We start from the raw sequence: 57,671 nt of genomic DNA, 5'->3' as shown, positions 1-57,671 counted from the left end.
GTGGTTTCCAACCCTCTCGACGCCATGTGCCATGTCGCCCTGAAGGCGACCGGACTCCCGTCGGAGCGTGTCATCGGACAGGCCGGCGTTCTGGACAGCACGCGCTACCGTAACTACATCGCGGCGGCGCTCAAGATTTCCGTGGAAGATATCCAGGCCTATGTCCTGGGCGGACACGGCGACCAGATGGTCCCCGTGCGCAGCCTGACCACCGTCGGCGGCATCCCGATCCAGCAGTGGGTGGAGGCCGGCAAGATCAGTGAGGCTGAACTTCAGAAAATTGAGGACGACACCCGCCAAGGCGGCGGCATCCTGACCAACTTGATTGGCACCAGCGCATGGTACGCTCCGGGCGTCGCCACCGCCGAAATGGTCGAGGCCGTCCTGCTGGACCGCAAGCGCATTCTTGCCGTCACGGTTCTGCTCAGCGGCGAGTACGGCGTCTCCGATCTGTACTTCGGCGCTCCGACGAAGCTGGGCGCCGCCGGCGCCGAGGAGATCTTCGACCTGAGCAAACTGGTCACTCTGACGGATGTTGAACTTGCCGGCATCAAGGAATCGGCGAGCAAGGTGCAGGGCACCGTCGATTCGCTGAAGACTTTGGGCAAGCTGTAAGAATAACCGCTCCCGAGACATCCCTGGCGTCTCGGGAGCACTGTCTGCGCACGGGGATGTGGCTTCAAGGTGGGAAGGAAACTGTAAATGGCTGTGACACTCAAGGACATTGCCGAGCGGACGGGTGTGTCGCCGAGCGTCGTCTCGACAGTCCTCAGCGGCCGTGACAACGGCACGTTTGTCAGCGACAACACGCGCCGCAAGGTCCTGCAAGTCGCGGAGATGCTGAACTACACGCCGGTCCGGTCCGGACGGCCGCGCGGCAGCCAGCGCTTGCGCCGGCAGCGCACCGAGCAGTTTATCGGCATCTGGGACCCGGAGTACAGTTCGGCGTCCGCCAACGCCATCCAGTTCCTTCAGGCCGCTCTGCGCAAGCACGCCGCAGCCTCCGGCGCCGAATCCGAGGATGATTTCGGTTTGCGCCTGCTGACCTCCGACGACCTTCCCAAGCTCGACGCCATCGGCATCATGGGCTTGATCCTTCTTTCCTCCACCCTGCTGCCGCGCGAAGCCGCCAGCGCCACCATTCCCTGCGTCATGATCGGCGAGGTGGACAATCCGCCGCGCGAGCTCTTCATGGCGCACACGAACGAGTTCGCCTCCGGACGCGAAGTGGGCGACTATCTATGGAGCCTGGGGCATCGACGCATCGCGATGATCGCGCCGGCGAGCTCCGTGCGCGTCAGCCGCCAGCGCCTCCAGGGGATGCAGGCGGTGTGGATCAAGCGCCAGGGCAATCCCGCCGATCTCCTTACCGTTCCCTTCGACATCACTCCGGAAGCAACCCTGCGCATTCAGGTTCGTAAAGCGATCTTCACTCTCGCCGGCCCGGATGTTCCCATCGGACGGAAGCCGACCGCCATTGTCTGCTACGATGAGAAGGTCGCCGCTGTCGCCGCGCAGACCCTCGCCGAGATGGGTGTTCGCATCCCGGTTGACATGTCCCTCGTGTCCTTCCAGGACACGCCGGACATCAGTGAGTTCTTCACGCCCCCGCTCACGGCGTTCCGCTCTCCGATCGCCGATCTTGCCGTCGTCGCGATGGAGCAGCTGTATCTGATGCACGATCAGGAAACCACGGTCGTCGGCGACAACGCCGAAGCCGCCCTGGCCGGCCAGTTGATTATCCGAAACTCATGCGCCGCCCCGGCGGGCGCGCAGGGATAGTCCATTTTAACGTAAGAAGAGGCCGGCGGTTGAAACCGCGCCTATAAGAGCGCAAAAGTCCACCTTCGTGGACTACATTATCCTTGACGATACCGTCTATTGTTTGCCTTGTGCAAGACGGCGCCGTTTCCGATGATGTAACCCACGCAGGTGGGTTTCCGCGCACTTGGAGGCGCGGTTTCAACCGCCGGCCGATTTTACGAACGTATTATTATCACGGTATCCCAGCTATGCCTTACCAACGCAGTCCCAATCTTCTCAACCCCCAGCGCAGCGTCCTCGTCGTCGTGGACATGCAGGATGCTCTTCTGAACGCCATCCATGGCCGCGATAGTCTTATGGCGTCTGTCATGCTGATGACGCGCGCGGCTGCGCTGCTGGAAATTCCGGTCCTTGTGACCACGCAAAACGCGGCGCGCCTTGGCGCGCTGTCCAAGGAAGTCGCCCAGATCGTTCCGGATGTCACAGCCATCGACAAGATGACTTTCTCCTGCGCCGCGAGTGAAGATTTTCGCAAGGCGCTGCTTGCGACGGGGCGCGATCAAGTGGTGCTCTGCGGCGTGGAGACGCATATCTGCGTCGCCCAAACGGCCATCGATCTGCGCCATGCGGGCTTCCAGGCCCATGTCGCCGCCGACGGCGTTTCGGCGCGCACGCTGGAAAAGCACAAGCTTGGGATGGAGCGTATCCGAGACAATGATGTCTTCCCGGCGGCCTCCGAATCCGTCGTTTACGAGTGGCTAGGCGAGGCCGGGACGCCGGCGTTCCGGACAGTGCTGGGCTGGGTCAAAGGCTGAGACGCGCCCAGTTCTGGGTGCGTCCGCAGCGCTTCGCAGTCGCGACGGCAGCGCTGAATGAGCGCTTCGTATTTGGGCAGATGACGTACGAAAATTACGGCGTTAGTGTGCTTGTCGGTGTCCAGATTGGCGTCGTCGGCGTAGACGAGCACCCAATTGGGATCGGTCATGAACATCCAGGTTTGACCGTCGCTCGCCGGCAGCATGATCATGTCCGGATTGTAGTCCCCCAGAATCTTATTCCAGTCGTGCGGCTGATTGCACATCTTTGTGTAGTCCGTCAGGACCTTCCCGAAGAAAACGTCCGTCTGAGTGCTGATGAAGACGGGATACTCGGGCGCGCTCCACAGGATGTACGATCCCCAATTGTAGGCGTTATAAAGCTTGGCGGCGGCGGGGAACCGCTCGCGGTGCAGAAAATCGCAGGCGCCACTTGGGAAGCCATCCATGGCGAACGCCACGCGTGAGATCTTCGCCAGCCCTGCGTCGTCTCCCGGCGGCGCCTTCACGACCGCTTCTTTCGCGCTCATCGCCGATTGAAGGCAGACCGCCAGTGCGACGATCGCGATAATCGCCACCGACGGCGATGCGCCGAACAGCGACGGCGATTTTCCCTGCTTCTCAGTCTCCTCGATCTTGAGCGCCCCCGCCAGCGCGGACTGAATATGGCGCGCGGCAATGAGAACGCCCGCCATCCCGAAGATCGGGACATTGCGGCTCGCGGTGAGTCCCGAATGCATGAGAATGATCAGAACGATCACTTCGGACAGATCGCGCCGCTCGCGCGACATTCCCAATCCCAGCACGAACAGCACCATCAATATCTCAAAGACGATCCCGAAGGGGCTGTGGAAGTCCAGCGACTTCCATTCGCTCACGAAGTTCGGCATGATCTTATCGCCGACGGTCTGTGTGAAGATCGCGAACAGCTTCCACCCGTAGGGGTTGATCAGCATTGCGGCGGCGCTCACGGGGATGACGGCGGCGGAGCGTTTGGCGAACGCCAGCATCTGCGCTCGGCGTTCAGCCGGCGCGCTCCTCAGCAGCAGCGCGTCGACGGCGTCTAAAATGGCGAACGTCGCCGCGATCGCCACGCCCACCACGACGGCGCCGTGGAAGTTCGCCCAAAAAGCGCACAGGGGCGGCAGGAGCCAGAGCCGCTTGAGCTTGGCTGGATCCCGGCGGGCGTCCAGTACGATCCAGAGCAATAATACAAGGCAGAGATACGAGATCAAATGTGGCCGTGGGGAGATCAACGGACTGCACATTTTGGCGGCCCACAGAGTCAGGGCGAACGCGGTCAGCGTCGCCCGGCCCGTTTCGAGCCAGACCTTGTAGAACAGTGCGATGAACGTCAGCGAGACCAGCCCCCACATCAGCAGCCACACGCCCGGATAACCTCCCGCCGCGTAAGTCTTCCAAAGCAGCACGCACATCGCCCACTCATGGACGATCCAGGGGTGGCCCTGGCGCGTCCATGAGTACAGGTCGCCGTGCGGAACAGCATGGTGTTCGAGGATCCAGGAGCCGGTGCGCGCCTGCCAGAAGAAATCGACGATCGGGCTCGGCTGCGCGCACAAGCCGAACGCAAACGCGATGAGCGCGGCGGCGAGAATCCAGAAGCCGGTGAGGGATGAGGGGCGCGAGACCTGAGGGGCGTCGGCTGTACTGGCTGGCGGGGCGTCACTGAGTTGCATGTAAGAATTATAACATACTTCTCAGGAGAGGTCAGGGGCGACGCCATGAAATACGAGATGATTGAGGTTCCCACAGCTGGAAGCAGTGGGCTAATCAGGGGGAAACCAGCTGAAGCAGGTTGCGGAGATAAGAGAGGCGTTCGCCTTAGCCCTTCAGTCTGCTTCAACTGACTTCCCTTTGACTAGCCCACTGCTTCCAGCTGTGGGAGCGAGGAATCCTGTACGATCACGATACGACATGGTAAAATCACTATATTGGACTCCCGCCGGAACTTTCCGCGCCGCCGTCGCGCTCTTTCTCATATTAGAGACCGCCGGAATAGAGGAGCCTGGATCTTGGCGCTAAATGTGGGGGCAGCAATCGGATTGACCCGTTTTCGGATCGGGGCGAAGGATCAGACGGCGGACCGTTTGAGGGCGTTCGAGGTCATGGTCGCACGCGACTGGGACCGTTTTTGGCGCTACGCCTATCGCATGTGCGGAAACGCCGACGACGCGGAAGATCTGCTCGCCGAAAGTCTGGGCGAGGCGTTTCAGGCGTTCGGCCAGTATCGGGGGCAGGGGTTCGACAAGTGGATCTTTCGGATCTTGACCACGAACCGGATCGATATGACACGCCGGGCGAAGCTGCGCCAAGCGAAAAGCCTGGATACGGGCTGGACGGATGAGAACGGCGACGGGCAGACCTGCGATGTCGTCGACCATCTCGGAAATCCCGAGATCTCGCTGATGGACTCGACGCTGTCCGAGCGGATGCAGACGGCGCTGGACGGCCTGCCGGAAGATTACCGGGCCGCCGTGCTGCTCTGCGATGTGGAGCAGATGCCCTACAGTGAGATCGCCGAGATGCTCGGCCTGCCGATCGGCACCGTGCGCTCGCGGATCCATCGCGGCCGGACCGCGATGCGCAAGACTTTGGAATCGCTTGGCTGGAGCTAGTCTTCAGGCTCGGACATTGCCGGGCGCATCGGAAAGAACGGAACGCCATGTCACACTGCCATGACACAAGAGAAAATTTAAGCCGGTTACTGGACAACGATCTGAGCGGCGCGGAAGCCACCGAGACCGCCGTTCATCTGGATGAGTGCATGGCTTGCCGGCACGAATATGACCGCCTGCGCGCCGTGCGCGCCGCGATGCAAAGTCTGGCGACCCCGGAGGACGGCGGAGCGCGGAACCGTGTCTTTGGACGGCTGGAGAGCCAGGCGCATCCATCGTCCACGCCCCATACCTCGGTTCGGGCTCCGCGCCGGCCATGGCCTTCGTTCCATCTGCGTCCAGCATACGCCGCCGGACTGGGCGCCGCCGCGTCGGCGTGCATCGCCTTTCTAGTCTTTAACCCCGGCGTTCCGCCCGCTACGGCGACTCCGCTTCCCAGCACGGTAGAGATGTCGCAGTTCTACGCCCTGCACGACGCCCATCTGGCCGGCCTGTCGTCCGCCGAACCGGTCGGCCATCGTGATCTTGCGGCGGAAGGCCGCGCCACTTTGATCGCCTCCGCCGACGAATCCGTGGGCGGCAGCCTGTGACGCGCCTCACTCGAATGGCGTTCGCTCCCGCGCTTGCCCTCCTGACGCTTGGTGGTCTGAGCCTCGTGTCGTGCGGCCATCGTCCGGCGGTGGTTGCGCCATCCGGCGATCCCGCGCCATCGGACCCGGCCGCGAACGCGCTCTGGACCGGAAGCCTCAAAGCCGCTTCCGATACGCCTGTACAAGCGCACGTCGTGATCGTTGCGCGGGACGCCGAAGCCGGCAGAGATCGGCGGTCGGTGCTGGAAATGATCGAGGGGAGCGAGGGACGCTTTCGTTTGACGTATTCGGAGCCGGCCGAGGCGCGGGGGCGCGTGGTGGTATGCGACGGCAAGACGACCTGGCAATATGAGCCGCGCAGCCGCACGGTGCTGCGGCGTCCTACTCCCGAAAGCGTGTCGGCGGAAACCGGAAGCGTCGATCCCGACCCACTCTGGCGACGCGATATCGAGCCGCAGGACGCCGACGTTTCGGGCCGCCCGGCGCATGTCCTTCGCGTTCGCTCCACCGACGGGTCCATCGTAGAGCGTCTCTGGATCGACTCTGCGACCGGCCGCAGCCTGCGCACCGAAAGCTACGACCGGAACGGATCGCTCGTTCGGCGCGTGGAGCTTTCGCAGGTTACGGTCAAGCCGGTGGTGACTGCCGCCACATTCCAGCCGATCATTCCGCCCGGCGCCCGTGTGCTGACCGCCGCTGTTCGTCCATCGCCGGACGTGGCCCGAGAAGCGCGTTTACTCGATCTGCCGCCCCAGACGGCCGGGTTTCGCGTACAATCGGTTGTCCGCTCTCCGAAGTCCCCGTCGGCGGCAATCCATGTGCTTTACAGCAATGGGCCGCGCGCGCTGTCGGTATTTGTCACGGAAAACGCCTCCGATGGGTCCAGCAAGCTGATCCCCACCGCCGGCGCCAACTGGAGCTCCACGTCGCTGACGCCATCCGTTCAGGCGTTCACGCAAGAGCGCCCTGATGGCCAAAGCGCCGTTGCCTGGGTCGGCGACGGCCGCCGTTATGTCGCCGTCGGCCGCATGCCGCTGACGGACCTGATGAGCATCGCCAGGCCCATGGCGTCGGAGTAACGCCGCTTCCAATCACAAAACAGCCGCCCCGGATAATCCGGAGCGGCTGTTTCTATGAGAGAATATTCAGGCCAAATGACCGAATTAGCGGGTGCGATGCGCGCGGCGCTCGCGATTCTGCTGGGAGTGGATCGCGTTATCCCGGCGCAGGCGCGCAAGGCTGCTGTTTCGGCGGGCGCGGTTCTGCTGGGAGTGCAGCGCGTCATCCTGGCGGCGGCGGGCTTCATACCAGCGGCGATTCGACCGCGTGTGGTTCAATCGGGCCGCGTCAAAGTTGCGGCGGCGGACGGCTTCGCTATTCCGGCTCGCGCGGTTCTGCTGGGAGTGCGCCAGATTATCCCGTCGGCGTCGCTCGACTGCGCTCCATCGCTGCTGACGATCGGCTCGCAGCCGCTGGGCGTTGGTGCGCGCATTGTCGGAGGCGCGATCGGCCTTCGCTCCCACCATCGGAAGCGTCAGCAGGCAGGCGCCCGCCATGAGACCCATCAATAATTTTCGTACATTCATTCCTTGACTCCTTCGGCTCATCCTGAGTGATTGAGATAGGAACTTATGCCCAGAAACGCCTTTTTGTCAAACACACTGTCATAGTGACGTGTCCTCCGGTCACGCTCTTGCCCTTTCGAGCGTTTTGGGACATCATGGATCATGGGAGTGTGAATTGATGGACGAAGAGGAACACGAAGAAACGCTGGCGGGCGGCAATTCCAATGTGTCGGTGACACGTATTGGCGATACAGTGCGCCGGGCGATGACTGCACACAGCCCCTCCGTCCATCGCCTGCTGCGTCATCTGGAATCCAAAGGCTGGAGCGGCTGTCCGCGGCTGATTGGCGTCGACGAGCGCGGGCGGGAAATTTTGACTTATCTTCCCGGAGAGTGCGGGTTTATGCCATATCTCTGGCATGGTGATGACGCGCTGACGGCAGCCGCACATCTGCTGCGCGGTTACCACGAAGCTGTCGCGGATTTCGTCGCCTGTCCAAGCGATTCGTGGGCATACGCTTATCCCGACCTGAGCCGACATGAAATCATCTGTCATAACGATTTTGCGCCTTATAACTGGATTTGTCAGGATGAAAAACCCTCAGCGGTAATCGATTTCGATGACGCCGGGCCAGGGCCGCGCCTGCGGGATGTGGCGTACGCCGCTTACTGGATGGCGCCGCTTTCATTTGGGGGCGGCTCGATGAAGGCGCTCTCAGATGCTGATATCGCCAATAACAGCCGCCGCTTGAAGCTGTTTTGCGCTTGTTACGGCGTCGCGGCTACGCCGGAACTGCTGGATATGGCGCATGAGGTCCTGATTTGGCTGTGCAATTGGATGCTGGCGGGGGTAAAGGCGGGCGATCCAGTGCGTCAGAAGATGGAGCGTGAGGGATATTGGGCGTACTGGGATCGCGAGGCGCGGACGCTTTTGGAACACCGATCGGCGCTGGAGCGGAATCTCTAGGAGGGCGCCATCGCTTTCGCGGGCGTCGTCTGGTTCCCACAAGTGGAAGCTTGTGGGCTATGCTGAGGCAAAACCAGCTAAAGCAGGTTGAGGATTTAGGAAAGCGTATCCGAAACCCAAGAGTCTGCTTTAGCTGACTTCGCCCCAGAATAGCCCACAAGCTTCCACTTGTGGTGCAGGAAAGTATAATCAGCCACACCCGATTGTCATTACCCCCAAATCGCCTGCGGCGCCTCGCCTCGGCGAACTTCCACAGCGTGCAGGGCGCGCGCCACGAACGGGGGGCGACTGGCGGGAAGCGTCGGTGTGTGATTGACGGGCATCGGGTCTTCGCGCCGATAGTCCGCCCCGGCGCGGCGAACGCCGATCGGGCGCACGATCAGCTTGTCGGGCGTGACTTCGATATTGAGATAGTGGTAAAGCGGACCGTCGTGACCATCCGCAGCCACGGGACCGGCTCCGGCGCTGGCGCATTCCGTGACACCCGCCCGCCGCAGGGCGTGATAAGCGTCGGAAAAGCGTTCGTAACGGTCCGGGCTGAGGATGCTGGGGCGCAGCGTAATCTGTCCGCCGCCGCCAGTGACGAAAACGCCGGTTTCCGCCAGCGCCTCCGACTGAAACCATTCAAACGCATGGGAATGTCCGGCGAGCATCAAATGGACGCGGCCGGCGAGAATGGCCGTGAGGTTGTCACGCACGTCGAGAACGTCCGACCGCTCGCAGTGGTTGCCGATGGTCGTGTAAAGCGGGTGGTGGAGAAACACGATCCGCCAGGCATTCGGACGCAGACGAACGGATTCTTCCAGCGATTGCTCCAGCCACGCCAATTGCTCGGTGTCGTGATCGCTTGGCTGGAAGTGGGAGCGGCGGCGGGCGATCGCGAGCTCACGCTGCAGGTCGAGGGCGCCCTCGCTCAGCTCTTTGAGTCGCGCGGAGGCGTCGCCGGCGCTGGGTGAGACGGCGACGGCCCAGGTGTGCAGCGCGCTCTCCATCGCCTGCCGCGCTTCCAAAATGACGGCGCGTGGGGGGCCTTCGGGCAGCACCGCGAGAAATTCCTCCAGGGTGGACAGTGAGGCGCAGACTTCATCACTGACCGTCTCCTGCCGCGCCATCGCCCGGACGACGTCGTTCCCGCGAGCATCGCTCAGCTCCGCCGTCGCCTTATCCCAATGCGTTTCGGCGGTCCCGACGGCCTGCGCCGCCCGCCGCCCTTCCAGCGCGGACATCTCGGCGCCTTCCAGCAGCTTTCGCAGACGCTCCACCGCCTCGCCCACATCCATGGACAGCGCCTGGATTCTTTGCAGCTCGGCGGGATCTCCCGCAATGGCGTGGCGCCGCGCGTCACGCTGCTTCTCCAGATCCTGCCGCGCCTCCTTGATATCGGCGTCCAGTGCGCGCGCCTTCGCTTCCAATTCCGTCACACGCTGGGCGGCGTCCTCCCGGACTTGTTCCGAGTCGGCTTGCGGCGAGGGAGCGTCCAGCGTATTCGAGTCGAGCGCGAAGAAATCGACATTGCCGAGCTGGAACTTGTAGTAACGGTTGGGCAGGCGCGTGCGCGCGCTGAGTACATAGGGCAGGGGAGCGATCGACGTATCGGCCTTGGGATCGACAAAGGCGTCCATATAGGTCTTGCCCATCTCTGATCCGCCTTCGGGCACGGCGAACGGCATCACTTCATGCCAGAGCGCGCGCAGGCCCGCGCCGACCAGGGGAACGCCGGAGAGCCACTTTGCCCAGGCGCCCAGATCGTAGTAGTCGTGGTTCCCCGGCACGGGCAGAAATGGCAGCCGAAAGGTGAAGTCGCCGACGGTGCTGCTTTCGGTCAGGAATGGGCTGTAGGGACGCCGGAAGTTGCGGTCGTAAAGGCGATGCTCGCCGGTCATATACACGACATCGCCCATGTGCAGCACCATCACCGCGCCCGAATCGCCGGCGAGACGCGTGTCGCGCACCATCTCACGCGCCACGGCGTCCTGCGGCGAGACGCCCGGCCCCGCGCTTTCCGAATCGCCGCTGTCGCCCAGGGCGAGGAAGGAGAACCGTTCGGGATCGCGCGGCTGGGGCAGCGACAGCGCATGGCTCCAGCCTTTTCCGGCGCCGGCGGTCCAGCGCGTGATGATATCGTGGTCCGCCGGGGACCGCAGCCAGTTATCGACGGCGAGTAAGCTCATCTGTGATTCCTATACTTGTGAATGCTTGGTGGAAAGAGTGTTCCCGGCCCGAGGGCGGCGTAAACGGCTTCGCCCCAAAATCCAGATGCAATGGAGGAAAGACAGCGTGATGATCTCCGCCGCGAAGATCGTGGGAACGATAAAGCGGCGCTCATTGCCGAAGAAAAAGCAGGTCACGAAGGTCAGGATGAGGATCGACCAGAGCAGCAATATCTCGCGCGACGCCCACGAACGGCGCGTCAGCCGAGCGGCGGGCGGCGCGATCAGCGCGATGAGAAACACCGGCGTCAGAGTCCATCGGGACAGCAAATCGAAGGTCTGAAAGCCCCAGGCGGTGTAGTACGTTGGAAAGATAGGGCCGATCAGCAGCTTGCGCAGCTCCCAAAAATCCTCGCGCCACGTCGCAAAATCCCGCAGTCGCTGCATCCCCAGATGATAGAAATATCCCTGTTCGTGCAGGCCCACTGATGTCGTGACGTGCTCCCGCCATGTTTCCCCGAAGAATTGGGGATGGCTGAACGAATAGTTATAGTGATATCCGTGATAGATCGAATTCGAATCCAGGCGGCCGATTTTGCACTGCGCCATAAAGAAGTTCATGCCGCCGTTCGCGCCCAATCCCCATAGCGCTCCGTTGGAGATGCGCGCATTCTCCAAGACGATCAGAAAGACCACTCCCGCGAAACCCAGACCGAACGTCAGCAGGGGCGCGAGGCGCCGCCAGGTTCCCCGATTCTCGCCGTCACCCGAGGGGCGGCGCAGCGTTGCCCACAGGAAGAGCATGAATGCGCCGGCGTACAGAAAATCCGCAGGCCGGACGCCCGCCGCCGCTCCCAGCAGCACGCCGGCGCAGAACGTCCCGAGCCTGCGCGGCGTCTTTTGTAAAATCAACCAGACCGAGGCGATCACCAGCGGGATCGCCAGGTTTTCCGAAAGCAGAAATGCGTTGAAATAGATGGGAGTGTAGGTCAGGCCGTAGATGACGGCGGCCAGCAGCGCCGGACGATGGTCGCCCAGGACACGGCGCGCGATGCAATACACCCAGTAGACGGAAAAGCTGCTGAGCGTGATTTGCAGCAAAATCACTGCGGTCAGCCAGAGATCCACGGGAAGCTTTGCTTGGGTGAAGGGAACGAAGAGGTCGGCCAGCAGAACGTGGAAGAAGGGCGGCCAAACGGCCCATTGCCTGTAGGAATTATGGTCGCCGTCGAACCGTTCGCAGGCGCGCACCCAGTAACCGCCCATGTCGCTCACCAGATAGTGGGAGTAGTCGGTGAGCAGGAAGACATAGCAAAAACGGATCAGAAACGAGCCGCCGATCAGGGCGATCGCAATCCAGCGCGCGCGGCGCGCTTCTACATTTTCGGACATTCGGAGACCTTTTTACCGCCGCCAGTGCGCCATGACAAGCAGCGTCATTATACCTGTCCGTTTTTCGATCAAGGAAACGGTCTGTGCGGGGTATTATCCCAAAAATGCAGCGGGAGCAAGAGAAATGACAAGCATTGCGGTTTTGGGATTGGGAATCATCGGCGGCGCCTGGGCGAAAAATCTGGCGGAGGACGGCCACGACGTCCGTCCCTGGAACCGGACGCCGAAGAATTTCTCTGGTGAGAGTTCGAGCATTGTGGAAGCCGTCACGGACGCCGATTTCGTCATCATCGTCGTCGCCGACCCGCCGGCGGTGCAGTCCGTTCTGGAGCAAGCGCTCCCCAGCCTCAAGTCCGGCGCCGTTGTTCTCCAATCCAGCACCATTTCCGCTGAGTGGACCAAGAAGTTCGCGGATCAGGTCCAGGCGGTGGGCGGCCTTTACATCGACGGCCCTTTCACGGGCAGCAAGATCGCGGCCGAGCAGCGCAAGACCGTGTATTACCTCGGCGGCGATCTCGCCGTGATCGACCAGATTCGCCCAATCATCGAGCGCCTCTCACAAACGATTCTGCACATTGGCCCCATCGGCGCTGCGTCTTCGCTGAAATTAGCGATGAACCTGAACCTCGCCTCCATGGCTCAGGCTTTGAGCGAAAGCCTCACCCTCGCCCGTCGCGAAGGTATTTCCGACGAAATCTTCTTCGAAGCCCTCAGCCAAAACGTCGGCCGCTCCGGCCTTTCCGACCTCAAGCAGCCCAAGCTGATCGCCCACGACTACGCCCCCCAGTTCTCCCTCAAGCACATGGCGAAAGATCTGCGCCTCGCCCTGGAAACCTCCGGCGAGCACCCGCTGCCGCAGACCCGCAGCCTCAATGCCCTTTACGAGCGCGCCCTGGGCGAGGGGTGGGGTGACGACGACTTTATTAGCCTCGTGCGCTTGCTGGAAGAATAAACCATGTGGACGTTGACAAATGATCCTCAGAGTGATATCATAATGTTATCACTCTGAAAGGTTGTTTTCATGGCCCAGGTATTGATCCGTGATATTGACGAAACTACAGTTTCGCAATTGAAAGAACGTGCTCGCTCGAATCATCGGTCATTTGAAGCAGAATTGCGTTTGATCTTAGAGCAGGCGGCTCAGCGCAGTATGCATTCGTCCGCAGCCGAACTTGAGAAGATCCGAGCGATGTTTGCTGGGCGAACATTTAGCGACAGCGTGGAGTTGCTGCGAGAGGATCGCGAGCGGTGACTTCCGTGAGCCATATATCTCCAGTAGTGGTTGACGCCAGTGTTGCGGTCAAGTGGTTTCTGCCAGAAATACATAGCAGCCATGCGGCTCATCTCCTTGATGGAAGGCCGTTACTGGTTCCTGATTTGATCTACGCCGAAATTGGAAATATTTTCTGGAAACGCGTGCGTAATGGAGATATCACGGAAGCCCAGTCGCAGATGCTGCTGACGACGTTTCTCGCGATGCCCTTGTCCGTCTTCCCGATTGCCGAACTGACGCCGGCGGCTGTGGCTATCGCAAACCAAACTGGACGATCCGTATACGACAGCATTTATCTTGCATTGGCGATACGGGAGTCGGCTCCCATGGTAACTGCGGATTTACGTTTGTGCAATGGCCTCCTTAATGGGCCATTGCATCCACATATCCAATGGATCGAAGACGTGAAAAAAGCCCCCTGAGCGAAAGCTCCGAGGGCATTGTTTGTGTTATATGCTGAGCACGCTTAGTAAACCATCATGCGTTCGCCGGTGCTGTTGTTTTTGTAGAACCGGTGCCCCTGATACCAATAGTAGGTTCGGTCGCTGCCGTAGTTGCTGGAACCCGAGCGGTGGTAGCGGGCGCGGTCTTTGGATTCCTGGGATTCTTTCTTGCGGGCGTCCTCATACTTCTTCGCAGAGTATGCGGCGGCCCCGGCGCCAAGAACTGTGGTGAGCGCATCGCCGTTATGCAGGCCGTAAAGGCCGATTGCTCCGGCGCCGATTGCGCCGTTGCGCCAGTTGTTCTTATCTTTTTGGGTGTCGCCAGCGAGGGCGGCTGTCGGGGCCAAAGCGGTTATCGCCATTGTCACCGCGAGGGCGGGCATCGTCAATTTCTTTAAGATCTGCATGGTCTTGCTCCTTCCAATAACGTCTGCTCTGTCGGTTCAGACGAACGTGCTGGAAATCTTGTTCCCCTGATCGTCCCCATTTTTGAAATGCGCGTCGCCACTGATAGCTGGTTCCTACCCCAGATCGCCCGAATTTCTAACATCGCGGGAACTTCGTCGCCGAAACGGCGTCGGAATGAGCGGCGGCGGCAATATAATAAAAGGGAACTCACGCCTCAGTACTCGCGCTATTGTTTTCGACCCCAAAGGACTTCGAAAAGACCATGCCGCTCCCTTTTTTACGCCGTTCACTCCAGGCCGCCGTGCTGACACTGCTTCTCGCCGTCTGCTGCCGAACACCTCCCGCGTCCGCCGCCGCTCCGCCGCCGAAGCCGGCGCCAGCTTCCGGCGGACAAGCGGGGTTGCCGCCGAAACTGCGTGTCGCCACGCGGATCGTCTCGCCGTTCGTGATGAAGAACAACGGGCAGCTGACCGGGTTCAGCACGGAGCTTTGGGCCAGCATCGCCGACGAGCTGCATGTCCAATCCGAGGTGACGGTCACTCCCGATATCAAATCGCTGCTGGGATCCGTGAGCAGCGGCAAGGCCGATCTTGCGATCTCCGCTATCTCCATCACATCGGACCGTGACAAGGTCTTCGACTTTTCGCAGCCGATCTATGATTCCGGCCTGCAAATCATGGTGCGCGACAGTGGCCAGGGCGGTGAGGGCAGTCACCTTCAGGCGGTGCTCAAGTCGCTCTTCTCACAATCCATATTGCAGCTGCTTGGGTTTACCGCCTTGATCATCGTCATTGCCGCGCACGTAATCTGGCTGGTGGAGCGGCACCACCCCAACGGCGTTGTCGAAACGAAGAGCTACTTTCCTGGCATTTTCAAGGCGACATGGTGGGCGGCGGGTGTTCTCGGCACCCAGATGGACGAGATGCCCAAGGGACCAATCGGTCGATTTGTCGCCATCGTATGGATCTTCGTGAGCGTGATTTTTGTCGCCTACTTCACGGCGGAAGTCACAACGGCCTTGACCGTACAACAGCTTCAGGGGAATATCCATAATCTCAGCGACCTGCCCGGCAAGCGCATTGGAACCGTGGGCGGCAGTTCTTCCGCGACATATCTGCGTGAACAGCACTATCTCGTCGCCGAGTATCCACAGATCGCCGACGTTGTCAAAGCGCTGCAAAATCACAAGGTCGACGCCGTGGTCTACGACGCTCCCGTGCTTCAATATTACGCCTCGCGCGACGGCAAGAACAGCGTACAGGTCGTGGGGAGTATCTTTCGCAAGGAAGATTACGGCATCGTCTTCCCAGCGAACAGCCCTTATCGAAAGCCCGTCAATCAAGCGCTGCTGACGCTGAAAGAGAACGGCGAATACGACAATCTATACAATAAATGGTTCAGCAGCGACAATGGCGGCGAGGATAGCGGCGGCCATGCGTCCGGTGACTAAGCCTTGGGCGCTTAGCAACTTTTTGCCGCGCTTCGTGTCATAACTCGTGGAAGTGAATGACATGAGGGATGAATGACGAAGAAAGTAATACCGCAAGAGGACGCTTTCGGACTATTTGCAACGCAGTCGTGTATCGGGACTTTTTTGATTATTGCCGGCCTATTGGTGTTTGTGATGTCCATCGGAATGCCCCAGAATCGCGGACGGTCATATTCCACGACAGAATCCGTGTGTATGATTGATGGACGGCCCGTCGATTGCCGGACATACGCTCCAATCCATACGTCGTCGACATCCTCTGAAGCCGATGCGCGCACCGGGGTGTTAATCTTCAGCGGCCTGCTCTTTGTAGGCGGCGTAATCGCATTTCTGTCCGTTCAGACAAGCAAGGACGAGCTGAAGCGAAGAATGATCGATTACGCCAATAAGAGGGCGCGGCAGGAGGGAACGGCGCCCGATCTTAGCTTTCTTTTTTACTTTGATTCTCAGCGGCAAAATGGGAGCGACGCCGCCGAGGAGAAGATTGCGCGCCAGGCATATGCCCGAATGCTGGAGTGGGAAAAAGAAGTCGGGGCGAAAGCGCCCAGCGTCAACCGTCCGGCTAAACCCGTGGTCAGCAGTGCGAAGATCGTCTGCCCTAAGTGCGAGACGGTGAACGATCCCGACAGTCGATATTGCAAGAAGTGCGCCTGCTCGCTGTCTGCATGACAATCGGCCGCCTTCCATCGGAGAATTATCTATGTGCTGTTTCAGTGGAACGGTGAGCTTGGTTTCGGACACCTGCATCTTTGCGCGTCTGTCGGGGCGCGGTACGCAGTATTTGGTGTATCAGATGAGTTTCCAGACGGACATGGAGGTGGCGATGGTGCTGCCCATCCCGGTGTCGTCGCATGCTGAGAACGCCGTGCGGTTTCTGGCGCTCGATGGTTATCCGGGCTTCTTTGACGATCTGGAAGAGCTGTTCGCGCCTCCCCTGGGTACGCTGTCCTTGAGCGGCGCTCCTGCGTCGGCGGGCCCTGCAATGCTGGAAGTCCATCAGGTCGGCAATTATGCAGCAAGCTTTGTGCCGAGGATCGGCGATTTCGACCGGCTCGATCCCAGATTTCGTCTGCCGGAGCATGTTTGGGAGAAACTGCCAGAGTACGCCGACTACGGTTTTGCCGTTTTCAAGCTAGGTTTGCGAACTCCTGATCCGGCCGCCCAGCCGGAAGAGCCGCGTGTGCTGACGCCCTGGCAGGCTCGCCGGGCTTATCTTATGGACAAGTTCCGTCCGAAACCGCCGCCACTAGTGGAAGACACTCCCCTCATCATGGATGTGCACCCGATGGCGTTCGAGTTTCCCACGGCGCTACCGAACAAGATATTTTTTCCTACGCTGCACATCCACGACGGCATGATCCACTCCCATGAGGAGTTCGACCATTCGCTTTACTGGCAGGGCGGAAGCAACGCGAGGGCGGGAGAAAGTATCTCGACTATGCCAATAGCAAGTTGTGTCGATCTGGAGAGCGCGCTTGGCGTCGTGGACGGAGAAGCGCCGATGCGAAAGCTGTCCGTGGTGGGACGCCATGCGAATGAAGATATCATCCTTTAGCAAATCCGTTGGCAACTTTTGGCGAGCGTCCGTGTCAAAAATCCTTGAGGTCGCGCAATATTGATCGCGTGACGCAAAGGAATTCAGAGTAATGGAAGATGATGGTGTGCTGCGGTCGCTGCAGCTGCGGACAAATGTCGGGCTATCCATATTTTATGCTGGATGGCTGATCATGTTATTCGCCGGCCCGCTTGGATGGAATCGACAGACCGTGACGGATTACGGTGAAGGTACGCGCTGCATTGTGAATGGCCAACCGGTCGACTGTGCATCTGCGTATTTTCCCGCAGGTGTTCTGCCGCCTCTGGAGACGCACGTCGTGTATACGGCGGCTCCTTACGGCTTTGCGTTTCTTGCGATTATTGTCGGCGTTCTCGTGCTTAGCGTCGCACGTTCGAACTGGAATATTCTGAAGCAGGAGATGGTGGATTACGCGTATCGACGCGCGGAGAGCGAAGGGAAGGCGCCGGACCTTGGATTCATGCACTTCTTCGACAACCGATATCGAGGGGCGACGGAGTGGGGTATCCTGCGGCGTTCCTACGCGGAAATGCAAAGCTGGAGCCCGGAGCCGACTCTGCATTACGGCTCGCAGGATCGGCCCTATCGGATGATGGCGGAAGAAGCTGCGGAAATCCGCTGCGGCGGCTGTGGGGCTTTGCGTAAACCCGAGGATCGCTTTTGCAGCCGTTGCGGAACTGCGTTTTCAGATTGACGGTCGGCGCCTGCGTTGACAGGGCGGCGCGTCTCGGCTATAATAGGGGACTAAACCATGTCCAGCATCACACTCTATACAAAACCTGGCTGTCACCTGTGCGATGAAGCGCTCGACGTGCTTCTCGCCGTGCAGCGCGACATTCCGTTCACGCTGACCGCCGTCAACATCAACGATGATCCCGAGCTGACCGCCGAGTATGGCGAGCAAATCCCGGTGGTGTCGCTGGATGGGCGGGTTTTGTTTGAGTATGAAGTGAACGATACGCGCTTGCGCGAATTACTAAAGGGAGGAGAATAAACACATGCGAATCCGCTCGAAAGAACTGCGCCGCACCCGGAAGCGGGCTGAGGAGCGCTATAAGGCCGTTCAGCAGGCGAAGGCCAAGACGACCACGTCCACCCGCCGCAAGTAATTTCCGTTTGACCCGAAGGGCCGGCGCGGGCTTTTGCCCCAGCCGGCCTTCGCCATGAGGAGACGTAATCTGATGGACCTGATGCCGGATTCAAACCGCCGAGGAGGCGCCGCTTCGGAAGAGCGCATTTCTTCGCGTGAAGTCGAGCTGATCAAGTTTCGCGACAGCCGCACGAACCTCCAGGTGAAGCTGCTCAGCGGCGATGAATTTATCGGCGCGATCCGCTGGTATGATGACCGCGCGATCCGTCTGGTGCAGGATGATCGCAGCGAAGTCACGATCTACCTGAACGCCGTCGCATTCTACCGTTCCCTGCCGAACGCAGTTTAACCGCGACACACAAACACAGAATTAAAAAGCGCCCTCGTATCTCGAAAGAGATACAAGGGCGCTTTTGTTTGGAGCCGCCGAGCGGAATCGAACCGCTGCATAAAGGTTTTGCAGACCTCTCCCTTACCACTTGGGCACGGCGGCATATTGTGTTGTCTGGGTTTGTCAAAAAATGGAGCGGGAGACGAGGTTCGAACTCGCGACATTTTGCTTGGGAAGCAAACGCTCTACCACTGAACTACTCCCGCGCGACAGTTCATTATAGCTACTCGGTTTGTGCTTTGTCAAGTGATTTGGACGTAGGTCAGCCCGTCTTGGTCGAAAAGGGAGAGGCGCAGCGGAATCCCATGATAGACCACATCGCCCGCCCAGCCTGGCTTTCCGCCGATTCGTACTGGGCGGAGCGTGACGCCGATATGGTCGCGATAGTAGACCGCGACCGTATCGACGGGAGCTGCGGCGGTGAAGTTTAGGATCAAGCTGGGATCGCCGTCCGAGGTTTCCTGGGCGCCAGGGTAGCTCAGCGTACTGATCTCGGCGCGCGCCTTTTCAATTTTCGCGCGCTGCGTTTCCAACGGATCTGCCGGTGCGACAGGCGGTGAGGGCGGAGACGCGGAAGGAGAGGGCTGCGCCCAAACGGCTGGCGGCGGGGTTTGTGTCCACGCATTGGGCGGCGGCGCAGCGCCTAGAGGGACATCATCAGTGGTGGAAAGGACGATCGCCGAACTGCCGCCGTCATGCATATCGTCATCGGAGATGACGATGCTCAGAGGAACACCCTGGTAAGCCGTGGTCGCCGACCAGCAGTGATGGCTTGGGCCGATGCTGCAGGGCGCCGCATTCAACGGTGTGGCGAGGACACGGCCGTAGTAATCCGCGACAACTTGCGGAGCGCTGGCGCTTGTCATCGAAAGAGCGCTGCCTGGGCGCTGCGGCTGGAGAGTGGCGCCAGGGTATTGCAGCGAGGGAAAGCTGGCTAGACGGCTATAGTTCGCCTGCTGCCGGGCCAGTGCGCGGTCGTACTTTTGCTGTTCCCGCCGTCCCAAAAGATAAGCGTTATCCTGACGCTGTTGGTAACGCCTTGGGATCTCCTCGCTAACGAGCGCGGCAGCGATGATGAAGACCAGGATGATGGGCGCTTGCGCCGGTCCGGTCAGCTTTGCGAGATACGCCACGCATATGCCGACCGCTATTCCGATACAGGCCCCCACCAATGCCCCGAATGGAGCCGCGAGACTGCTCACGGGAATCCATTCCTCGCTCGATCCTTGCGCCGCCTGTTGGCTCAGGCCGATGTAATACCCAATCACGCCGCCCGCCAGGAGGCCGGCGGCGGCGCAGAGGGTCGCGATGATCGAGCCGAGAAGACACCCTTTCAGAGACATATGAAGCCAGCTTTCCGTGACGGCCATAGGGCCGTCGTCCAAGGAAGTATCGATCCAGCGTGGGGTTCTCTTGCTTCTATCACCATACCTGATTTTTCGCGATATGGAAGCTTCGTCCATGCCGCCGCCGCAGGTGTGCCTTCAAGGAGAACAGGGTATAGGACGATTAGGCGCCGTCGTCTCGCATGAGCGCCTTAGAAAGACGAGGCTGCACTCGTGTCTCAAGTATTGTCCGAGCCGATTCCCGCGCTTTGCGAAAAAGCGCTGGTCGTTCACGAGCGCCTGTGCGCGCTGTACGGCTGTCCCGTTCCGTTCTTTCATGAACTCGATCCGATCTCCGAGCTGGTCTCCTCGCTGCTGTCCCATCGCACAAAGAACGCCGACTCAGGCGCCGCGTTTCGCGAGCTTCGCGCGCAATTGCCGACCTGGGAGGAAGTCCGGGATGCGCCTGTCGAACAAGTTGAGGCGGCGGTCGCGCACTGCACCTGGCCCGAGCAGAAGGCGCCGCGCGTGCAGGAGGTTTTGCGGCGCGTCACCGCGCTGCGCGGAGAGCTTAACCTGGACTTTCTCGCCGCGCTTCCGGCGCCCGAGGCCCGCGTTTGGCTGGAGCAGCTGCCGGGAGTTGGCCCTAAAACGAGCGCGGCGGTGCTGCTGTTCAGTCCGCTGCGCAAGCCCATGCTGCCGGTGGACAGCCACCATTACCGGGTCGCGGTCCGGGTCGGATTGGTGAGTCCGAGCGTCTCGGTGGGACCGGCGCACGCCGTACTCGCGGCGCTGCTGCCGCCGGACTGGACCGCGCAGCAGGTCTACGATCATCACGAAGTCTATATGTTCCACGGTCAGCGCTGCTGCTACCATGCGAATCCGGACTGTGGGCGCTGCCCATTGCTGGACCTCTGCCCATTCGGTCAAAAACGCATGCGGACGAAGTCCGGCGATCTTAGGCTTCAAGGTAGTGTTTGACAAGAAAGGCCCCTTTCCCTTATATTTAACTCGTGAAATCAAATTCCCTTTCAGGGCATCAGCCGATTCTTGCCCCGCGCGCCTTCGAGCCGCTGCCGCTGGGCGCCATCACCCCCGGCGGATGGCTGCGTGATCAGCTGCGCGTCCAGGCCGCCGGTCTGACCGGAACATTGGACGAGTTTTGGCCATCCGTCGCGAATAGCCGCTGGATCGGCGGTGACAATGACGGCTGGGAGCGAGGTCCATACTGGCTGGATGGGCTGATTCCCCTGGCGATTTTGCTTCAGGACGAGCGCCTTTTGGGCAAAGCGCGGCGCTGGGTGGACTACATCCTAAATCATCAGCACGAGGACGGCTGGCTTGGCCCGAAAAGCGACCCGAACGTGGAGACGGGCGAGGTCGTTCTCGATCCATGGCCGCAGTTCGTGCTGTTCAAGGCGCTGACCCAGTGGCAAGAGGCGACAGGCAATGAACGTGTGATCCCCGCCATGCTAGCGGCGTGCCATCGGATCGCGGAACTCTTGGATGGACGTCCCTTAAGATCGTGGGGTCGGATGCGCTGGGCGGATCTCGTGCTGTCGGCGCACTGGCTGTACGATAGAACGGCGGAAGTGTGGTTGCTGGAGCTGGCGGCCGTCGCTCACCAGCAGGGGTACGACTGGCAGTCCCACTTCGCGGACTTCCAGTACACAAATAAGACGGAATGGCCGAAGAGTGGGCCTATCGTACACGAAATGTGGCTGCCTCTGCATGGTGTGAACAACGCCATGGGGGTAAAGTCGGGCGCCGTCTGGTCGCGCCAGAGCGGCGACACCGCCAATGCGCGAGAGGCGATTCAGGCGATCGAGACGCTCGACCGCTACCATGGGCAGGTCCACGGCGCGTTCAGCTGCGACGAGCATCTGGCGGGGCGTGATCCGGCGCAGGGCGCGGAGACGTGCATGGTCACGGAATATCTTTTCACGCTGGAGCAGATGCTGGCGATTACCGGAGAGGCTTCGCTGGGCGATCGGATCGAGCGGATCGCTTACAACGCGCTCCCGGCGGCGATGACCAAGGACATGACGGGGCGCCAGTACGACCAGCAGGCCAATCAGGTGCTCTGCTCGGTGGCCCCCCGCGACTGGACCTCCAACGATCCTTATTCCAATCTCTTCAGCCTGGAGGGGCATTTCGGCTGCTGTACAGCCAACTTACATCAAGGGTGGCCGAAGCTTGTGGCGAGTCTGTGGATGCGTTCCCTGGACGGCGGCCTTGTCGCGGCCGTGTACGCGCCGTCGTCTGTCACGGCCGAGATCGACGGCGTGGCGGTCACGATAGAAGAAGCGACGGAGTATCCATTCCGAGGCCATATCCAATTCACCGTGCGCGCGGCGCGGCCCACGGCGTTCCCGCTGCGGCTGCGCATCCCTGCGTGGGCGGCGAGTGCGACGGTCCGGGTAAACGATGGCGCCGAGAGAGAGGCCGTTCCCGGTAAGTTCCATCTGCTGGACCGAGTCTGGAGCGACGGCGATGTTGTATCACTTCGCCTGCCGCTGGAAGCGCGCGTGGAGCGCCGGTCCGAGCATGCCGTCTCCGTGCTGCGCGGGCCGCTCGTGATGGCGCTGAAAGTGGACGGTGAATTTCGGCAAGTCAGCGGCGAGATCCCCTATGCCGATTGGGAAGTGCATCCGACCACGCCCTGGAATTACGCGCTCCAGCTGGATGCGTCCTGCCCTGCCTTTTCCATTCAAGAGAGCGCAATCAGTTCTACGCCCTTTACCGATCAAACGCCTCCCGTCACGCTGAGCGCCGGCGCGGTTCAGCTTCCGGGATGGGGGCTGACTAACGATTCTGCCGCGCCGCCTCCAGAGATTGCTTTGAAGGATCTTGGTTCCGATGCGATCATAACGCTTGTTCCGTATGGAAGCACATATCTAAGGATTAGCGAGTTTCCCTGTTTTTCGATCGGCTCAGACGCGTGAGCCGCGAATCTTCATGAACCAAAACACTGCGCTTCGGCCTCCAAGAATATAATTATAAAAAAAGTTCCCGAGTCGCGAAATGTTTGTTTTAAGCCATTGCGCCCGAAGGGGCATTGTGATATAATTACGAGGCCGGGTGCTCTTTAATGAAAAAGTCATGATAGTTTGCACAAATGCTTCCGGCGTTTCGCGGCTGAATTGCCTTCCATTGCTGAGCCTCCCATTTCAGTTTCTCTGATCGTACGTTTACACAAAGTTCTACCTGCTCTCCCGCCGCGTCTTCCATTGTCGAATGCCGACGCGCGGGAGCGCCTGATGCTACGGAGGTTACCGTTGAACGCTCGTTTCCGTCACCTGCGCATTGCGACGCTCTGCTCAATCTTTCTTGCTTTGATCTTTACGGGCATTTTGGCGGCGCTGTCGCCTCAGGCGTCGATCGCACAGCGCGGCAACACCGCGAATGCGCTCGCGCTCAACGCGGCCCTGGGCGCCAAGTCCGGCAAGGCGATTACCCCAAGCCGCTATCTTGCTCCTGCGTCGCTGCTTGCGGCGGGAAGCCAAACGGTCAATCCGGCTGTAGGCCCCACAACGGTCTCCCTTCCGGAGCCGGTTCAGACATTCGATGTTTTCGCCCCCGCCCCGAGTTTCACGGTGCAAGGCGATCCGTTGAATTACGCGAACCGATTTCCTAACTGGAGCAGCGACGAAAGCTACATCGTCTTTGCATCGACCCGCCCCAGCACCGTCGCCGGTGATCCGGCGAACCGATCTCACCTCTGGGCTGTCTCCTCGGACGGCGGCGCGCCCACCCAGTTGACTTCCGGCACCGGCAACGAGTTCTATCCGGTGCTAAGCCCGTCGACCAGTCTTCTCGCCTTCACCTCCAACGCGAAATCGCCGACGACGCAGAACCTGTTCTACATTCCGTTCAATCCTAATGCGGCTCCGGTGTCGGTCAATAACCTGACATCGCTGACGATCCGCCCCGACATCAACACGGGACTCAACGGCGTCGGCCGTCCAGCTTGGTCGCCGAGCGAAGATCGTCTCGCCTTCACCGCGATGACCACGGTCGGCGCATCGCAGGGGCATACGCACGTTTACTTGCTCTATGTTCAATCCGGCGGCTACCAGCCCTTCGGCTCCCAGGGCGACAATCCGCCCGGACGCCTGACAAGCGGCGTGGATGACGAGGCCGATGTGGCGTGGTCGCCCGACGGAAGGTTCCTCGTTTACACCAGTAACGCCTCCGGCTTCCAGAATACCGGCTTCGGCGTCAATCCGAACCCGAATATTCCCGCTCAGGAGACTACTCCCGCTGTCGCGACCGGCGTCAACGCCCTTTCGGTCACGAACCTGTTCGCGCTCACATCGGACGGTCTCGTTCCCGCCAACATCGGCAACGGCGCGCTGACCACCGACGGAACGTCGGGCGGCGCGGCATGGGCGTTCAATGGATCCACACGCGCAGGCAGCCTGGCATACCATCACAAGGTTGTCAATCTGAATGCGGCCGGCACGCACTACGATATTTTCTTCTATCAGGCGGAAAACGGCTTGGCCATCTCCAAGGAGAATGGCTCGGCGACTCAGCTTAACACGGATGATTCGGCAAACCGCAACAACACTTACCCGACATGGTCGCCTCAGCAGAAGCACCTGTCCATCGCTTACGCCTCGGATCGTTCCGTAACCTACAATAATCCGTCCAATGGAACTCCCCTGGAAACCGCACAGTCGGTGCTGCCGGGCACATTCTACGTCGGCGCCAACTACACGGGCATCCTGGAATCCGAGGTTGAGAATATCAACCCTCCGGTCCTGCTGCGCTTCAACGACACCAATACGGAAATCGTGCACGTCAATGCTGGCAACGCGTTCGTCCAAACGGCCCCCGGTAACCTTTCGGGTTCCGCCACCCGCAGCATCACTCCCGGAACGGACGTGACCTTCACGGTTCGCCTGAGCAGCCGCGAGGCGGGTGTCGATCCAAACAACGTCTACATTCAGATCAAGGATCCAGACAGCAAAGCTCAGGACAGCCAGAACCTGGAGCACAAGGTCTTCACGCACGATACGACATTCCCGCTTGCCGACAGCGGTTCCGAAGAGGATGCGCTCCACAACCTGGCGATCACGGATCCGACGTTCCTGTTGGGACGTTTCTGGCCCATTCGCGGCGCGATTGGCGGATGGCTTCACGATACGGTCTATCTGGGCGTTGGTCAGACCGGCGGCGGCACAAATCCTCAGCCTGTGATCGCGGGTTCTCCCAATCGACCGAGCGCGCCGGGTGACAATCCCAATCTGTTCAAGACTTGGGGACAGGAATTCGAGTGCGAGTTCGTCAATGCACAGTTCGCGACGCCTACGAAGACTGATACAGATCCCTTGACTGACTATGGCGCGCCATTCTTCCTCGCTGGCGTTGACGATCGGGGGACTCATAGCGCCCCTATCGCACGGCCGGAATGGCTCCGGTTGGCCCGAGTGACATCCTCTGCGCTGCAGGACACCAAAGGCGGAGCGCTTTACTCCGCCACTTGGAAGACGCCGACTTCGGCCAGTGACTACTATCTGGACGTGATCGCTTACGATAAGTCCCAGAACTGGCGTATCTTCGACAACGTTTGGGGCTTCACCACGCAGACATTCACGGGCGACAAGAGCATCCTGATCGTCAACGACAATGGTCTGGGCCAGAAATTTATCGGCTCAACCTTTGGATCCAACGGCGCTCAGAACCTGCGTCCGACGTTCTACGGCTCTGAGTCTTACTACACGGAAGTCGATCCTGCGTTGCTTCCGAACGCCGTTCATATTGAAGATAAGATGATCGGCTACCCAGGCCGGCCGGGGACGCTTCAGGATGGAACTGGCGCGGGACCCACGGGAGTTGGGGTCTTCCCGCGTTATATTGGAAATTCTCGCACGCCGAGCTTGGATATTATCTGGGCCGGAACCACGCCTCCATCCGATAGCTACCGAGTGCGCGTGGGAACGTCTGTCGGCGCCGGCAACTTAGTCGATACGATTGTCGGTGGAAATACTCGCCTGTTCACTTTCCAGAACAACAATGTGGATTTGGATCCGATCATCGGCCGCACCTACTTCATTCGCATTACAGGAACTGTCGGCACGACTGGAACGGATACGGACATCACGTACACAGTGCCGCCGCCTTCCGATCTGGGATATGTTGCGCCGATTACCGTTCCGCTTGGCGGACCGCATGGCGAGCTCCCCACCGTCGTCAACGCGCTTGGCAATAACGCCATTGGCGGCGGCGCGCTGGCCAACAAGCACCAGTACAATCTGTGGCGCATCTTGAGCCGCGGCCCTGTGCGGGATGATATCCTGCTCGCGTACGCCGCCAAGAAGGAAACCCAGCCGGACGTCTCCGACGGAAACCTCGTGAATCCGGCGGGCGATATTCCTGTCGCGAAACGGTGCGTAATTTGGACGGCGCCTTACGCCGGGCAGCTCTTCGTTGGAGCCGGATCGATTGCGAGCCCTGAAACGCAGACGCAATTGACCAACTATATTGCGGAAGGCGGACGTCTCTTCCTGAGCGGCGGCCACATCGCTTCGGCGCTTACCGCCGATGGCACGCAGGGCTCAAGCTTCCTGTCGAGTGTTCTTGGCGCGGACTATGTCGGATCGCGGTCTGACATCCAAGCCTTCGTGCAGAGCACCGCGAACACCAGCCGCATCACGTTCGATCCGCACTTCAACTTCTTCGGCAACGTCAATGTTATGCCGTATCGTGTCTTCCAGGACGGAGGAGGCATCACTCTGTGGGAGGCGCCGGCGTCGATGCCGATGAAGCTGGCTGGGGATATTCTCGGGAACAATGTCCCCAGCCCAGATTGGCGGACCGATGCCTCCTTGGGACAATTCGGTCCCTTCCCCGCGCAGATTGGGCCGTCCACAGGACTGCAGTTCCTGGGGTCGATTGACGTGGTTACTCCGCTCGGCGGATTCCAGCAGGATGTCACCTATCCTTCGGGCGGCGGCGGACTTCAGTACGGCGTCGATCCTGCTGCGGGCAGCAAGACGATCTTCGCATCGTTTGGTCTGGAGGGCGTTGGGACCGAGTATTACACACGCACTTTTAACGGCGTGACCTACTACTTCCCTTACAACCTCCGCCCGAAATTGATGCATAACATCGTCACGTACCTGCGCACCGCCTCGTTCAGCGGAACGATTCGGGACGCCGCGAATGGCGGCGGAACGGTAAGCGGCGCGACGGTCTATCTGACCTCCGCGGATGGCAACCCAATTCCGAACCTGCCGCCGGGCCGCACCGTGTACAGCGCCCTGACGAACGGTGTCGGTAAGTATACGATCAATGGCGTCGAGCCTGGCGCCTACATTGTTCATGCTTACAAGAACCAATCGCACGCCGTATCATTCACTGCCGATTATGTGACCGCGCTGGATACCTTCCCTGTCGATCTGAACCTTCAGAAAGAAGCGGACGGAAGCCTGAACGGTCATGTGACGAACCTGGATGGAACGCCCGCGAACAACGCTACTCTGACGTTCACGGCGCCGGACGGCACGATCGTCACCACACAGACCAACAATACCGGCTTCTACTCGGTGCAGAACGTTCCCAGCGCTCCGGGCGTGGGTCTTGCTTACACCGGGTTCGCATCGAAGATCGTGTCTCCGTTCACCTTCAAGTCGGATACGAAAAATCTGATCGTCGTGAGTGGTCAGGCGACGACAACGGACTTCGTCCTTCTGCCGCCCCCAGGACGGATCACGGGAACTGTCACGGATTTCGTGACACACCTCCCGCTGCCCGGCGCTACGATCACGATCACGTCGGCCGGTCTGGCGACGCCGATCACACTGACGACAAACGCGCAGGGCGTTTACACCACCGGCCTGCTCCCACCGGCGACCTACGACATGACGGCGACGAAGTCTCCGGACTATGTCACCCAGTTGCTCCCGGGCAAGGTTGTTGGATTTGCGCAGACCCTCACGGTCAATATCGCTCTGGTTCCCGTCAAGCCGGGACGCATGGTGGGCGTTGTTACGGATAGCCGCGGCGTTCCCGTCGAAGGCGCCACTGTGGCGCTGACGCCGGCCACGCCCGCGCTGACCGCGACGACTGACTACCTCGGACGGTACGTCATCAACAACGTGCCCGCCGCGACGGAGCCCGGCAAGGCCTACTACGCTACGGCGGCTAAGGGCTCGCGGAAGACCGCGCAGGTTCGCGTCCTGTTCACGAGCGTTTCGACGGTCACACAGAACTTCCAGCTTCCGGAAGCGCCCGGCGTCTTCTCCGGAACCGTGACCGACGCCGCCACCGGCGCCAAGCTGGCCGGTGCGACGTTGACCTTCACTCCGAAGGCTGGCGGAACTCCTCGGATCGTCGCGACGAACGCGAATGGACAGTATACGACCGGCGGCATTCACGCTGAGACTTATAATCTCAAGGTGACGTTCCCGCCGAGCTATCAGCAGCAGACATTCTTGGATCTGGTTCTTCCGCAGGATGTGACCGTGACCAAGGACATTGCGCTGAACATGACGCGAGGCGGACGTATTGCCGGAACCGTCACTGACAGCCGCGGAGTGGTCGTACCGTTCGCGACCGTGACCTTCAAGCCCGTCTCCGGCGGACTGACGGTCACAACGACGACGAACTCGTCCGGACAGTACTCGGTCTCCAGCGTGCAAAGTGCGGTTGCTCCCGGCAAGGCTTACAACGGATCCGCTCAAAGCGGTACCCGAGTGAGCCCCACCGCAACCGTGATCGTCATGGACGGCGGCGCAACTGCGCAGGACTTCCAGCTGCCCGAGGCGGCCGGATCGTTCATTGGGAACGTCACTGACGCCGCCACCGGCGCCAAACTGCAAGGCGTGAACATTACGTTCACGCCCCGGACTGCGGGCAAGCCGGTGAAGTCTCTACGCACCGACGCCAACGGTCATTACTACACCGGGCCGATGTTCGCGGATACCTACACCATCACGCTGGCCTTCGCGCCGAACTATCAGCCGCAGAAGGTCGTCATCGCGCTTCCGCAGGACGCCGTTGTGACCAAGGACTTCCAGATGAGCACCACGGAGCTTGGTGTTCTGAGCGGAGCCGTAACAAGCCCCGACGGAGTCCCGGTGCCAGGCGCGACCGTACGGTTCGCCTCTGGGGCAGGCGCAGTGCTGCTCGCGACTACAGACGCCAGCGGTAAGTACACGATCGCGAATGTCCGCTCGGCGACCGATCCCGGTCTGAGCTACACGGGAGCGGCGTCGAAGAGCGGCGTGTTCTCCGCTTCAGCGACGGTATTGGTGACAAACGGAGCGAAGATCACCCAGAACTTCACGCTGCAGCCGCCGCCGGGAACGTTCGTGGGAACGGTTACGGACGCGGCGACCGGCAAGCCGCTGCCCAACGTCACTCTCACGTTCACGCCCCTGCAAGGAAGCGATCGAACTCCGGTGACGGCTACGAGCGATGCTCTTGGCAAGTACACCTCTGGAGCGATGAAGTTCGGTAAGTATAAGATCACGGCGGTGCATGCTCCCAAGTACGCCACGATCACTCTGAACTCCGTCTACCTGGCGGACAGTGGAAATACGACCCAGGACTTCCAAATGACTCCGACGCCGAATGGAAACATCGGCGGTCTCGTGACCTTCGGAGGCATTCCCGCGACGACATTGGTGGTGGGCGGCGCTACGATCACTCTGACGCCTGATGACGGCCTGCCGGCGATCACCATTACCACGGGCGCCACGGCGGTTGCGGGAGCAAACGGCAGCGTCAACTTCCAGCGCAGCGTACCGCCGGGTACCTACACGGTCAGTGTGGAGAAGACGGGATACCTGAACCCCAGCGCTCCCAAGACGGTGACCGTCACATCTGCGGGCTTCACGCGCGCCGATATGTCGTTCGATCCGATCAAGACGTTTGCGGCTGGTACGCAAATGATCTCGGCGCCGTACGATTACAGCGGCACGTCTCTGAACAACATCCTGGGTGTGGGCAAGTCGGAAGGAGCCGCTCCGCTCGCCATCTGGCAGCCGGGCAGCCTGAACTATGCGGTCAGCCCGACCGCGCCGGCGGATACTCTCCACCTCGGATTAGGCTACTGGACAAAACTGACCGGTACGACGAGCGTCTACTTCGCCGGACCGGCTCCGACTACTCCGGTGATCCACGTTGCGCTCCAGCCGTTCTGGAACCAGATCGGCGTACCGAGCGTGACCGCGATCAACGTCTCGGACCTGACATTCAGCACTGCGGATGAACAGGATCTGACCTTCGCACAGGCGAGCGCTCCAGACCGTCATATCGTAGACAGCACCATCTACGGATATGATGGCGCCGCCTATACGCCGATCACGGCGGGCGGAACACTGGAGCCGTGGCAGGGATATTGGATCAAGGTCTACAAGGCTACGACAATATCGCTTCCTACCAACTCCGGTTCAGTATCCAACATCCTGAAACGCAAATAACGCGCAGCCCTGACGTACAAAAGTCCCGCCGGATATTCCGGCGGGGCTCTTTTTTTGTGTCAGGAGAGCTGTTGGTTTTGGCCCCTCCGCCCCAATTCTGGGGAACCCGATGAGTTGCGCACACACTCTGCTCGCAGATGGGGAAGGGGCCTAAGCCCAACAATGTCTCGGCGGCAAAAGCCATAAACCTCTCTGAATTGCGAATGTTGCTTTAGATGTCTTGTGTTAGCAAGGGCAGCCTGCTAACGCTAAGCACGCCGCGATTGGAATGACCACTCGAAAAACCATCAGGGCGAACGCCTTCAGTTTCATTTTGTTTCCTTTTCTTCCAGCAATGCTTCGCGCTTCGCCCATTTACCGGCGAGCGCTCCGCAGATAACGAGCTGCAATGGGTGGTAGATCATGATCGGCAGCAGGATCATGCTCAGGCCTGGGTGGGCGCCGAAGATCAGGCGCGCCATTGGGACTCCGGATGCGAGCGTCTTCTTGGAGCCGCAGAAGACTGCGGCCGTGCGATCCTTGGATGAAAAGCCCAGGGCGTCGCAGACGGCGCTCACGATGCCTAAGACGACGAAGAACAGGGCTGTAGCGCCCACGAGTGTTCCAGCGACGATGCCAAGACCGTGGCCGGACCAGACGCCAGTTTTCATTGAGTCGCAGAACGAGGTGTAAACCAGCAAAAGGATCGTGCAGCGGTCCACCGTGCTGATGAACTTCTTGTGCCCCTTCGCCCAGTTCGCCAGCAGCGGGCGGGAGATCTGGCCGATGATGAGCGGCAGCACGAGCCACTCCAAAAGATCCACGATCACTTTGCCGAACGGCATCGGCTGACCGCCGCTTTTCATGACCAGGGCGATCCACATGGGGGTCAGAAACACGCCGAGCAGGCTGGAAAGGGTCGCGTTGAATACCGCCGCGGACACGTTGCCGCGCGCTGCGGCCGTCATCGCCACCGAAGACGACACCGTGGACGGCAGCGCGCACAGATAGAAGAATCCCAGCCGCAGATCCGGCGCAATATGCGGACCGATCAGCCAGAGCGCGAGCAGTCCAAGAATAGGGAACAGAAGAAACGTCGCCGTCTGCACCACGAGATGCAGTTTCCATTGCAGCATTCCCGATTTCATCGATGCGAATGAGAGCGAGACTCCGTTCAAAAAGAAAATCAGAGCGATCCCCAGTTTCGTCAGCAACTCCGGGTGCAGGCTTCCGCCCGCCGCGCCGGGGTTCGGGAAGAAGTAAGCCAGGCCTACAGCGGCGGCCATGCCGGTGAGAAACCAATCGATGCGGGGAAGGCGAAGGGACATAGTGGACTTTCCGTACAGAGATTTGTCTCAATATTATACCTACGCCTTCTTCAGTACAACAGCCGTACTAATCCGTAGCTCAGCGTCGCGATAAATAGCCATGCGCCCGCGCCGAGAATCATGGGGCGTATCCCGGCCTGCTTGAGTTTCGACAAGCTCGTTTCCAGGCCCATCGCCGCCAGCGAAAGGGCGAGCAAAAATTGGTTGGCGCCGAGAAGCGCCGTCTTGATTTCCAAGGGGATGATATTGAGCGTATTGGCGCCGATCATCGCGATAAAACCCAGCACGAACCAGGGAATGGGGAGGCTGCGCCAATCGAGCCGTGCGCCCTTGTCGCTGTCGCGCCGGGCGCTGAGCATGCCCAGAGTCAATACCGTGGGCGCAAGCAGCATCACACGGGCCAGCTTCGAGATCGTCCCGAACTGGCCGCTCACGGCGCCGTCCTGAAAGGCGGCCGCGAGTACCTGCGCCACCTCGTGGATTGATGCCCCCGTCCAGAGGCCGAACGCCGCCGGCGCCAGATGCAGAGCGCGAGGCAGCAGGGGATAAACGAGCATGGAAATGGACCCGAAGACGGTCACGACTGCGACTCCGTAGGCAACGTCTTCGTCGCGCCCCTCCGTGACGACGTTCGCCGCGATCACCGCCGAAGCGCCGCAGATCGAGCTTCCCGCCGCGATCAATTGCGCCAACTTCCGGTCCACGCCCAGGCGCGCTCCAAGCCATACAGTAAAGAGAAACGTCCCCACCAGGCTTCCCGCCACCACCGCCATCCCCCGCACGCCGATCTGGCCGACCTGCGTGAAGCTCAGCTGCAAGCCCAGCAGCACGATCGACACGCGCAGCACTCGCTTCAAGCAGAACTGCGTTCCCGCTCGCCAAGACGCCGGAATCGTCGTCGTATTCCCCACAGTCATTCCCAGAACGATGGCCAGGATCAGTGCGCTGAAGATGCCCAGGTTCGGGAAATGGTGCAGACCGACGGCGACTGCCGCCACGGCGGCGGCGAGCGCCACGCCCCAGACAGCTCCTCCGCGTTCTTGTTTTCGTCGATAGATCAATGTTGTCGCCATGAACTTATCTTACTGGTTCTTACGGTATAATGCAAAGACATGTTATTTATGGATCGCATAGATTAAAGTTATGAACATCAATCACCTGGCGATTTTTCACGCGGTGGCGCAGGAGGGCGGGATCGGGCGGGGGGCGGAGCGTCTGCATATCAGCCAGCCTGCCGTTTCCAAGCAGCTGCAAGAACTGGAGCGCAGCTTGGGGACGCCTTTGTTCGATCGCCTGCCGCGCGGCGTGCGTTTGACGGGGGCGGGAGTGATCCTGGCGGACTATGCGCGGCGCTTGTTCGCGCTGGAGGCCGAGGCGGAGGAGGCGCTGGCGGATCTGCGGGGACTGGAGCGCGGAACGCTTGCGGTGGGCGCGAGCATGACGATCGGCAGTTACCTGCTGCCGGAGGTGCTGGCGCGCTTTCACCGGCGCTATCCCGGCGTTGCGCTGAGCCTGGAAATCGCCAACACGGAGGATATCCAGCAGCGTCTTTTGGACGGCGCGCTGGACCTGGGTCTCACGGAAGGCTTTGCGGAAGAAGCGGATTTGGAGGCGGCGGTGTTTGCCCAGGACGCCATGGTCGTGATCGCGCCTCCGAATCATCCCATCCGCGCCGAAGGCCCGGTGCTTGCGGAGCGACTCTGTCGCGAGCCGTTTGTGGTCCGTGAAGAAGGATCGGGAACGCGCGCCGTGATCGCGCGCGCCTTCGCGGAGCGCGGCCTGACGATCCGCCCGGCGATGTCGCTGGGCAACATCGAAGCGATCAAGCGCGCCGTCGCGGCGGGGGTAGGGCTGGCGGTGGTGTCGTCGCTGACCATCGCGCTGGAACTAGAGACGCACCGCGTGGCGGTCGTCCCCGTCAGTGATTTCGCCTTCACGCGCCCGCTGCACCTTCTCACGCGCCGAGGACGCCACCAAAGCCGTGCGGCGAAGGCGCTGGTGGCGGAGCTAAGTACTTAATGCAGCCAGCGCAGCAGTGTGGAGGCAAGGCTGAGGAAGATGGTGATGCCGACAACATCTTGGAAAGCCGTTTCGAACGGACCGGCGGTGAGGGCAGGGTCGAAGCCGGCGCGTTTGGAAAGCAGGGGGACGACCGTGCCGACTACGCCGGCGATATTGACGGAGGCGAACATGCCCAGGAAGACGACAAAGCCGAAGGACCAGTGGTGGTCCCAAATGCCGCCGATGATCCCCAGAGTGCTCGCGCAGGCGGCGCCGAGGATGACGGTGGTCGCCATCTGCCGGGTGACGGCCTGCCGCCAGTTTTCCAGTTGGACTTGTCCTGAGGAGAGGCCGCGAATAATAATTGCCGCAGACTGAAGTCCTGTGTTGCCGCTGATGGCCGAGATGATCGGCATGAAAGACGCCAGAAGAATAAACTTGGTCAGGGTGGCGTCGAAGGCGTGAATGATCACGCCCGCGAACAGCTCGATAAAGAGGGTCGCCATCAGCCAGGGCATACGCAGAAGGGCGATTTGAACAGGGCTTTTGCGTTCCAGCTCCTCGGCGTCGGAGCCGACCGAGCGCAGGTAGTCCTCGTCGAACTCTTCGACTAGAACGTCGATGCTGTCGTCAATCGTCACGATGCCCAGCATCAGGCCGGTCTCGTCGGTTACGGGCAGGGTCAGCATGTCGTAGCGGGAGATCAGGATCGCTGCGTCCTGCTGCTCCTTCTCGGGGGAAATGCTGATCGGGTCAGGCGTCATGAACTCATGGATCGGCTGATCGGGGCCGGCGGTCAGAACGCGGCGGATCGGCGAAACGCCCATGAGTTTACGGCTCGGGTCGAGCACGTAGATATCATTTACCGTCTCCAGCGCATCGGCGTTTTCGCGCAGGTAAGCCAGCACCTGCGTCGCGCTTGTGGAGGGCGAGACCCAGGCGAACTTGTCCGTCATGAGACGGCCGGCAGAGTATTCGGGGTACGCAAGGAGGCGGCGCACTTCGGCGGCGTCCTCGGGGGCGCGCTTGCTCAGGTCGGCCAGCAGTGTTTCGGCCTGATCGGGGTTCGCTTCGGAGATGACTTCGGCGGCGTCATCCATCGGCAGATGGTCCAGCAGCTCGGCCATGCGGCCCGGCGGAGCGTTGCCGGTGAGGAATCGGACGGTTTCCGAATCGAGTTCATCCAAAACGTCGGCGGCGCGGGGATTGTCGAGCCAGTTGAAGACGGCGAGGGCTTCGGCGTTGGTCATCTCGGACATCGCCTGCACGATCTCCGCCGGGTGTCGTCCGGTCAGAGCGGCGGTCATTCGGACATCGCCGCCGGCCCCAAGAGGCTTGCTGAGAGCGGCTTTCAGGATGGCGCTGAGATTGCTTCGAGTTTGCTGGGACATGATGTTTCTCCTCGCGGCGAGCGCCAAAACGCGTCGTGAGAATGGCCGAAGAGGCGCGCTGGGAGCAGGCGCGTCACGGAGCCGCGTTCGATTTCCGCGGCGCGCCGCGGACGAAGCCCGAGTATTGTAACACAATTTCTCCTCGTTCGCGCCGATGTTCTCCGGCAGGAAAGAGGAATTGCGTCGTGGAGGAGCTTACAGAGTGAGCCAGCTGGGCAGGGGACGCTCAGCATACTGTTCCAGGGCGATCACGGTGCCGCCGGGACCGGTCAGAAGAGAGAGACGATCGATCGTCTCCAGCATCATTTTGAGGCCATGCCCGAGGGTCGCTTTCGTGCTGAATCCTCGCGCAAGGGTGGCCTGTGGAAGATTCTCAAGCGCGATCCCTGTTCCCTGATCCGTCACGCGTACCTGCACCGCGCCGTCCGCGCCGAGTCCTATCTGGGCCGTTCCTCCTCCGCCGTGGACGATTGCGTTCATCCCCGCCTCGCTCGCCGCCGTCATTAAGTCGTATTGTCGTTCGGAAACGAAGCCGGCCTGCCGCGCCGCATCCATGGTGGCGGCGCGCAGCTCGCGCAATCCCTCAGTGACGGTCAGCGCGATCGGATCGCCGACGGTTTCGATCATGACGGGAAGCTGCTCTTCGCCGCCGAGCAGGCACAGCTTTCCTTCGGTGACGCTGACCAGTACATCGCGCAGAAGGGTATGCTGGCGTTCGACGGCCGCCTCCAGCGCCGCCTCTGCCTGCTTGCGCTCCGAGATGTCGCGTACAAACGCCGTGAAGAGAGAGCGCCCAGGCAAATCGATTGGGAGGGCGGTCAGCTCGGCGGCGAACTCGCTGCCGTCCCGGCGCAGAGCCGGGACCTCAATGCGTTTGAACAGAGCAGGCCCTTCGCCGGTCTTGAGATAGTGCGCAATCCCGCGTGCGTGCGCGTCGCGCAGATACTCTGGAATAATCAAGCTGGAAAGGAGTTCTCCCAGCGCTTCCGAGCGGGAATAGCCGAATGTCTTTTCGGCGGCGGGGTTCCATTCCAGCACGCGCTCCTCTTCATCGATCGTGATCACGGCGTCGAGAGCGGCGTCCAGGATCGCGTCCTTGCGCATCTGGGTCTCACGTAAAACCTGCGCGCTGTGAATCCGGCTGGTGACATCCCGGCAGGCGTTGATCGCGCCGATCAAAGCACCGTCTTGATCCAGCAGCGCGGTGATACTGGTTTCCGTGTAAAGAGTGGAGCCGTTCTTGTGGACCAGAGGAATGTCGCCCCACCAGCGTCCATTGTGCTGGAGACCGTCGAGAATATCGGCGATCAGTGGGCCGCTGCTCACCGGCTGATGCAGGACATTGGCCGAATTGCCGATGATCTCCTCGCGTGGGTATCCGGTCAGGGCGACAAAGGCGTCGTTGACCTGAAGGATGACGCCATCGAGATTGGTAATGAGGAGGCAATCGGAAGTGTTTTCGAACGCGAGCGCGAGATGCCCGGTTTTTGTCTCCGCCGCGACTTGTTCGGTGATGTCGCGGACGACAACCGCGACGCCGATCACGCCCTGGGAGCTGGTCACGGGATAATATGAAACAAGGACGTGCCGCTGAGCATCTGTTATTGGGGCAGTGATGGGGGAGCGTCGCTCATCGAGCGTCGCCTCTCCCGCGAGAGCACGCTCCAGGATCGTTTTGCGCTCCGGCCATTGATCGGGGTGCACGGCGGTGGAGACGTGACGCCCTACGTATGTCTCCATCGCTAGGCCGTTGATTTCGCTGAGCCGGCGATTGACGCGGACATAACGGAGGTCCGTGTCGAGAAACACAAATCCGGCCGAATCATGCGTCAGAATCGTCTCCAGATAATCCAGAGACGCTTCCAGTCCGATCCGCTCGTCGATAGGGAAGATCTTCATTACCACGTCGTTGTGCCCCACGGTTTCAAACACGCCGTCGTATCATGCGATACTCGGTTTGAAAGTATTATAACCGAAGACTGGCTTGCAAGGGAAATCTTTGCGCCAAAAGCAAATTTTAATGCTATGAAGGCTTGTTTTGTATTTGCCCGCGATAAGGCAAACTTATTCTGAGTAATTCGTCACACGATTTCTTCCGCCCGATTTGGATCGATACAGAGCCTTGTCAGCCTGATCGATCAGATTGCACTCCACACGGCTTTTTTCACTGAGGGAAGCGACGCCAACACTGACCGTCACCAACCGCTTGCTCCATGCGGCCTGCTGAAACGCCTGACGTACGCGCTCGGCGATGCAGACTGCTCCGGCGGCGTCGGTCTGCGGGAGAAGCATAACGAACTCTTCTCCGCCGTAACGCGCCACCATATCGGTCTCACGAACATTCGTCAGCAGGAGCTTTGCGGACTGCCGCAGGACTTCGTCGCCTTCCGGATGACCGAAGGTGTCGTTGAACTGCTTAAAATGGTCCACATCGAGCATGACAACCGAGAGCGGCTGATGATGGCGCACCGCCAGATCCATTTCCAGAGACAGGCGCTCCTGGAAGGCGCGATGGTTCTTCAGCCCGGTCAAACCGTCCGTCGTCGCCAGCAGTGAGAGAGCGACGTTTGCTTCTTCCAGCTGCGCCTTCTGGTACTCAAGCACGATGGCGTAGTCCTTGATTTGCTGCTCGGCGCGTTTTCGTTCGGTCAGCTCATGCCAGTTCACCAGCATCACGGGGCGCTCACGCAAGGTGACCGGGGTCAGCGTCACTTCCACGGGAAACTCTTCGCCATTTCTTCGCTTGTGTGTCCACTCGAAGCGATGGCGCTTGCTTGCCCAGGCGACTTTATCGATCTCGATCCGTTTCTCCGATGAGCGGCGTCCGTCTGGCTGGAATTCGGGGGACATCAGCGCAGGATGAGAAGAAAGCATTTCCGCCTTGTCCGTGCAGCGGAACATTGTAACCGCAGCCTCGTTGCAGTCGATCAGCCCCGATTTGTCCCAGAACAAATGGCCGTCGCAGGAGTTCTCGAACAGCACGCGGGAGCGCTCCTCCGAGAGCATCCGCTCGGTGACATCCGTCACCGTGCCCGTCAGCCGAACGGTCTTTCCGTCTGGATCCGCGATGGCGGCGCCAGCGACGTGACGCCATTCCAGAGGGCCTTGCGCGGACGCCAGCCGGAGATCGACGGCGAACACAATTCCCTGCTCGATCGCCTGGGTCGACAGCGCGTCCAGCTTGATGGCGTCTTCTGGGTGGTAATGTGCGAGCATGCCCGGGTAATCCGGTTCTCCCTGCGCCGGATCGATGCCCATCAGACGGAACATTTCGCCGGACCACGTAATATCGCCGGTCACAAGATCATAATCCCAGCTCCCCATTTTCGCGACGCGCTGCGCCTCGATCAGCTTGGCCTCGCTCCGTCGCAGCGCATTCTCGGTTTCCTTGCGGATGGTGATGTCCTGAACCGCAGTCACACGGGCCAATTCGCCGCGCCATGGGATCTGGCGTCCACGCAGCTCGGCGCAGAATGTCGAGCCGTCCTTACGCTGACAGAGCGCCTCATAGGCGCCTTCTTCACCATTTCCGTTTTTTTGCGCGATGAGAGCTCGAGACTCGGGGGCGGCGAAGTCGCCTGCGCTTTTGCCGATAATTTCCTGCAGGCTGTCATAACCGAAGAGGGTGACAAACGCGGCGTTGGCGTCCACGATCAGCCCCTTTCGGCTGACGGCGATCCCTTCAAACGAGGCGTCGCTGAGACTTTTCAGACGCTCCTCGCTTTCCGCGAGCGCTTCCTTGGCGCGCCTTTTTTCGGTGATGTCACGGCAGACCGCGCAAATCCCGGTAGGCTTTCCGTCGTCGTCATAAATAACGGACAGGCTCAGTGAGACGTAGAAGCGTTCGCCGTTTTTGCGCACGCGCTCCACTTCTAGAGCTTCAATGCCTCCACGCGCGATGACCTCGCTCGCCAGATCGCCATGGAGTTCGTCGGAGCCCGGTGGGATCAGAATGTCGTGCGAGCGGCCGATCATCTCCTGGGCGCTATAGCCGTAGAGCTGTTCCGCCGCCGCGTTCCAGCTGGCGATGCCGCGCTGGAGATCGCAGCTGATGATGGCGACGCTGGAGGAGGCGACGATGGCTGCTGCGCGCGCTGCTTGATCCATATGCGGGCGCCTCTTTCTGCGCACCCGATAAAATGGCCGGAAGGGCGGGATAACCGCGCCGGCGTTCTCTGCGATTGTTTTCATGACCTGCAAGCATACGCCCGGTGAGCGGGCGAAATTCTCAATACTGATTTGGACCTTGGGAGCCATTCGCCAAGATTTGTTTGTCGTGTGTCTTCTCTCTAAATTATCGGTTTGGCGTTCTTTTTTCTCCAGCAGACGAGCGTCGTAAGAAGTGCATTTGCGTCTCCTCGCTGCGTTCGCCAAGAAGAAAATCTGTTACCGTTACGAGGTATTATTCCACGATTGCCTGTTGTGTTTGTATCGATCTCTTGTCATTATTTGATCTTGTGAGGAACTGTCAGGCTTCGTCGGGCGGCGTAACATTTCCCGCTGCGCGGAGATAATCCGCGAAGTACTGAGGCAGGCCCGCCGCGATCAAATGGGAGCACGCCAATTCCACGTTGTACTTCAGGCGGATCTGCTCGACACTCACTTGATCGCCGTCAACGGTCAGAACGCAGTAGCCCGCGCGTGGATCTCCATCTTTCGGACGACCGACGCTGCCGGTATTGACGAAATGGACGCCGCTGAGCTCGCGGTGGAACGGGACATGGGTGTGGCCAAAGACGATTACGTTGGCTTGCGCGTCGTCGCGCCCCCCAACGGTGAACTTGCTCAAATAGGAATCTGAACGGGTCTCGAAAAGATACTCCGTCGTCGAGGACGGAGAGCCGTGACAGAGCAGCACGTCCAAATCTTCCACTTTGAGACGAATCTGTCGCGGCAGTTCGCGAAGCCAGGTTTTATGCTCGTTGCTCGTGTGCTCACGGGTCCAGAAGAATGACACGTCGCTCATTTTGATATCGAACGGTTTGACGTAGTTGCAGCCGCAAGTCTCGTTCTCGAAGCCGACTCCCTCGTCGTAATTCCCCATGATCGTCGGGCAGCCCATGGATTGAATCAAATCCTGAACCTCGTTGGGCTGCGCCGCATAGCCGCCGATATCACCGAGGCAATAGACGCCGTCGTAATCGCCGTTTCGGATGTGCTCGGCAACGACCTCCATCGCGGGGAGATTTGCGTGAATGTCCGAAAATATCGCCAATCGTTTTGCCATAGCTTTGTCCCTTATTCGCCAATGATCGTGTGCTTAGCTGTGTATCCCGAGTCTATGTCGTCCTGCTCTTTGATCTCGGCCAGCGCGGCGTACAGGTCGTTGGGGGCGTTCTGTGCATGCTGCTCGCCCCCGCGCACGGCTTCGTAGAGCCGTGCGGCGATCAGAGCTCCAACGACGGGGCCGACGATGTAAACCCAATAGTGCGCGAGAGCTGGTCCATGGGAAAAGAGCGCCGGGCCGAGGGAGCGCGCTGGGTTCATTGACCCGCCTGTCAGCGGTCCGCCGATCCAGACATCGAACACTACGGTCAGGCCGATTGCTAGGCCCGGCACGGCGCCGTTAGCTCGCTTATCCGTGGCGACGGCGATGATGACCAGCATCAGGAAGAAGGTGAGCACGGCTTCTATTCCCAACGCCCGCAGCGATGATCCCACTGCTGGAACGTGGACGCCGTGGCCTGGGCCAAAGAGCAGCGCCGCCAGCGCCGCCGCCGCGATCCCTCCCCCGAACTCCGCGAGCAAATAGGGGGCGACGTATCGCCAGGGAAACCGCCCCGCCGAGGCGAACGCCAGGGTTACGGCGGGGTTGAAATGCGCCGCCGAGATATGGCCGAGCGCGTAGATCATCGCCAGCACCACAAGCCCCGAGACCCACGCCGCCGCCGCCAGGCTCGCGTCGCCTCCCGGGGCGTGTCCGGACGCGGACAGCGCGACCGGAGCGAAGACGATCCCAAACGTTCCGATAAATTCCGCCGCATAGCGGTTTCCCATACGATATTTGACCATTCCGTGGCTTTGGCTTCCTCTGGAGTTTCTTCGTTAATCGCCGGAGCAGCAGCTTGGGCCGCAGCACGAAGACGTGTCGGGTTTCGATGCGCGGATGAACGCGCCCATCACCTTGCCGTCCAGCGCTGCCTTTTGCTCTGCGGGGAGGGCGGCGATGTTCTCGGCGCTGCACGCCGTTCCTTCCAGATCGCTAAACAAATAGCGGCGTGTCGGCTCAATGCTCGCGTCCACAAACCCTGCGGCTTTCAGCCGCGTCAGATAATCATTGACTTCCAGCGCGCCGGCGACGCAGCCGACGTAGGATTCCATGTCGCCGCGCACGGCGTCGGGCAGGTCGCCCTCAACCACAACATCAGACACGGCAAAGCGTCCGCCGGGCTTCAGCACCCGGAACGCTTCCCGGAGCACCTGATCTTTGTCGGCCGAAAGGTTGATCACGCAGTTGGAGATAATCACATGAACGCTGGAATCGGGGAGGGGAATGCTTTCGATGTGACCCTTCATGAACGCCACGTTCTTCGCGCCGGCTTCGGCCTTGTTCTTTTCGGCCAGCGTCAGCATCTCGTCGGTCATATCGAGGCCGTAGGCAAAGCCGCTTGGCCCAACACGCCGCGCGGACAGCAGAACATCGATCCCGCCGCCGCTGCCAAGATCCAGCACGATTTCGCCTTCGGCCAGCTGCGCAAGGGCCGTTGGATTCCCGCAGCCCAGCGACGCCAGCAGTGCGGCCTCCGGGATCTGGCCCGCTTCGGTCCGGTCGTACAGATTGCCGGTAATCGCCTCGCCGCCGCAGCAAGAGTCTGACGCGCCGCCGCCAGCGTTTCCGCCGCAGCACGCCGCGCCCTGGCCGTTCAGCACCGTCAGCGCCGCCTCGCCGTACTTCTGGCGAACGATCTCACGAACGTCTTCTCGATCCGTCAATGTGATAATATCAGTCATAGTATTTCTTCTTTCGGATACATTACACGAAATATCGAACTGTTTTTGCGCGAAGCGCATTTTGAAGCTGCTGGGATCGTCTCCATCAGCAGCAGTCGGAATTGCCCACGCTGGGCGTCGTCCCAAAGTACTGGGCCAGCAGGTTGATGGCTTCTGGATTGACGCTGCAGATCATGTTCTTGCCGCGTCGCTCCATCGCGATCAGCCCCGCGAGGCGAAGCTCTTTCAAATGGAAGCTAATGGAAGACGTCACGCGCTCATTGCCCGTGACATGGCAGCAGATATCCCCCACGGTCGGCCCGACGAGCGGGCGCACGTCTCCGGATTCCTCCACCGCCACGGGAGCGCCGCAGGCGCGAAGGAACTCAAAAATGCGCAGGCGGGTCGGGTCGCCGAGCGCCTTGAACATCGCGGTGATGTCTAACTGGTTCATTTGCAGTGTGATCGACATAATATTAACATTTCTAGTATTGTCGAACTGATTATAACTGAGAAGCGATGAACTGTCAACCCTTTGATTGTAAATATTGACAAGGGAAGCTCACGGAGGCATAATACTTCCATCGCCATCGAATGTTTCGCGTCGTTCCACGCTAAGGTAAATACTTTGAAGCAATCTCGATACTATATCGACAATCTGTGCTGCCCTACTGAAGAGCAGATTATTCGAAACCGCCTGACGCCGATGAAGGGCGTGGAGCAGCTCAAATTCAATTTGATCGAGAGAGAGCTCACTGTCTCCCACACGATCGACGATGAACAGAGCATTGTTACGGCGTTAAACGCCATCGGCATGGGGGCGACGCCGCGCGCCGAGGGAGTTTCGCACACACATCCAGAAGCCAATCCGTCGGAAGGACGGGAGCGGCTGCTGCTTGGGCTGTCGGGCTTGCTGGCTCTGGGAGCCGAAGCGATGGTCTGGGCGGGAAATGCGGAGCGTTCGCCGTGGGTGATTGGCGTCGCCGTGCTTTCGCTTTTGCTTGGCGGACGGGAGACGCTGCGCAAGGGATGGGCGTCGGTGCGGACCTTTACGTTAAACATCAACTTCCTGATGACCGTCGCTATTCTGGGCGCCATGGCGATTGGACAATGGCCCGAGGCCGCCATGGTCACATTTCTCTTTGCTCTGGCGGAAAGAATCGAGGCGCAATCGCTGGATCGCGCCCGAGGCGCGATCCGCTCTCTGATGGAGCTTGCTCCCGAAACGGTGACTATCCAGGACGAGGCGGGGCGGTGGTCGGAAGTGGAAGCAAGCCTCGCGCGCGTCGGCCAATTGGCGCGCGTGCGCCCTGGCGAACGGATCCCTCTGGATGGGGACGTCACCGAAGGATACTCCAGCGTTAACCAGGCGCCGATCACCGGCGAAAGCGTTCCCGTGGAAAAGCGCGTCGGCGACGGCGTCTTCGCGGGTTCGGTGAATGAGCGCGGATCGTTCGTTTTTCGCATCACCGCCAACCGTGGAAACACCACGCTGGATCGGATCGTGCGTGCGGTGCAGGAAGCGCAAGGCGAGCGCGCCCCGACCCAAAGTTACGTGGAGCGTTTCGCGCGCTTTTATACGCCAGGCGTGGTCGTGCTGGCGCTTCTAGTCGCGATCGCTCCTACTTTGATCTGGCACGCATCGTTTTCCGTCTGGCTTTATCGCGCACTGGTGCTTCTGGTGATCGCCTGTCCCTGCGCGCTGGTGATTTCCACGCCCGTGACGATCGTCAGCGGGCTGGCGGCGGCGGCGAAGCAAGGCGTTCTCATCAAAGGGGGCGCTTATTTGGAGCAGGGCCGTCTGCTGCGCGCTGTGGCGCTGGATAAGACAGGCACGCTGACGCACGGCAAACCGACCGTGACGGATGTGTCGCCTTTGAATGGCGCCGATCCTAAGGCCGCGCTTCATTTGGCCGCCAGTTTGGACTCTCATTCCGAACATCCCATTGCCGCCGCCATTGCCGCCGCCATTGTCGCCTTCTGGACATCGTCGAACAATACTCCCACGCAAGAACTGCTCGCCGTCACGGAATTCGAGGCCCTCCCAGGGCGTGGCGTCCGTGGCGACATCCAGGGAAAAACGTATTACCTTGGGAACCAGCGTCTCGCGGAAGCAAATGGCGTTCGCGACCCATTCGTGATGGAGGCGCTGGAACGGATGGAGCGCGACGGCAAGACCGCCGTGGCGCTCTTTGTCGACGGCAAAGCGCTGGCGGTTTTTGGAGTGGCCGACACACTGCGCGATACCAGCGCGGAGGCGGTGCGGCAATTACGGTCTCTGGGAGTGACCACGATCCTTCTGACAGGCGACAATCAGACCACCGCCGCCGCCATCGCGCGCGCCGTGGGTATCACCGATGCGCGGGGGGGGATGCTTCCCGAAGACAAGCAATCGGCCATCCGCGAGTTAATCCAGAAATACGGCTCCGTGGGAATGGTGGGCGATGGGATCAACGATGCGCCCGCGCTCGCCCAGGCCACCATCGGCATGGCGATGGGCGCCGCAGGAACGGATACGGCCCTGGAAACGGCGGATGTCGCGCTGATGCGGGATGATCTCCGCAAGCTTCCCTTCTTCCTGCGACTGAGCCGACAAACGCACGCCATCCTGGTTCAGAATATCGCGATCGCCCTGGGGATCAAGATAATCTTTCTCACACTGGCGATGTTTGGGGAGGCGACGCTCTGGATGGCGGTGTTCGCCGATATGGGCGGCAGCCTGCTCGTCGTCATGAATGGGCTTCGCCTCGTACGATTTCGCGATCGCGACCAGAACAAAATCAGAATGGGTGTGTGATGGAAGAAATCATCTTGATCTTAAAGGCGCTGGCGGATCCCACGCGATTGGAAGTATTCCAGTGTATCCGAGGCTGTGGCGGCTCGGCAGGCTATGACATCGGCACGGGGATGTGTGATGGCGGTACCGAAGGCGGAGTGGCTGTGTGCGACGTGAAGTGCAAAGTGCCGTGTGCGCCCAGCACCCTCACGCACCACCTCAACGTTCTGCGTGATGCGGGGTTGATCGAAACGCAAAAACGTGGCCGCGTCGTCTACGCCTGCGTGCGCGCCGAAGCGATCCAGAAAATTGCGGCGTTCTTCGCCCCGGAAACCAAGTAAGTTGTGTGTTGGTGAAGCGGAGGGGGTTAGTCTGAGCCATGCTATTGTGCTTCACTTACCTTGTGGTGGTGACGTGCGGCGTTTGGTCTTCTTGCTCCGAGCCGTCGAATAATTGTGGAACCGAGCTGCGAGCGTCCCAGGACGAACACGCAGATGCTTGCGAGAGACGTCGCCGATGCGGCCGCCCAGCGGAACTTCCAATCCCGCGCTTTTGGAGAATCCGATGCGCTGGCTGGCGTATACACTGCGATGTCCTACGATCAAGTAGGCCGTGCAGGCGCACAGAGCGGCGTACACGCCGAGTGGCGCAGGAAGCAGTTCGATCCCCATGACCGACGCTGCGATCGGCGTGTTGGTCGCCGCAGCAAGTACAGCCACGAACCCAAACGCGGCGAAGACGCCCACGGGCAGTCCCAGATGCGCGGCGAGTGCGGCGCCCAGTGACGAGCCGATAAAGAAGAGTGGGGTGACAATCCCCCCGCTGCCGCCCGTTTCGAGCGTGATCGTGGTGGTCACGATTTTGATGGCGAACGCCGCCAGCGCGAGATGAGCCGTTCCGTTCATCGCGTCGTCGATCACGCCTGTGCCCAGTCCCGCATACTGTTCTCCGAACACACGGTACATCAGCGCCAGCATCACGCCGCCCATGGCGGCCACGGCGTAGGGATAATCGCGAAAGCGGCGCAGCGCGCTATCCGTACGGCGCAGCACGCCGATCATGACGCGGGCGGTCAAGCCAAAGATGACGCCGAACAAGAGCGAAAGCAGCACAAGGACGGCAGGGCTGAGGCGCCCCAAATCCTGATGCTGCATGGGGATAGGCGGAGCGACGCCGCAGACAAGGTGGGCCATAATGCCGGCGATAAGACATGGAAACAGCACGGGATATTCGATGCGCCCAAGATAAAGAACCTCGATTCCGAACAGCGCTCCCGAAACGGGAGTACCGAAAACCGCCGCGAAACCAGCCCCGATGCCGCAGATGACCAGCCTTCGTCGATCAGCGTCCGAGAGTCGCAGCAGATCGGCGAACCCGCTCGTGATCGCCGCACCGATCTGTGCGCATGGCCCTTCCTTGCCCACCGAACCGCCAAACGCCAGCGTCAGCACGGTTCCCAGCAGCTTTACGGGGGCCACGCTCAAGTCGATTCTCCCGCTTCGGGTATGAACGGCGGTAATCACCGCTTCCGTGCCGTGTCCTTTCGCCGATGGAGCAAAAGTGCGGATCAGCCATACGCAAAGCGGGAGCGCCAGCGGCAGAACGAAGTAGTAGTGGAATGCACCCGCATCCAGCAGGTGGGCATGAAACGTCGCCCATCCGAGCGCCGTAAGGAAGAGCTTTGTCCCAAGCCCCACGCATAGCCCTGCGATGGCTCCGAGCAACGCCCATTTGATGGTGCTGATGAACAATGCAGCATGCTCTGTATACCAGGAAAAAGATGTGTCGAGATCGTCGGATGCGGAGAGCTGCGGAGCGGATATCGATTCTATTTCGCCAAGGTCCATGTCGGTCATTGTGTCACTGTCTCCGGCGCCGTGAACCTCTCGGAGCCATCCTCCTCGATGTCTGTCGCGCCTTTCAAATTATGCACGGAGCAGAACTCTTCGATCAGGACAAGGATTTTTCCGATGCGTGGCCCGCGCACGGAGTAGATGCGAGAGGAGCGATGCGCTTCGACCTTAACGACACCCGCGCGGGCTAAAATCGCAAGGTGCTGAGAAGTACCCGATTGCGCGAGATCCAGAGCAGCGGCAACCTCATTTACGGACTTCGGTCCTTCGCAAAGAAACTCAGCGATCCGCAGTCGCGTCGGGTGTCCAAGAGCGGCGAATAGTGCGCTCGCCCTTTCCAATGTCTCGACTTCCATTACAATTCCTTTGATATCTGATAGATTTATAATATTATAATACCATAATATTTATTAGCCTTTGTGGACGCCACAAATCAAATGACGGCGCCGATGGGCAAAACCATCGGCGCCGTCACGTTACTGGACAAGCAAATTAGCGTGCATGTTCGGCATAAGGATCGCTGGCATCCGCTTCTTCCTTCAGAAAGTCTTTAGCGGCGTCGTGAGCGCTGAGGGCGTTCTCGAATTGTGCTTTGTAGAGATTGTAGTACAATCCGCCTTGCGCCAGCAGATCGGCGTGCTTGCCTTGCTCGACGATTCTGCCTTGATCCATGACGATGATAGAATCTGCATGCAATATCGTCGAGAGGCGGTGCGCGATGATCAGGGTCGTGCGTCCGACCATTAGGCGGTTCAGCGCCGTTTGGATCAGCTGCTCGCTCTCGCTGTCGAGGGCGGAGGTGGCTTCGTCGAGGATCAAGATGCGCGGGTCGCGTAAGAAGGCGCGGGTGATGGCGATGCGCTGCTTCTGTCCGCCGGAAAGCTTGGTCCCGCGCTCGCCGATCTCCGTATCGTAGCCGTCGGTTTGGTTTTCGATGAAGTCGTGCGCGTTGCCGGCGATGGCGGCTTCGACGATCGCGTCGTCGTCGGCGTCGGGGCGGCCATACAGAATATTATCCCGGATGCTTCCCGTAAAGAGAATATTGTCCTGGAGCACCATGCCGATGAATGAGCGGAACCAGCTCTTCTTGAAGTCCCGGATATCGCGGCCGTCCACGCGGATCGCGCCTTTGGTGACATCGTAAAGACGGGGGACTAACTGGATCAGAGTCGATTTGCCCGCGCCGGATGGGCCGACGAAGGCGACGACTTCGCCGGGTTCAATCGTCAGGCTGATATCTTTGAGAATGGGATTCTCATCGTATCCGAACCAGACGTGATCGAATTCGACCTTGCCCTGAATCCGGGGCAGGGTGATCGCGTTTTCCTTCTCCTTGACCTCCGGGCAGATATCGAAGATCTGGAAGATCCGCTCAATCGCGGCGCTGGCGTTGGAAATAACCGCCGCAAGGTCCGTGATGCGCTGGAGCGGCCCGTAGAACGTTCCTAAAAAGGCCCAGAACATCAACAGCGTGCCGGGCGTGAGCTTCCCGTGCAGGACTTCCAAGGCGCCAACCCAGACGACGATGACCGGGGCGATCGTCGTCAAAAGGTTCGACATCGCCATATTGAACGAGGCGAGGCGCACCGCCGTGACCTGGCGGGTGAGCAGAGAGCGGTGCAGCCGATGGAAGAGGCGCACTTCGCGCTTTTCCTGCGCGAAGGCCTGAACGACGGTGACGCCGCTCATCTTCTCCTGCACCTGCCCGGACATCTCCGACAGGCCCTCCTGAACGGCGTGGGACGCCTTACGGATCTGCTGGCCGAATAATCGCACGCTTATGATCCACAGCGGCAGCACGGCAAAGGCCGTGAGCGCCAGCTTGCGGTCCAGGGTCAGCAAAAATCCCCCCAGGATGATGATAGAGAGCGAGTCCATCCAGAGGTTGGTGCAGGCGTTACCGATAAAGTTTTGTGCGAGCGCGACGTCGCTGGTCAGGCGCGAAACGATGCTGCCCGAGCGCTCGCGCTGGAAGTACGACAGCGACAGTGATTGGATATGCTCGTAAAGGTCGTTGCGCAGCTTGAAGATGACGCGCTGGCCGCCGATCCCGGCGAAGTAGGCGCGGAAGAAAACAAGTACGCCCCAAAACGGCAGGAAGACGAGCAGCGATCCCAGCAGAGTTTGGATACGCGCGGCCTTCGAGGCGCCCATTCCGACCGTGTGGGCGAGGTACCAATCGAGCGCGCGGAACAGGACGTTGCTTTTCGCGGCGGACGCCGCGCCGGCGCCGCCATTGCCCAGAATATGGTCGAGGACATACCCGACCGTCGTCGGAATGAGATTGGGGACCAGATAAATCGTGACGCCGCAGAGCGAGGCGATCACGAAAAAGTGCGCGGATGGTTTGAGATAGGCCAGAAAGCGCAGCATCGCCTGCCGCTCTCGCTTCGGATCGCGCTCGATTTCATCGGCGCGCCGCGCGATTGCGTCCGCGATCGCATCCCGTTTCCTGGCCTTGCGTAAGTTCGGTGGTTTCCCGGCGGTGGACAGCATCGGACATGGCTCCTTCGTGTCGATCGTTTCGGACGTTTCACTACCCCATTTTATTCCAACTCGCGTGATAAATGGATTGTTCCCGGGATTCGTGAAAAATTGAACAAACTTAAGCGCAAAAAACGCTTCTTGCTTTCATTGCCGTTCGTTTACGGAGAGCGTCTTGTGAACTCCAGGTGGTATATTAATTCCGTGAGCTAGGTATTAATGTTGAGTGCGGGAGCTGTCCGCGCCGAAGGCTGAAGAAGTATATGGAGACGCATCGGAGACGGATGATTTTGGAAGGAAGCGAGAAGGCGGCCACGGGCGGCAAGCGGCGTTCAACGATCGGCGATGTCGCCGTGCGCGCCGCTGTGTCGCGCGCCACGGTTTCGAATTATTTGAATGATAAGGGGCGGATGAGCGCCGAGACGCGCGTGCGTATTCAGGCGGCCATGGACGAACTCCACTTTACGCCGAGCGCTCTGGTCCGCGCGATCCGCAAGCAGCGCACGCGCATCCTGGGCGTCTTTATCTTCGGCCTGAGCAGCCTGGATCAGAACATCGGCGTGGCTCTGACACCCCATCTTTTGGCGGGGATCAGCAAGGCCGGCGACGCCGCCGGCCACAACCTTCTGCTTTATACTGGATGGACCCAGACCGCCGACCGGCACTCAGCGCTGGAATATCTGGATGGGCACATCGATGGCTTGATCTGGGTGGCGCCGCCCCTGCATAATCCAACGCTGGAGCGTGTGGCCGAAGCCGGCCTGCCGGTAGTTGCGCTGCTGACGCGCCACGTGCCGGAGGGCGTCGGGTATGTGAATGTCGACAACGTCGGCGCGGTCGCGCAGATGGTGGGAATGCTGGCCGCGCAGGGCCATACGCGCATTGGCTATATTGGCTCCGTGCACGACTCGAATTTTGTTGACCGCCGCGATGGGTATCGTCAGGGCATGCGTGAGGCGGGGCTTCCCTGTGATCCGGACTTGGAAAAGATTGGCCTCGCAGCGGATGAGTTCTCCCAGCAGGCGGCGTCAGAGTGGCTGCTGCTGGACGAGCGTCCCACCGCCGTGATTGCGGGCGACGATACCTGGGCCGCCGCGACCGGCAGACAGTTCGAGCTCGCCGGCCTGCGGATTCCGGATGATATCTCCATCACCGGCGTCAACGACACCCCGGACGCCCAATCGATGTTTGGCGGCCTGACGACGATCCGTCAGCCATTTCGGGACATGGGCGAACTGGCGGTGGAGCGCCTGGTGGCGATGATCGAAGGCGCGCCGGTGGACGAGTGTCGGATCACCGTCACGGCGGAAATCGTGGCGCGGACTTCGACACGCGCGCTTACCCCTTGACTGCGCCCGCCGTCAGCCCCGCGACAAACTCCTTCTGGAGCAGTACAAAGAGCAGCACCACCGGCAGCACGCCCAGCAGCGTGCCGGCCATCAGCATGCCGTACTGAGTCTGGTAGAGACTTACCAGCTGATTGAGTCCGATCGGCAGCGTGAACAATTCTGCGTGGTGCAGGATGATCTGGGGCCACAGGAAGCTGTTCCAGGCCCCCATGAAACTGATCAGGCAGAACGCACCGATCATCGGGCGTGAAACCGGCATCACGATGTCCCAGTAGATCTGAAACTCCGAGCAGCCATCAATGCGCGCCGCCTGCAGAAGCTCGTCCGGAATCTGCTGGATCGACTGACGAAACAGAAATATTCCGAAGACGCTCACCGCTCCGGGCACGATCAGTCCCGCATAACTGTCCACCATTTTCATGTGGTAAAGCAGATCGTACTGCGGGGCCATCGTCAGTTGTCCGGGCAGCAGCAGGGTGGCGAGCATGATCCCCACGATGACATTCTTGCCCTTGAACTCATACTTGGCGAGCGCGAAGCCGGCGAGCGAGGAAAAGAACAGCTGCGCCATCACCGAGACACTGGTGACAAATACGCTGTTGACCAGATATCGCGCGAATGGGGACTTCGTAAAAAGATCGTGATACTGCGAAAGCGTGAAACGGCTGAGCGGCGGGAAGAACGTGTAGTGAAACATGTCGTCCGAACTTTTCAGCGTCGCCGCCACCAGCCAGACCAACGGGGTGAGCACGATCAGAGCAGCCGTCACCATCAGGATGATGATCGCCGTTCGCCCTAGCTGTACGGATTGAGAATTCATTTCGCCTCCCCCTTCCAGACGCCCGTCACACGCATCTGGACCAGACTGATCAGCAGCACTCCGATTGCGAGCGTCCAGCCCACTGCTGAGGCGTATCCCAGATCCCCCGTCACAAAACCATTATTATAAAGATACATGACGACTGTAAGACCGGCATTGTTGGGCCCGGCCGAGTTGCTCAGCATGGTGTAAGGCAGTTCAAACAGCTGGAACGAACCGATCGTGGTGGTCACAAGCACGAAGGTCGCCACCGGGCGGATGCCGGGCAGCGTCACCGCCAGGAACTGCCGCCACGGTCCGGCTCCGTCGATCATCGCGGCCTCATAAAGTTCCTTATCCACCGCCTGAAGCGCCGCCAGAAAGTAGATCATATTGAAGCCGACATAAAGCCACAGCGATGTCAGTACGATCGCCGGCATCACCAGCGCCGGGTTTGAGAGCCATTTGGTGTCCAGCGGCAGGCCGATGAGGGCGTGCAGCGCTTTGTTGAGCAGACCGTACTGGGGCGCCAGCAGGACCGAGAACAGCACGCCAACAAACACCTGTCCCAGCAAGTTGGGTGAGAAGAACGCCAAACGCAGGAAGGTGCGGCCGGGCAGCCAGCGCTGGTTGAGCAGGATCGCCAGCCCCAGCGCAAATGGAATCTGCAGCACGACCGACCAGAAGGCGAAGACAAGCGTGTTCCAGACGGCGGTATGGAAGTCTGGATCGGCGAACAGGAACTCAAAGTTCTTCAGGCCCACGAACACCTGGCTCTTCGGCCCATTCGTGGCGTAAAAGGCCAGGATCAAGCTGCGTATGATCGGCCAGACGCCAAACACGGCGAACAGGATCATAAACGGCGAGACAAACAAATACGGCGTGGCCTTATCGGAGAGAGGCCGCCGCCCGGGACGCGGCCCGCTTCCCGAAGCCGCCTGCGCCGCGGGACGGCCTGCGAGAATATTGCTCAATAGGGATTCCTTCCGGCCATGGCGCGGACCTGATCGGCGCGCAGCTTCAGTCGTGAGCGAACATAGCTTTCGAACTGGGCGTCGCCGTGGTCAACATAACCGTGGACATTGTAGTAGTGGACGCAGTCGATCAGCGCCTGGCTGAACTTGTCCGTCGCCGTCTGAATCACCGGGCTGCTATAGTGCGGCGGGACTTCGGGAGCGAGACGGATGTAGGATTCGCCGGTCTTCTCATTGCTCCAGTAGGCGCTGCGCTCATGGAAGGCCGGATCTGCCCAGAGATCTTTGACCGGCGGCAGGATGTTTGTCGCGCGGTATCGCTCGGCGACTTGCGTCTTGTCGAGAAGCAGGAACATCGCCAGCTTCCAGGCGAGATCCTGATGGTTGTTATGTTTGGTGAGTCCCACCATGGTGCCGCCCCAGGTGGTGGTTTGGGGGCCGTTGGGCGCGGCCAGCGGTACGGGCATAAGCCCCATCTTGCCCTTCATATGCGAGACATCGTTTTCGAAGGTTTTGGAGCGCCAGTCGGGGCAGATGTAGCAGAGCATATAGCCGTCTTCCACGGCCTTGGTCTGCACCTGCCCGAAGTAGCCGACGTTGCTGGCGATCTTGTGCGGCCCGGCGACGAGCGGGACGTACCAGCACATCGTCTGCACCGCGATCTCGTTGTCCATGATCACGCGGCCGTTTTCGTCGAAGTATCCGCCGCCGCGCTGGAACAGCAGCGGCTCCAGCACGGTGGCGTCGCTGTCGGACATCTCCATCATATAGCGCTTGTTCGGGATGGTCATCTTGCGGCCGACTTTGACGAAGTCATCCCAGGTTTTGATCTGAGACACATCCACGCCGGCCTTCTCGAAGATGTCCCGGCGATAAGCGAGCTGCACGGCGTGGACATCATGCGGGAGACCATAGATATGGCCCCGGTTCGTGTATGGCGAAAATCGCGCATGCACCATCCGATCCCAGAGCGGCGGCGCGCCGTCTGGTCCGGGCGCATGGATACGAGGACCGAGATCGACGAGGCCGATATCCTTGGTAGGCCCCCGAAAGAGCGTCCCCGACTGCCCAATCTCCATTTCGAAAATATCCGGTACGTCTAAGTCCGCAAGCATCGCCGCCTGCATGCGGGAAGATAGAGCGTTCAGCGACACCAGCTCCAGATCGACGGTGACGCCGGGGTTCTGGCGCTCGAACTCCGGGATCACCTTTTTGTACGAGTTATAGTGCGTGTTCGCATACGTCCAGTATGTGAGCGTGGCGTGATGTTTGGGCGCGGGCTGCAGGGATAGCCACGCGCCCGACGCCACGGCCAGCATCAGGATACTGAAGGCGGCTCTGCCGAATGGAAAGTATCTCATGGTGTTGTTTTGATCGCCGCTTAAACTAAATCGTCACGACGAGCGAGTTCTCGCCCGCCGCCGGCAGCGCCAGCGCGCCGCGCTCGCCGGTTTCGAACGAACCGCCGTCTACGGTCTCGATGTTTGTAATCCCCATCAGCCGCAGCCGCCAGTTCTGGGCGGCGCCGTCTATCGACGCCGTGATCTTGCGGCCGCTCTTTGTGACCGTGAGCGTCGCGCCCGTCTCTCCCGTGAGGGTGGGAACGGACACACGGACATTTGCTCCCTCGGACAATTCGTAGACCTGGAACTCCACGCCGGAAGCGAAGTCGTAGTCTGGACGCTCGTCATCCGCCCCGACGGGAATGATGGAGTTTGGACGGACGAAGAGCGGTAGGCTCAGGAAGCTGTGTTCTTCGCGGATCCACCGTGGCCCATCGATCGTACGGCCGGTCAGATATTCGCTCCAGCGGCCTTCGGGCAAATAATAGCTCACCGCGCCGTCCTGAGAGAAGACGGGGGCGATCAGCAGAGAGCCGCCGAGCAGATATTGGCGGTCGAGATACTCGCAGCCCGGATCGTCCGGGAACTCCAGCATCATGGCGCGCATCATGGGGACGCCTGTCTCATGCGCTTCGATGGCGGCGCTAAAGAGATAAGGCATCAGGCGGCACTTGAGCTTGGTGAAGAATCGAAGGACGTCCACGGCTTCGTCGTCATAGACCCACGGGACCCGGTAAGACGAGCTGCCGTGCAGGCGGCTGTGCGGCGAAAGCAAGCCGAAGGCGACCCATCGCTTGTAGATTTCGGCGGGCGGAGTTCCCTCGAAGCCGCCGATGTCGTGGCTCCAGAAGCCGAAGCCCGACAGGCAGAGTGAGAGGCCGCCGCGCAGGCTGGCGGCCATGGCTTCGAAATCGGAGGCGCAGTCGCCGCCCCAGTGGACCGGGAACTGCTGGCAGCCGGCCGTGGCGGAGCGAGCGAACAGGACCGCCTCGCCCTCGCCGCGCTCCTCGCGCAGTAAGTCAAAGACGGTTTTGTTGTAGAGATAAGCGTAATAGTTATGCATTGCCGACGGATCGGAGCCGTCATGATAAACGACATCGGTCGGGATGCGTTCGCCGAAGTCGGTCTTGAAGCAATCAACACCCTGGTTCAGCAGCGCGCGCAGCTTGTCCTGGAACCAGCGGCAGGCGTCCGGGTTCGTGAAATCGACGACCGCCATGCCCGGCTGCCACTGGTCGGTCTGCCAGACCGAACCGTCCGCGCGCTTCAGCAGATAGCCGCCCGCCTTGCCTTCGGCGAAGAGCGGGGAGCGCTGGGCGATATACGGGTTGATCCAGACGCAGATTTTCAGGCCGCGTTCTTTGAGACGCGCGAGCATCCCGGCGGGATCGGGGAAGACGCGAGTGTCCCACGCAAAGTCGCACCAGTGGAACTCGCGCATCCAGAAGCAGTCGAAGTGGAAGACGTGCAGGGGGATGTCGCGGTCGGCCATGCCCTGGATAAAACTGGTGACGGTCGCTTCGTCGTAGCTCGTGGTGAAGGAGGTCGTCAGCCACAGCCCAAACGACCACGCCGGCGGGAGCGCCGGGCGGCCCGTCAGCGCGGTATACTTCTCCAGGATCTCCTTAGGGCTGGGGCCGTAGATCACGAAATACTCCAGCGACTGGCCGGGAACGCTGAATTGAACGCGCGCAACTTTCTCGGAACCGATCTCAAACGAGACGTTTTCGGGCTGGTTGACGAAGACGCCGTAACCGCGATTGGTGATGTAGAACGGCACGTTCTTATACGCCTGATCGCTGCCCGCGCCGCCGTCCTTATTCCAGGTTTCCACGACCTGCCCGTTCTTGACAAACGAGGTGAACCGCTCGCCCAGACCGTACACGCACTCGCCGACGCCCAGCGAAAGCTGCTCGTGGATGTATGCGCCTTCGCCTTCGACCTCCGCCAGTCCAATGCCTTTATTTCCGCTGCTGGTGATGACCCGCCCATCCTCCGCGAGGAAGTCGAGCGCCCAGTCCGTGCGATTGATCCGCGCCGTCAAGGCGCCGCTGGTGAGGGAGGCGTACTGATCGTCGCTCCGCGCTGCCGCCTGCGCGCCTTCGTCCAGGGTGATGGGAAAGCGCAGAGCGTCTTCACACTCGCCGCTGTAGTGCGTTAGTCGCACTTGAATCACGTCGGCAATCGGCGAAGAAAGCCGCACGGTGATGAGAGGCCCTGTGAGCGTATCGCCTCGGTGGCGGATCTTATGAGCCGGAGCGTAAGCCGTGACGGACGTATCCGTCGTGTCGATATCGTACGCCTGCGCCGGGTGATAAGTCCGGACCCCTTCGCGTGTCATCCAGTTTCCATCGGTGAACTTCATAGTGGGACCATTATACTATTGGTCTGCGGCAAAAGCAAGGGTATTTTTACATGAATTATCGATAATTTTATTTTTGAATTAACGGTAATTTATTTCCAAAACCACTTGACTCGCTGATAATTCGGTGTTAGAATGATTTCACGTTCCCGGAAATTCATCATCCGGATCCGGTTTTTTCGGAGCTACGTTCGTAGGAGAAGGTAAATACCATGAACCGATCATCATTCATTTCTCGCAGCAAGCTCAAAGGCTTCACACTGATCGAGCTGCTCGTTGTTATTGCTATCATTGCAATTCTCGCCGCAATTCTCTTCCCGGTCTTCGCACAGGCTCGTGAAAAAGCGCGCCAGATCTCTTGCGCCTCCAACATGAAGCAGATCGGCCTTGGCGTCATGCAGTATGTCCAGGACTATGACGAGGCATTCCCCTTTGCCATTGACGACACCAACGGCAACCAGTGGAATTCCGGCCTGGTAAACCACTGGCAGGGTGCGATTGTTCCCTACATCAAGGCCAACGGCGTCTTCGCCTGCCCTGACGATCCGGGCGCTGGACAAGTAGTGTCCCCATCCCCAGGCTGGAGCATTGGCATCGCCTCCTCCTACGGCGCCAATGCCACTGTCGGGTATACCTTGGAAAATGGCTGGCAGTCGGCGCTTCAGGGCGTTTTTGGCATTACCAGCTGGAACTACGCGAATGGCCGTACGCCTACCCTAGCGCGTATGAACCGTCCTGCGGACACCATTATGATCGCGGAACAATACAACTCCGACCTCCTGAAGATAACTGGGAACACCATCGGCAACACGACCGCATTCGGTGGAAATGGCGTGTTCGTTGCCGACTGGTATAACGGAACTCCGGGCCAGAGCAGCAATCCAACAGCGGCATACCCGAAAGGGACCAATGAGTCCAATTCAACTCACCACGTTGGCAATACCATCTCGAACTATTTATTCGTCGATGGTCATGTCAAGGCCATGCGCCCCATTCAGACCAACCCGCAGCCACCGACGGGCTGGGACTCCAACGGGCATGCGCTGTCGAACATGTGGGACGCCACACGCCCGTAATCACACGACAGATCCGAAAGGCGGGAAAGCCCGCCTTTCGGTTACAGGAATTGAAGATGAATAGTAGTTTTCGGATCGTCTCCCTTGCAGCAGGGATTGCTTTGGTCGTTTTCGCTGGCGGCTGCTCCAGCAAGAGTGGGCCGAGCACGGATGACCTAGCGCAGCAGCGCAAAGACGTGCTTGGAACGCCTCCACCTCCCGGGGCCGCCGCGGACATGGCGGCAAAGATGCGCGCCCAAGGCATGGCAAATCAGCAGCAAGCCCAGCAGGCGGCCCAGCAGCAAGCCCAGCAGGCGGCCCAGCAGGGCGGCAAGCAGTGATTTGTCCCATCCCTATTCGGCTGGCGTCTGGAATGCCGGCCGAATAGGGATGTTTGGCGCTACGACTATTGACACCGTGGCGATGCGCCCAGCGGTGAACCGTAGCGGTTGAGATTAGAAACCGTCCAGACAGCTTACGATACGTTTCGCGACTGGCTCGGACCCGGAGACGTTGTTTTTAATTGGTGGATGCGTTAGAATGGAATTGCATGCGGTTGCTTATCTTTGCGGATTGGCATCGTAGGAACTTGCTGATACTGATGAATAAAGGGTGACGGCAGATATTATCTCATGAGACGTACCAACGCACCGACATTAAAAGACGTTGCCCGAGAGGCGGGAGTGGCCGCGATGACCGTGTCCGTGGTGCTGAATGGCGCCCGGTCGGGCACCCGCGTC

At 60.3% G+C, this 57,671-nt stretch carries 48 protein-coding genes and 2 tRNA genes (1 of these 50 running past the window's edge); 27 read left to right on the top strand and 23 right to left on the bottom strand.

What is annotated here, in order from left to right:
• The 3 genes from mdh to ABIZ35_RS22825 form a co-directional block, all read left to right on the top strand.
• Positions 1–615: the 3' portion of a malate dehydrogenase gene (gene mdh, locus ABIZ35_RS22835; protein WP_348222238.1), read on the top strand. Its footprint begins 390 nt before the window's first position; 615 of the gene's 1,005 nt are visible here — the last part of the coding sequence; the start codon falls outside the window, past its left edge; the stop codon is at positions 613–615.
• Positions 616–702: 87 nt separating this feature from the next.
• On the top strand, positions 703–1,782 hold the full coding sequence (locus ABIZ35_RS22830; protein WP_348222237.1) for a LacI family DNA-binding transcriptional regulator: 1,080 nt from the start codon (positions 703–705) through the stop codon (positions 1,780–1,782).
• Between the two features lie 230 nt (positions 1,783–2,012).
• Entirely contained in the window at positions 2,013–2,579 is a 567-nt protein-coding gene (locus tag ABIZ35_RS22825; RefSeq protein ID WP_348222236.1) for an isochorismatase family protein, read from the top strand.
• Here ABIZ35_RS22825 and ABIZ35_RS22820 read toward each other — a convergent pair.
• Entirely contained in the window at positions 2,513–4,276 is a 1,764-nt protein-coding gene (locus ABIZ35_RS22820) for a hypothetical protein (protein ID WP_348222235.1), read from the bottom strand. The two genes, ABIZ35_RS22825 and ABIZ35_RS22820, sit on opposite strands and share 67 nt — an antisense overlap.
• A gap of 336 nt (positions 4,277–4,612) precedes the next feature.
• Here ABIZ35_RS22820 and ABIZ35_RS22815 point away from each other — a divergent pair, with 336 nt between their 5' ends.
• The 5 genes from ABIZ35_RS22815 to ABIZ35_RS22795 all read left to right on the top strand — a co-directional run bounded on the left by ABIZ35_RS22815 (position 4,613) and on the right by ABIZ35_RS22795 (position 8,337).
• The gene (locus ABIZ35_RS22815) at positions 4,613–5,215 is read left to right on the top strand and encodes a sigma-70 family RNA polymerase sigma factor (protein WP_348222234.1); all 603 of its coding nucleotides are present in this window, start codon (positions 4,613–4,615) and stop codon (positions 5,213–5,215) included.
• A 47-nt stretch (positions 5,216–5,262) separates the two neighbouring features.
• Positions 5,263–5,805, top strand: a complete 543-nt coding sequence (locus ABIZ35_RS22810) for a zf-HC2 domain-containing protein (protein ID WP_348222233.1) — start codon at positions 5,263–5,265, stop codon at positions 5,803–5,805.
• A complete protein-coding gene (locus ABIZ35_RS22805; RefSeq protein ID WP_348222232.1) occupies positions 5,802–6,884 on the top strand; it encodes a sigma-E factor regulatory protein RseB domain-containing protein in 1,083 nt (360 codons plus the stop codon). The genes ABIZ35_RS22810 and ABIZ35_RS22805 overlap by 4 nt, the downstream gene beginning before the upstream one ends.
• Positions 6,885–6,959: 75 nt before the next feature.
• Positions 6,960–7,376, top strand: a complete 417-nt coding sequence (locus ABIZ35_RS22800) for a hypothetical protein (RefSeq protein WP_348222231.1) — start codon at positions 6,960–6,962, stop codon at positions 7,374–7,376.
• A gap of 172 nt (positions 7,377–7,548) precedes the next feature.
• Positions 7,549–8,337: an aminoglycoside phosphotransferase family protein gene (locus tag ABIZ35_RS22795; protein ID WP_348222230.1), complete on the top strand. Its 789-nt coding sequence runs from the start codon at positions 7,549–7,551 to the stop codon at positions 8,335–8,337.
• Positions 8,338–8,546: 209 nt separating this feature from the next.
• On the opposite strand, the gene ABIZ35_RS22790 is transcribed toward ABIZ35_RS22795, so the two are convergent.
• On the bottom strand, positions 8,547–10,508 hold the full coding sequence (locus ABIZ35_RS22790; protein ID WP_348222229.1) for a hypothetical protein: 1,962 nt from the start codon (positions 10,506–10,508) through the stop codon (positions 8,547–8,549).
• A gap of 9 nt (positions 10,509–10,517) precedes the next feature.
• A complete protein-coding gene (locus ABIZ35_RS22785) occupies positions 10,518–11,879 on the bottom strand; it encodes a DUF2079 domain-containing protein (RefSeq protein WP_348222228.1) in 1,362 nt (453 codons plus the stop codon).
• 124 nt (positions 11,880–12,003) lie between these two features.
• On the opposite strand from ABIZ35_RS22785, the gene ABIZ35_RS22780 reads away from it, so the two are divergent.
• The 3 genes from ABIZ35_RS22780 (at position 12,004) to ABIZ35_RS22770 (ending at position 13,574) form a co-directional block, all read left to right on the top strand.
• Positions 12,004–12,831 carry an NAD(P)-dependent oxidoreductase gene (locus tag ABIZ35_RS22780; protein ID WP_348222227.1) on the top strand — a complete coding sequence of 276 codons (828 nt, stop codon included), beginning with the start codon at positions 12,004–12,006 and terminating at the stop codon, positions 12,829–12,831.
• 69 nt (positions 12,832–12,900) lie between these two features.
• Positions 12,901–13,131 carry an Arc family DNA-binding protein gene (locus tag ABIZ35_RS22775; RefSeq protein ID WP_348222226.1) on the top strand — a complete coding sequence of 77 codons (231 nt, stop codon included), beginning with the start codon at positions 12,901–12,903 and terminating at the stop codon, positions 13,129–13,131.
• Entirely contained in the window at positions 13,128–13,574 is a 447-nt protein-coding gene (locus ABIZ35_RS22770) for a type II toxin-antitoxin system VapC family toxin (protein ID WP_348222225.1), read from the top strand. Before ABIZ35_RS22775 ends, ABIZ35_RS22770 begins: the two co-directional genes overlap by 4 nt.
• A 44-nt stretch (positions 13,575–13,618) precedes the next feature.
• Here the strand turns inward: ABIZ35_RS22770 and ABIZ35_RS22765 are convergent, their stop codons facing one another.
• Positions 13,619–14,002, bottom strand: a complete 384-nt coding sequence (locus ABIZ35_RS22765; RefSeq protein WP_348222224.1) for a hypothetical protein — start codon at positions 14,000–14,002, stop codon at positions 13,619–13,621.
• Between the two features lie 263 nt (positions 14,003–14,265).
• Here ABIZ35_RS22765 and ABIZ35_RS22760 point away from each other — a divergent pair, with 263 nt between their 5' ends.
• The 6 genes from ABIZ35_RS22760 to ABIZ35_RS22735 all read left to right on the top strand — a co-directional run bounded on the left by ABIZ35_RS22760 (position 14,266) and on the right by ABIZ35_RS22735 (position 18,507).
• On the top strand, positions 14,266–15,453 hold the full coding sequence (locus ABIZ35_RS22760) for a transporter substrate-binding domain-containing protein (RefSeq protein WP_348222223.1): 1,188 nt from the start codon (positions 14,266–14,268) through the stop codon (positions 15,451–15,453).
• A 234-nt stretch (positions 15,454–15,687) separates the two neighbouring features.
• Positions 15,688–16,161 carry a hypothetical protein gene (locus ABIZ35_RS22755; RefSeq protein WP_348222222.1) on the top strand — a complete coding sequence of 158 codons (474 nt, stop codon included), beginning with the start codon at positions 15,688–15,690 and terminating at the stop codon, positions 16,159–16,161.
• Positions 16,162–16,192: 31 nt separating this feature from the next.
• Positions 16,193–17,047, top strand: a complete 855-nt coding sequence (locus ABIZ35_RS22750; protein ID WP_348222221.1) for a hypothetical protein — start codon at positions 16,193–16,195, stop codon at positions 17,045–17,047.
• A 91-nt stretch (positions 17,048–17,138) separates the two neighbouring features.
• On the top strand, positions 17,139–17,762 hold the full coding sequence (locus ABIZ35_RS22745; protein WP_348222220.1) for a hypothetical protein: 624 nt from the start codon (positions 17,139–17,141) through the stop codon (positions 17,760–17,762).
• Positions 17,763–17,819: 57 nt separating this feature from the next.
• A complete protein-coding gene (locus tag ABIZ35_RS22740) occupies positions 17,820–18,062 on the top strand; it encodes a glutaredoxin family protein (protein WP_348222219.1) in 243 nt (80 codons plus the stop codon).
• A gap of 187 nt (positions 18,063–18,249) precedes the next feature.
• Positions 18,250–18,507: a hypothetical protein gene (locus ABIZ35_RS22735; RefSeq protein WP_348222218.1), complete on the top strand. Its 258-nt coding sequence runs from the start codon at positions 18,250–18,252 to the stop codon at positions 18,505–18,507.
• A gap of 69 nt (positions 18,508–18,576) precedes the next feature.
• On the opposite strand, the gene ABIZ35_RS22730 is transcribed toward ABIZ35_RS22735, so the two are convergent.
• From ABIZ35_RS22730 to ABIZ35_RS22720, 3 genes are all read right to left on the bottom strand, one after another.
• A tRNA-Cys gene (locus ABIZ35_RS22730) sits at positions 18,577–18,651 on the bottom strand.
• 29 nt (positions 18,652–18,680) lie between these two features.
• Positions 18,681–18,755: transfer RNA gene (locus ABIZ35_RS22725), tRNA-Gly, on the bottom strand.
• 36 nt (positions 18,756–18,791) lie between these two features.
• A complete protein-coding gene (locus ABIZ35_RS22720) occupies positions 18,792–19,892 on the bottom strand; it encodes a hypothetical protein (protein WP_348222217.1) in 1,101 nt (366 codons plus the stop codon).
• 216 nt (positions 19,893–20,108) lie between these two features.
• Between ABIZ35_RS22720 and ABIZ35_RS22715 the strand changes: the two genes are divergently transcribed.
• From ABIZ35_RS22715 to ABIZ35_RS22705, 3 genes are all read left to right on the top strand, one after another.
• Positions 20,109–20,855, top strand: a complete 747-nt coding sequence (locus tag ABIZ35_RS22715; protein ID WP_348222216.1) for a Fe-S cluster assembly protein HesB — start codon at positions 20,109–20,111, stop codon at positions 20,853–20,855.
• 32 nt (positions 20,856–20,887) lie between these two features.
• Positions 20,888–22,819 (top strand): beta-L-arabinofuranosidase domain-containing protein, encoded by a 1,932-nt coding sequence (locus ABIZ35_RS22710; protein ID WP_348222215.1) that lies wholly within the window; start codon positions 20,888–20,890, stop codon positions 22,817–22,819.
• Positions 22,820–23,152: 333 nt separating this feature from the next.
• Positions 23,153–30,307, top strand: a complete 7,155-nt coding sequence (locus tag ABIZ35_RS22705) for a carboxypeptidase regulatory-like domain-containing protein (RefSeq protein WP_348222214.1) — start codon at positions 23,153–23,155, stop codon at positions 30,305–30,307.
• Between the two features lie 308 nt (positions 30,308–30,615).
• On the opposite strand, the gene ABIZ35_RS22700 is transcribed toward ABIZ35_RS22705, so the two are convergent.
• On the bottom strand, positions 30,616–31,614 hold the full coding sequence (locus ABIZ35_RS22700) for a bile acid:sodium symporter family protein (RefSeq protein ID WP_348222213.1): 999 nt from the start codon (positions 31,612–31,614) through the stop codon (positions 30,616–30,618).
• A 50-nt stretch (positions 31,615–31,664) separates the two neighbouring features.
• Entirely contained in the window at positions 31,665–32,687 is a 1,023-nt protein-coding gene (locus ABIZ35_RS22695; RefSeq protein WP_348222212.1) for a YeiH family protein, read from the bottom strand.
• A gap of 70 nt (positions 32,688–32,757) precedes the next feature.
• Here ABIZ35_RS22695 and ABIZ35_RS22690 point away from each other — a divergent pair, with 70 nt between their 5' ends.
• On the top strand, positions 32,758–33,633 hold the full coding sequence (locus ABIZ35_RS22690) for a LysR family transcriptional regulator (protein WP_348222211.1): 876 nt from the start codon (positions 32,758–32,760) through the stop codon (positions 33,631–33,633).
• Here ABIZ35_RS22690 and mgtE read toward each other — a convergent pair.
• The 7 genes from mgtE to ABIZ35_RS22655 form a co-directional block, all read right to left on the bottom strand.
• Positions 33,630–35,006, bottom strand: a complete 1,377-nt coding sequence (gene mgtE, locus ABIZ35_RS22685; protein WP_348222210.1) for a magnesium transporter — start codon at positions 35,004–35,006, stop codon at positions 33,630–33,632. The genes ABIZ35_RS22690 and mgtE overlap by 4 nt on opposite strands.
• 195 nt (positions 35,007–35,201) lie before the next feature.
• Complete coding sequence (locus tag ABIZ35_RS22680) at positions 35,202–36,938, bottom strand: PAS domain S-box protein (protein WP_348222209.1); 1,737 nt, start codon at positions 36,936–36,938, stop codon at positions 35,202–35,204.
• Between the two features lie 132 nt (positions 36,939–37,070).
• On the bottom strand, positions 37,071–39,113 hold the full coding sequence (locus ABIZ35_RS22675) for a PAS domain S-box protein (RefSeq protein ID WP_348222208.1): 2,043 nt from the start codon (positions 39,111–39,113) through the stop codon (positions 37,071–37,073).
• A gap of 361 nt (positions 39,114–39,474) precedes the next feature.
• On the bottom strand, positions 39,475–40,233 hold the full coding sequence (locus ABIZ35_RS22670) for a metallophosphoesterase family protein (RefSeq protein WP_348222207.1): 759 nt from the start codon (positions 40,231–40,233) through the stop codon (positions 39,475–39,477).
• An 11-nt stretch (positions 40,234–40,244) separates the two neighbouring features.
• Positions 40,245–41,018, bottom strand: a complete 774-nt coding sequence (locus ABIZ35_RS22665) for an aquaporin (protein ID WP_348222206.1) — start codon at positions 41,016–41,018, stop codon at positions 40,245–40,247.
• Positions 41,019–41,051: 33 nt separating this feature from the next.
• Positions 41,052–41,957, bottom strand: coding sequence for an arsenite methyltransferase (gene arsM, locus ABIZ35_RS22660; RefSeq protein WP_348222205.1), 906 nt, complete (start codon positions 41,955–41,957; stop codon positions 41,052–41,054).
• An 85-nt stretch (positions 41,958–42,042) separates the two neighbouring features.
• On the bottom strand, positions 42,043–42,408 hold the full coding sequence (locus tag ABIZ35_RS22655) for a metalloregulator ArsR/SmtB family transcription factor (protein WP_348222204.1): 366 nt from the start codon (positions 42,406–42,408) through the stop codon (positions 42,043–42,045).
• A 156-nt stretch (positions 42,409–42,564) separates the two neighbouring features.
• Between ABIZ35_RS22655 and ABIZ35_RS22650 the strand changes: the two genes are divergently transcribed.
• Together ABIZ35_RS22650 and ABIZ35_RS22645 are read left to right on the top strand one after the other, a co-directional pair.
• Positions 42,565–44,733: a heavy metal translocating P-type ATPase gene (locus tag ABIZ35_RS22650; protein WP_348222203.1), complete on the top strand. Its 2,169-nt coding sequence runs from the start codon at positions 42,565–42,567 to the stop codon at positions 44,731–44,733.
• Positions 44,733–45,053 carry a metalloregulator ArsR/SmtB family transcription factor gene (locus ABIZ35_RS22645; RefSeq protein WP_348222202.1) on the top strand — a complete coding sequence of 107 codons (321 nt, stop codon included), beginning with the start codon at positions 44,733–44,735 and terminating at the stop codon, positions 45,051–45,053. Before ABIZ35_RS22650 ends, ABIZ35_RS22645 begins: the two co-directional genes overlap by 1 nt.
• 51 nt (positions 45,054–45,104) lie before the next feature.
• Here ABIZ35_RS22645 and ABIZ35_RS22640 read toward each other — a convergent pair whose 3' ends face one another.
• The 3 genes from ABIZ35_RS22640 to ABIZ35_RS22630 all read right to left on the bottom strand — a co-directional run bounded on the left by ABIZ35_RS22640 (position 45,105) and on the right by ABIZ35_RS22630 (position 49,061).
• Entirely contained in the window at positions 45,105–46,568 is a 1,464-nt protein-coding gene (locus tag ABIZ35_RS22640; protein ID WP_348222201.1) for a chloride channel protein, read from the bottom strand.
• On the bottom strand, positions 46,565–46,921 hold the full coding sequence (locus ABIZ35_RS22635; RefSeq protein ID WP_348222200.1) for a metalloregulator ArsR/SmtB family transcription factor: 357 nt from the start codon (positions 46,919–46,921) through the stop codon (positions 46,565–46,567). The genes ABIZ35_RS22640 and ABIZ35_RS22635 overlap by 4 nt, the downstream gene beginning before the upstream one ends.
• 136 nt (positions 46,922–47,057) lie before the next feature.
• A complete protein-coding gene (locus tag ABIZ35_RS22630; protein WP_348222199.1) occupies positions 47,058–49,061 on the bottom strand; it encodes an ABC transporter ATP-binding protein in 2,004 nt (667 codons plus the stop codon).
• Between the two features lie 272 nt (positions 49,062–49,333).
• On the opposite strand from ABIZ35_RS22630, the gene ABIZ35_RS22625 reads away from it, so the two are divergent.
• Positions 49,334–50,398, top strand: coding sequence for a LacI family DNA-binding transcriptional regulator (locus ABIZ35_RS22625; protein ID WP_348222198.1), 1,065 nt, complete (start codon positions 49,334–49,336; stop codon positions 50,396–50,398).
• Here the strand turns inward: ABIZ35_RS22625 and ABIZ35_RS22620 are convergent.
• From ABIZ35_RS22620 to yicI, 4 genes are read right to left on the bottom strand one after another with little or no spacing between them, the layout of a single operon-like run.
• The gene (locus tag ABIZ35_RS22620) at positions 50,388–51,218 is read right to left on the bottom strand and encodes a carbohydrate ABC transporter permease (RefSeq protein ID WP_348222197.1); all 831 of its coding nucleotides are present in this window, start codon (positions 51,216–51,218) and stop codon (positions 50,388–50,390) included. The genes ABIZ35_RS22625 and ABIZ35_RS22620 overlap by 11 nt on opposite strands.
• The gene (locus tag ABIZ35_RS22615) at positions 51,215–52,171 is read right to left on the bottom strand and encodes a sugar ABC transporter permease (RefSeq protein WP_348222196.1); all 957 of its coding nucleotides are present in this window, start codon (positions 52,169–52,171) and stop codon (positions 51,215–51,217) included. The genes ABIZ35_RS22620 and ABIZ35_RS22615 overlap by 4 nt, the downstream gene beginning before the upstream one ends.
• Positions 52,168–53,532: an extracellular solute-binding protein gene (locus tag ABIZ35_RS22610; protein WP_348222195.1), complete on the bottom strand. Its 1,365-nt coding sequence runs from the start codon at positions 53,530–53,532 to the stop codon at positions 52,168–52,170. The genes ABIZ35_RS22615 and ABIZ35_RS22610 overlap by 4 nt, the downstream gene beginning before the upstream one ends.
• Positions 53,533–53,557: 25 nt before the next feature.
• Positions 53,558–55,879: an alpha-xylosidase gene (gene yicI, locus ABIZ35_RS22605; RefSeq protein ID WP_348222194.1), complete on the bottom strand. Its 2,322-nt coding sequence runs from the start codon at positions 55,877–55,879 to the stop codon at positions 53,558–53,560.
• 209 nt (positions 55,880–56,088) lie between these two features.
• Here yicI and ABIZ35_RS22600 point away from each other — a divergent pair, with 209 nt between their 5' ends.
• The 3 genes from ABIZ35_RS22600 to ABIZ35_RS22590 all read left to right on the top strand — a co-directional run.
• Entirely contained in the window at positions 56,089–56,952 is an 864-nt protein-coding gene (locus tag ABIZ35_RS22600) for a DUF1559 domain-containing protein (RefSeq protein WP_348222193.1), read from the top strand.
• 56 nt (positions 56,953–57,008) lie between these two features.
• Complete coding sequence (locus ABIZ35_RS22595) at positions 57,009–57,272, top strand: hypothetical protein (protein ID WP_348222192.1); 264 nt, start codon at positions 57,009–57,011, stop codon at positions 57,270–57,272.
• A 291-nt stretch (positions 57,273–57,563) separates the two neighbouring features.
• Positions 57,564–57,671 (top strand): LacI family DNA-binding transcriptional regulator (locus ABIZ35_RS22590; protein WP_348220113.1); only part of this gene is annotated, 108 nt, incomplete at its 3' end.

Origin of the sequence: Capsulimonas sp., assembly GCF_039929585.1 — a bacterium.
GTDB lineage: Bacteria > Armatimonadota > Armatimonadia > Armatimonadales > Capsulimonadaceae > Capsulimonas.
This window is presented reverse-complemented; position numbering and strand designations above follow the sequence as displayed.

Excerpts from the sequence above, each read along its gene's own strand:
- ABIZ35_RS22640 (WP_348222201.1), bottom strand. The coding sequence starts at position 46,568 with ATGACCGACATGGACCTTGGCGAAATAGAATCGATATCCGCTCCGCAG.
- arsM (WP_348222205.1), bottom strand. The coding sequence starts at position 41,957 with ATGACTGATATTATCACATTGACGGATCGAGAAGACGTTCGTGAGATC.
- ABIZ35_RS22785 (WP_348222228.1), bottom strand. The coding sequence starts at position 11,879 with ATGTCCGAAAATGTAGAAGCGCGCCGCGCGCGCTGGATTGCGATCGCC.
- ABIZ35_RS22720 (WP_348222217.1), bottom strand. The coding sequence starts at position 19,892 with ATGTCTCTGAAAGGGTGTCTTCTCGGCTCGATCATCGCGACCCTCTGC.
- ABIZ35_RS22620 (WP_348222197.1), bottom strand. The coding sequence starts at position 51,218 with ATGAATTCTCAATCCGTACAGCTAGGGCGAACGGCGATCATCATCCTG.
- ABIZ35_RS22670 (WP_348222207.1), bottom strand. The coding sequence starts at position 40,233 with ATGGCAAAACGATTGGCGATATTTTCGGACATTCACGCAAATCTCCCC.
- ABIZ35_RS22825 (WP_348222236.1), top strand. The coding sequence starts at position 2,013 with ATGCCTTACCAACGCAGTCCCAATCTTCTCAACCCCCAGCGCAGCGTC.
- ABIZ35_RS22780 (WP_348222227.1), top strand. The coding sequence starts at position 12,004 with ATGACAAGCATTGCGGTTTTGGGATTGGGAATCATCGGCGGCGCCTGG.
- ABIZ35_RS22740 (WP_348222219.1), top strand. The coding sequence starts at position 17,820 with ATGTCCAGCATCACACTCTATACAAAACCTGGCTGTCACCTGTGCGAT.
- ABIZ35_RS22595 (WP_348222192.1), top strand. The coding sequence starts at position 57,009 with ATGAATAGTAGTTTTCGGATCGTCTCCCTTGCAGCAGGGATTGCTTTG.
- ABIZ35_RS22745 (WP_348222220.1), top strand. The coding sequence starts at position 17,139 with ATGGAAGATGATGGTGTGCTGCGGTCGCTGCAGCTGCGGACAAATGTC.
- ABIZ35_RS22735 (WP_348222218.1), top strand. The coding sequence starts at position 18,250 with ATGGACCTGATGCCGGATTCAAACCGCCGAGGAGGCGCCGCTTCGGAA.
- yicI (WP_348222194.1), bottom strand. The coding sequence starts at position 55,879 with ATGAAGTTCACCGATGGAAACTGGATGACACGCGAAGGGGTCCGGACT.
- mgtE (WP_348222210.1), bottom strand. The coding sequence starts at position 35,006 with ATGTCCCAGCAAACTCGAAGCAATCTCAGCGCCATCCTGAAAGCCGCT.
- ABIZ35_RS22750 (WP_348222221.1), top strand. The coding sequence starts at position 16,193 with ATGTGCTGTTTCAGTGGAACGGTGAGCTTGGTTTCGGACACCTGCATC.
- ABIZ35_RS22610 (WP_348222195.1), bottom strand. The coding sequence starts at position 53,532 with ATGAGATACTTTCCATTCGGCAGAGCCGCCTTCAGTATCCTGATGCTG.
- ABIZ35_RS22645 (WP_348222202.1), top strand. The coding sequence starts at position 44,733 with ATGGAAGAAATCATCTTGATCTTAAAGGCGCTGGCGGATCCCACGCGA.
- ABIZ35_RS22765 (WP_348222224.1), bottom strand. The coding sequence starts at position 14,002 with ATGCAGATCTTAAAGAAATTGACGATGCCCGCCCTCGCGGTGACAATG.
- ABIZ35_RS22600 (WP_348222193.1), top strand. The coding sequence starts at position 56,089 with ATGAACCGATCATCATTCATTTCTCGCAGCAAGCTCAAAGGCTTCACA.
- ABIZ35_RS22655 (WP_348222204.1), bottom strand. The coding sequence starts at position 42,408 with ATGTCGATCACACTGCAAATGAACCAGTTAGACATCACCGCGATGTTC.
- ABIZ35_RS22690 (WP_348222211.1), top strand. The coding sequence starts at position 32,758 with ATGAACATCAATCACCTGGCGATTTTTCACGCGGTGGCGCAGGAGGGC.
- ABIZ35_RS22800 (WP_348222231.1), top strand. The coding sequence starts at position 6,960 with ATGACCGAATTAGCGGGTGCGATGCGCGCGGCGCTCGCGATTCTGCTG.
- ABIZ35_RS22760 (WP_348222223.1), top strand. The coding sequence starts at position 14,266 with ATGCCGCTCCCTTTTTTACGCCGTTCACTCCAGGCCGCCGTGCTGACA.
- ABIZ35_RS22775 (WP_348222226.1), top strand. The coding sequence starts at position 12,901 with ATGGCCCAGGTATTGATCCGTGATATTGACGAAACTACAGTTTCGCAA.
- ABIZ35_RS22635 (WP_348222200.1), bottom strand. The coding sequence starts at position 46,921 with ATGGAAGTCGAGACATTGGAAAGGGCGAGCGCACTATTCGCCGCTCTT.
- ABIZ35_RS22810 (WP_348222233.1), top strand. The coding sequence starts at position 5,263 with ATGTCACACTGCCATGACACAAGAGAAAATTTAAGCCGGTTACTGGAC.
- ABIZ35_RS22625 (WP_348222198.1), top strand. The coding sequence starts at position 49,334 with ATGATTTTGGAAGGAAGCGAGAAGGCGGCCACGGGCGGCAAGCGGCGT.
- ABIZ35_RS22700 (WP_348222213.1), bottom strand. The coding sequence starts at position 31,614 with ATGTCCCTTCGCCTTCCCCGCATCGATTGGTTTCTCACCGGCATGGCC.
- ABIZ35_RS22755 (WP_348222222.1), top strand. The coding sequence starts at position 15,688 with ATGATTGATGGACGGCCCGTCGATTGCCGGACATACGCTCCAATCCAT.
- ABIZ35_RS22830 (WP_348222237.1), top strand. The coding sequence starts at position 703 with ATGGCTGTGACACTCAAGGACATTGCCGAGCGGACGGGTGTGTCGCCG.
- ABIZ35_RS22665 (WP_348222206.1), bottom strand. The coding sequence starts at position 41,018 with ATGGTCAAATATCGTATGGGAAACCGCTATGCGGCGGAATTTATCGGA.
- ABIZ35_RS22795 (WP_348222230.1), top strand. The coding sequence starts at position 7,549 with ATGGACGAAGAGGAACACGAAGAAACGCTGGCGGGCGGCAATTCCAAT.
- ABIZ35_RS22790 (WP_348222229.1), bottom strand. The coding sequence starts at position 10,508 with ATGAGCTTACTCGCCGTCGATAACTGGCTGCGGTCCCCGGCGGACCAC.
- ABIZ35_RS22695 (WP_348222212.1), bottom strand. The coding sequence starts at position 32,687 with ATGGCGACAACATTGATCTATCGACGAAAACAAGAACGCGGAGGAGCT.
- ABIZ35_RS22630 (WP_348222199.1), bottom strand. The coding sequence starts at position 49,061 with ATGCTGTCCACCGCCGGGAAACCACCGAACTTACGCAAGGCCAGGAAA.
- ABIZ35_RS22820 (WP_348222235.1), bottom strand. The coding sequence starts at position 4,276 with ATGCAACTCAGTGACGCCCCGCCAGCCAGTACAGCCGACGCCCCTCAG.
- ABIZ35_RS22675 (WP_348222208.1), bottom strand. The coding sequence starts at position 39,113 with ATGGATCAAGCAGCGCGCGCAGCAGCCATCGTCGCCTCCTCCAGCGTC.